This window comes from Nereida sp. NH-UV-3 (genome assembly GCF_042939535.1).
GTDB classification, from domain to species: domain Bacteria; phylum Pseudomonadota; class Alphaproteobacteria; order Rhodobacterales; family Rhodobacteraceae; genus Nereida; species Nereida ignava.
The window spans coordinates 1,870,001-1,926,550 of sequence record NZ_CP132157.1; the positions used below are offsets into that span (position 1 = coordinate 1,870,001).

Below are 56,550 nucleotides of genomic sequence, written 5' to 3' on the forward strand. Positions count from 1 at the left end.
AGCATGGTAAACCAAGTACTTATTACCTGAATACATAGGGTTTTAAGAGCAAACCCGGGGAACTGAAACATCTAAGTACCCGGAGGAAAGGAAATCAATAGATACTCCCCTAGTAGCGGCGAGCGAACGGGGACCAGCCGAGCTGAGATTGTGACTAGAACGTGTTGGGAAGCACGGCCATAGCGGGTGATAGCCCCGTATAGGAAGCATGATTGGACGTATTAAGTAGGGCGGAACACGTGAAATTCTGTCTGAACATCGGAGGACCACCTTCGAAGGCTAAGTACTCCTTACTGACCGATAGTGAACCAGTACCGTGAGGGAAAGGTGAAAAGCACCCCGACGAGGGGAGTGAAACAGTACCTGAAACCGAACGCCTACAATCAGTCGGAGGCTCCTTGAGGGCTGACGGCGTACCTTTTGTATAATGGGTCATCGACTTGGTCTCACGAGCAAGCTTAAGCCGTTAGGTGTAGGCGCAGCGAAAGCGAGTCTTAATAGGGCGAATGAGTTCGTGGGATCAGACCCGAAACCGAGTGATCTAGGCATGATCAGGCTGAAGATAAGGTAACACTTATTGGAGGGCCGAACCCACACCTGTTGAAAAAGGTCGGGATGAATTGTGCCTAGGGGTGAAAGGCCAATCAAACTCGGAGATAGCTGGTTCTCTGCGAAATCTATTTAGGTAGAGCGTCGACCGAATACCCTCGGGGGTAGAGCACTGGATGGGTAATGGGGCCCCACAGGCTTACTGATCCTAACCAAACTCCGAATACCGAGGAGTACTAGTCGGCAGACACACTGCGGATGCTAACGTCCGTAGTGGAGAGGGAAACAACCCTGACCTACAGCTAAGGCCCCTAATTCATGGCTAAGTGGGAAAGCAGGTGGGACGACCAAAACAACCAGGAGGTTGGCTTAGAAGCAGCCATCCTTTAAAGATAGCGTAACAGCTCACTGGTCTAATTAAGTTGTCCTGCGGCGAAGATGTAACGGGGCTCAAGCCATGAGCCGAAGCTTAGGATGCACATAGTGCATGGTAGCAGAGCGTAGTGTGATATAGTTTCTTTCCTCCTTATCTTCCTTTGGGAGTGTTGGAGGAGTGAAACTTTCGATGAAGCCGGCCTGTGAGGGATCCGGTGGAGAGATCACTAGTGAGAATGATGACATGAGTAGCGACAAACAGTGTGAGAGACACTGTCGCCGAAAGTCCAAGGGTTCCTGCTTAAAGTTAATCTGAGCAGGGTAAGCCGACCCCTAAGGCGAGGCCGAAAGGCGTAGTCGATGGGAATCAGGTTAATATTCCTGAGCCAGATGGTAGTGACGGATCTCGAGGGTTGTTCTTCCTTATCGGATTGGAAGGGCCGCTTAGAGGTTCCTGGAAATAGCTCCATCATTAGATCGTACCCTAAACCAACACAGGTGGACTGGTAGAGAATACCAAGGCGCTTGAGAGAACGATGTTGAAGGAACTCGGCAAAATACCTCCGTAAGTTCGCGAGAAGGAGGCCCAGTTTCTACGCAAGTATTGACTGGGGGCACAAACCAGGGGGTGGCGACTGTTTACTAAAAACACAGGGCTCTGCGAAGTCGCAAGACGACGTATAGGGTCTGACGCCTGCCCGGTGCCTGAAGGTTAAAAGGAGAGGTGAGAGCCTTGAATTGAAGCCCAGGTAAACGGCGGCCGTAACTATAACGGTCCTAAGGTAGCGAAATTCCTTGTCGGGTAAGTTCCGACCTGCACGAATGGCGTAACGACTTCCCCGCTGTCTCCAACATCGACTCAGCGAAATTGAATTGCCTGTCAAGATGCAGGCTTCCCGCGGTTAGACGGAAAGACCCCGTGCACCTTTACTACAGCTTCACATTGGCATCAGGCACAACATGTGCAGGATAGGTGGTAGGCTTTGAAGCGCAGACGCCAGTCTGCGTGGAGCCATCCTTGAGATACCACCCTTGTTCTGCTTGATGTCTAACCGCGGTCCGTTATCCGGATCCGGGACCCTGTGTGGCGGGTAGTTTGACTGGGGCGGTCGCCTCCTAAAGCGTAACGGAGGCGCGCGAAGGTTGGCTCAGAGCGGTCGGAAATCGCTCGTTGAGTGCAATGGCAGAAGCCAGCCTGACTGCGAGACTGACAAGTCGAGCAGAGTCGAAAGACGGCCATAGTGATCCGGTGGTCCCGAGTGGAAGGGCCATCGCTCAACGGATAAAAGGTACGCCGGGGATAACAGGCTGATGGTGCCCAAGAGTCCATATCGACGGCACCGTTTGGCACCTCGATGTCGGCTCATCTCATCCTGGGGCTGGAGCAGGTCCCAAGGGTACGGCTGTTCGCCGTTTAAAGAGGTACGTGAGCTGGGTTTAGAACGTCGTGAGACAGTTCGGTCCCTATCTGCCGTGGGTGTAGGATACTTGAGAGGAGTTGCCCCTAGTACGAGAGGACCGGGGTGAACGATCCACTGGTGTACCAGTTGTTCCGCCAGGAGCAGTGCTGGGTAGCTATGATCGGACAGGATAACCGCTGAAGGCATCTAAGCGGGAAGCCCCCCTCAAAACAAGGTATCCCTGAGAGCCGTGGAAGACCACCACGTCGATAGGCCGGAGATGTAAGTGCGGTAACGCACTCAGTTGACCGGTACTAATTGCTCGATAGGCTTGATTTGATCCAGTAGAAGACAGTCTTCTACGGACACAATCAAAAGCATACACAACTACACAAGTTACGAAAATCTGGATTAAAAATGTTTGTAATGGTTCTTTCTTTGGTTTGGTGATCATAGCGCAAGTGAAACACCCAGCCCCATCCCGAACCTGGCAGTTAAGCACTGTTGCGCCGATGGTACTGCGTCTTAAGGCGTGGGAGAGTAGGTCATCGCCAAACCTAACAAAGAACCAATACTCTATATTCGATTATCATACATTAGGCCGCTACGAGTTCAGCTCGTGGCGGCTTTTTTGTGTCTTATACCACCTGAAATCTTAATGCGCGGTGCTGGGCGTGGGGTCTGCTGGGCCGCAGCTACAGATAGCCCCCCTCTGAAACCGGCTATCCTGAGAGCCGCATCATGATCGCACCCCCCTGAAATCTGCCCGTCCCAATTGACGCCATGGACCACAACGCAGCAGACCTCACCTCCCTCCCATAAACAAAATCAACCAAACCCCAAATCCGCCCTTGCAGACAACACAACCCCAAACTAAACAAACCAAGTTGGCGCGGGATGGAGCAGCCCGGTAGCTCGTCAGGCTCATAACCTGAAGGTCGTAGGTTCAAATCCTACTCCCGCAACCAACGCTAATCCGACACCCCGCCCGTAATACGGCGGGGTTCGTCGTTTGTAGGCCCTGATAACTCCAAGATAGCCGCTAATTCTCCATATAATTCCTGGCTGGGCACAGCCTTCGAAAGGCAGTGGCCACCTTGACTCTCGCACCCAACTGCAAACCAACAGGCGAACAGCGTTACGGGGCCACACGCACGCGAAACGCTAAACCTGCCTTGGCTCCCGGTGCAAAACTTCCGCTGCATTGCCATTCCAAGTCACCAGAATAACCTGATGTGTTTGCGCCAGATGTTGCGATGCTACACGTCACATCGGGGCCTAACGACACGGGGCTTTCAATCGCCTCGCTCAACGATGTGTAGGGCGGAGTGCGGTCAAAGATAGCGATGTCGGACGCAGACAAAGTCCCGATGTTCTCAACGGTTATCTCATACTCAAGCACATCACCGCTGGCGGCACTGTTTTGGGTTGATACAGCAGTGTCGGCTGTCACGTTGCGGACCGTTTTTGTAAGCCGCAGTGTGCTTTGTTGCGTTTCGATTGTGATGCGGTCGGTGTTTGAAGCACTTTGTGTAACGCCTGTGTTGCCGTAGGTTGTTACGGCTGAGACCTGAAAGGGTGCGCTTGCCCCATTTGGAGCGCCGGATCCGCTGGTGACGCGGGCGACTAAGCAAATTTCGGTATCTGGGTTAATCGGTTGTGATGCGGTGATTGGTTCTTCTGGTGTGCCATCGCAATTTGCATCTCTGAACAGTGCCACGCTGACCGGACTGTTGGGTGAGATATCCACGTCAAATACTACGGTGCCTGACGCATCGGCGGTGTAACGATGGGAGAGGTTTATCACTTGGCCAGGTCGCATCGCTGCTTGCCGATCACTGGCCAGTGTTGCGCCACGAATGAACCCGATGTCGAGGTTTAGATAGGATGTACCAGCAGCAGGTCGAAAGCGGTAAATGCCGTCACGTGTGTTTTGGTCATTCAGCTCCAGCAGGCCATCAGTGTTGTTCGACACGATCACAAAGCCAGTCTCAGCGGTGCTGCTGATCCCTATCATTTCTGTGTAGCCATCTGGCAAAGTCAGCGACCAATTCCCGTCCGCGTCCACTTCAGGCGTGTCGATCAATGCTCCTGATGCGTCAAATATGCTGACTTGCCCAATCTGTCCGCCCAATTCACCGCCACTTTGTTGCCCATCAAAGGCCGTCGCGTTCGCCCCGTTATCAATGAACAGGGTTCCGGAAATCACTGCACCTGTGCCGACATAAGACACAGTTGCGCTTGCCTCGTCGTCATCGGCAACGCCATCGGACAAATCATCAACTGTGGGACCTGTGCTTGGATCACTGTCTGGATCTGGCGGGTCAGAATTGATGATCTCAGCTATGTTTGTATGTTCGCCCGCTGCGTTCATTGTGGCGCGAATGGTTAATGTTTGACTTGTGCCCGCAGCCAGTGCGCCGACTTGCCAGAGCCCTGTGTCGGCAGCAAAGTTTTGTGTGTCATCGGTCAAGAGGTGCGATTGATAGGTGTAGCCGGAGGGCAGAAGATCAAGCACTTGCACACCGGTTGCGGTATCTGGTCCTGCGTTTGACACGATCAGTTCGAAATCAATTTCTGTTCCAGCGGTAGCCTCGGTAATGACTGCGCTGGTTGATGCGGACAGGGCACTTTTCGTGATAGACAGATCTGCCGAAGGGGGTTGAACCGAAAAGCCGAAATTCTGCTCACTCATATCCGTATCAATGCTGACGGATACGGCGCGCAATGGATTGTCTGTTGAAGGTGACAGGTCTGCGGGTATTTCTGGGTCGGACGGGTCTACTTTGATGAGGTACGTTGTGAGTGTGCTAAGTGCTGCAAAGCTGTAGGCGCCGTTGGCGTCTGTTTCAGTTGTGCCTAACTCAATATCATCGGTCTCGTCCTGCGGTGTGCCTTTGTCATCAAAGAGTGTGATCAGAATACCCGCAGGCAATAGCGCCTCATCGGTGGTAAAGACATCATCGCCGTTTCCATCTTCGAACAATTTGCCTGAAATGGACCCTTGGGGTGTGACAAATACGATTTCGTAGTCCTCTACCTCCCCGTCTGTTGCATTTGCATCTGTGCTAAGTTGTTGGGTGCTTGAGTAGCGAAAGCGCGCGAACGTGGTTTGTAAGCTGCTGTCTGCGGGGACCGATACTGACAAGTTGATGTCGCCGTCGCCATCGGTGTCTTGCAGATCATCAGAGATCACTTCATCGGCGTCGAACTGCCCGTTTCCGTCCCAATCAAGCCATGCCATCAAATAGCCGTTGCCCGTTGTCGGTTCTGTCACGTTTACGGAAATCGTGGCGGTCTGGCCTTTTGTCAGTACTGGAATGCTGACCCCATCTTCATCATCGTTTCCGTCTTGGTCGTCACCCAAAGCCGAAGGGCTGCTGATGTGCTGTTGCTCACCATCAGCTGGAATTTGCCCCATAAACAATGCTGGCGATAATCCGTGCGATGGTGTGCCATATGCGTTGATGTTGGTGCCGTCTGGCGCGGTGCCCGAGATGGGGCAGTCGCCAAAATCATCACATGTATTGGACAACCCAAACGCAGTGGCTTCTCCGCCGCCAATCGTAATACCCAAGCCTGCAAGGATCGGGTCGACGGCTTGGCCAAGTGCGGCCGTTAGACTTTCGTCCACAACTTCACTGATCGTTGTTGAAAGAGCGGTCTCTAGTAGGACCTCAACCGCATCAAGTGATCCATCGCCGGGAAGCTCAAGATCAACTTGCAGGTTGTTTGTAATTGCATTGACCACACGTTCCGTTGCGTCCACAGGCACGTCCAGTTCTTCGGTCTGCGGGTAGGGCCCTGTGAAGTCTAGTGTGCCGGAGCCGAAAGACACCGTTTCACCGTTAGATGAGGCAGAGATTGATGTGGGAATTATTGTTTCGGGCACCAAAGGCGGAAGGCCTGCCAAAATAACTTCGGCTCCGGCGATTGTTGACGGGCCAATATCTGACGCGGTGATGACGCGGTCGCGGTTAAAGTACACACTGTCGTCAATCTCGCCGAGGTATGCGTTTACAACCCCCGGTGTCATTGTGACCTGTGCAGTTTGGTTGGCCGCATTCACATCTGTGACGGTGCCATCAGCCTCGCCCACCTCGATGTAAAATGACAATTCAGGCGGTTCTATTTCAAGAGCCGCTAGCCCAACATCGATGGACTGGGGCGCGTTTTCTAGGGTGACATCGATCTTTGTGCGGACAGCAGCAGAACGAAAACTTGTGCCTTCGGGTCCGCATACAAGCTGTGGAGGTTCGGTAACCTGTACGTAAGTTCTAACCTCACCAAAACCGACAATGTTTGCTACTATTGGCGTGGGCGTGGTTGCGCCATATTCAGCGTTGTAAAGCTGCGCGCTTCCACTGATCAAATCCAAAGTCGAAATGTTCGCGTCTGATAATTCATCGTCAGTCGTGTCGAGTACCAGAAAATCACTTAGCAAGACACCATCTGATAGGCCGCTTGCATTGGTCGCGAGGGCCCGAAGAGCTGTGGCCGCGGCAGGGTCCCCGTTGGTTTCAGCCGCGTTGGCAGCTGCAGTAAAAATTTCGGATAGGGTCGCTTCTGAATTAAGCGCTTCATCCGCCGAATTTGTGCCCGTCACGTTTTCCAATTCTGTAACGAAGTCGTTGATTGGAACCTGCGAGCCCACAAGATCAGCACGTACGTCGTCAAGGCCCAGTTCAGCACCAACCAAGCTGGAGAGCGTTTCATCGGTGAACTGCAAACCTGAAGTTACGTCGTTCAACATTGATGAACTGGCTGAGATACACAGTTCATCACATCCGTCACTTCCGGTGGTTTGGGCGACAACTGGTGGGGCCAATAGCCAAAGCCCAATCGCGAGGGTGACGGCTGCTATGTGGATTGTGATGTTGGTCATATTCTTGCCTTGAAGCACGGTGTTTCAAAGACAAGATATGCTGCCCAGTGGCCCGCAACGTGACGCATACTGGGCATCACGCAATGCGTAAGAGTGGTGGGCTACCCATTCGGATAGTTGGTTCTATGTAGCGACTTTCTGGGACTGCCCCAGCGTGTTGTTCCACGCATCAAACGTGTCGGCTGCGATGTTTTCGAGTTGCTTTACCAAGTCTATCGCGTCTTGTGCGTTCCCTGTTTTGCAAGCTGTTTCGATGTCTTGCAGAACGCTGTGTAGGTGCTTTGCCCCTAGCATACCGCAGGATCCGGCCATGGAATGTGCATAGGTCTGGATGCCTGCCAAATCTTGCGTCGCTTGAATTTCATCAATTTGCGTTTTGAATTGGGTCTTCAAAAGGGCAAGCCTGTCCATGAACGTGTCGTGTCCCAGCATCGCGATCAATTCGTTGACTTGGGCAACATCCACAAGGCGCTCGGATGAGCCGGGCAAGGTTTCAGGTGTGTTGTGTTGGTCTTTTTCCGTACCAAGCAGACAGGCGTCCAGCTCTTTCAGGTTGATAGGTTTTGCCAAAAATCCTGTCATGCCAGCGTCAGTAAAGGCGGTGCGCTCTTGTGGTAGGGCATGCGCGGTAACGGCGATAATATGCGTGTTTTGATTTGGCCCGCGTGACGCGCGTATCCGCTGGGTGGCTTGGGTGCCGCTCACACCCGGCATGGAAATGTCCATCAAGATGGCGTCAAAGCGGTGCTCCAGCGAGATATCCACCGCTTGCTGCCCGCCCGTCGCGTAGCACACTTTGTGGCCAAGCCGTTCTAGCATCGCGCCAAGCAAGTCGCGGTTAATCTCATTATCGTCGACCACCAACAGGCTTTGGCAGTTTTTGCTGCTCTCATATGAGGTTGTCTGTTGTGTATTGTTCGTTGTGGCGGGGGCGGCTTCTTGCATCGGGAGGATCACTTGGAAGTGGGTGCCTACGCCAAGGGTGGATTTACAGGTGATTTCACCGCCCAAATTGGTGACGAAACGTTGCACAATCCCAAGGCCCAATCCGGTGCCATTTGTGCGGCGCTCATAGCTGCTGTCCAGAGAGACGAAGTCATCAAAAATGCGCTTTACGTCATCCTCTGCGATGCCAATTCCAGTGTCCGTTATATCAAATATAAGCGTGCCGTTTTCCTTGGAATAGGATGTCTCAAGCTTCACAGAACCACCCGGCGTAAACTTGATCGCGTTGCTCAACAGATTGACGATGATCTGCTGGATGGCTCGTTGATCCGTCAAAAAGAACTGCTGGCCGGCCTCTGGCTGAACCAACTCAATCGCGGTTTGATTGTCGCGGGCCAGGGGTTGCAGCGTGGCCACCAGGCTGTTGGTCAGTGCTGCAATATCGCAAGGTGTTGGCTCTGGGGTCTTGCGCTTTTCGGCGCTTTCAATAGCCAGAACATCGTTAATATGCCCCAACAAAATATCGCCCGATGTCAGTGCCGCCCCAACGTATGACCTTTGTTTGCTGTTTAACTCACTGCCTTCCAGCATTTGCAGCGCAGACAGCACGCCGTTCAGGGGGGTGCGCATTTCGTGGCTCATCATTGCAAAGAACCGCGAGCGTTCACGGTTTGCGCTAAGTGCATCGTCACGGCTGCTGATAAGCTCGGCCTTTTGTGCCTTTTGATCGGTGATATTGCGCACATAGCAGATGAAAAACGCATGAGATCCCGCATGGGCGATGGAGGCGGTCATTTCCGCAGGAAAGGCGTGACCGTCTTGGTGCATCATGTTGAGCTCTTGGCGGCCTTTTTCGGCAAAGGTCGTTTTGCCGGTCTGCCGGTAGTTTGCCATGGCGGCGTAAAACATTTTGCTTTCTTCGGCGGGCAGTAACAGGTCAAAGAAGCTTTGGCCGATTGCTTGGTCACGGGTAAAGCCAAACACGTCTTCGGCGGATTGACTGAAGTCGATGATGATCGCGTTTTCATCAGTCACAACCACCCCATCCAATGAGCCGCGCAGGGTTGCCGAAAGACGCTGATCCTTTTCATCAGCCAGTTGTGTTGTGGCGTTGAGTGTTTTTGCTTGTCGCAAAAGCCCCGCGATCATCAAAACTAAGATGATGATCATTGAGCTGACCGAGATGATCAAAATCTCGATGAGGTTGATAATTTTTTCACGCTCGCGCTGTCCGGTTTTGGCTTCATAACTGACGAAATCAAGCCCGATCTTGCGGGGAAGCGGGCGCACGGTTTCCAGGGTTTCTGCCAACTGCTCCAGTTGCCCAAAGAGTTGTGCGTCAGTGCCATCAATTAGTGGAACCTGCGCATCCAGAACTGCTTGCAGCTTCAGTAGATCAGCGTTGAACTGACCGGCCTGCGAGCCAAACCGCAGTGGCAAAGTGCGGCTGTAGAAAATATCAAAACGCTTGCGAACATCCTCAACATCTTCGGGGCCACCCGCGAGCGCGTCATCAATGGCGTCTTGTAGTTTGAGGTATTCAATTTCGAGCTGTGCAGCCATGTATTCTTGCTGGCCTTGTTTCGCGACACCAAGATTGTCGACATACGCCCACACAGAATACGACAGGTAGCTGATCGCGATACACCCAACTATGATGGCAATCGAAATGGTGCCAAACGCCCAACGGAACAATTTGGTAGCGACGGATAGGGGGAGTGAGCTCATGCGGGGTGCCGTTCTTTATTGGGTAATCAAGCGATCAAGCTGCCAGATCGAGCGCGAGTAGACAGTTTCGGTCTGATAGCTTTTCTTGTCGTCATAAGGGTACACAATCCACAGCGGGCCTTTGCGCCGCCTGCTCATTTCCGCCCCGTTTTGCTTGTATGCAATGATTGGTCCGTCAGAAACAGCATCGGCCACAGGGATATTGACCGCATAATCGTTCACTGCAATGGCGCGTAGCTGGCCGTTTGAAATGTTGATGCTGGTGAATATGTTTCGGCTGGATCAGACGTTGGGCGATTGGTTGATATTACGCCACTGACAGTTGCCATCCAAGTACCTCAGCAGGCGCTGACCCGACTGCAGGTTGGGCAAGCCGCGACAGTCCGCTTCATCACGGGCGAAGAGCGTGAAGGCGTTGTTACGTTTGTTGGCACGTCTGCTGCCGCGGAAACACGGACGTTTTTGGCCGAGGTCGAAGTTTCTAATGAGGGCGGTGAGATCCCCGCAGGTATTTCAGCCGAAATCGTTATTCCAACGGGCGAGGTCACTGCTCACTTCATGTCACCGTCGATCGTTTCTTTGGACACGGCGGGCAACCTTGGGGTCAAAACGGTCGATAACGATGACGTGGTTGCGTTCTTTCCTGTGCGCATCGTCAAGGCGCAGATCGATGGCATTTGGGTCACCGGATTACCTGACGAGGTACAGCTGATCACCGTGGGGCAGGGGTTTGTAAATGAGGGAGAATTGGTTGCCCCAAGCGTTGAAGGTGCCGCGCAATGAACAGCTTGATTGATGCAGCTTTCTCGCGCTCGCGCGTTGTGGTTATGGCGCTTGTCATGGTGCTGGCCGTGGGCGCGTTCGCGTATGTTTCAATTCCCAAAGAGTCCAATCCAGAGGTGCCACTGCCTTTGTTTTACGTCTCAACGGGTCTCGATGGTATAAGTCCCAGTGATGCTGAGCGGTTGCTTCTTGAGCCGATGGAGGCCGAGTTTGGATCAATCGAAGGGTTGGACCAGATGAGTTCGGATGCGACCGAAGGCTTTGCCTCGATCCAGCTTGAGTTCACGCCCGGTGGCGACAACGATGAGGCGCTTGATAAAGTGCGCGAGGCGGCGGACCGGGCGCAAAGTGATCTGCCCACGGATGCACGCGACATCACAATTACAGAGATCAACACGGCTCTGTTCCCGATCATCACCACGATTATCTCAGGGCCTGTGCCAGAACGTACTTTGAACTCTCTTGCGGAAACTCTGCAGGAAGAAATCGAAGGCCTTGAAGGTGTTCTTGAGGCAGAGATCGGCGGCCAGCGTTTTGAGTTTCTTGAGGTACTGATCGACCCGACGGTTTTCCAAACTTATAACCTGTCATTTGACGAACTTATCGGGCAGATACAGCGCAACAACAGGCTGATCGCGGCGGGTGCTATTGAAACGGGTTCTGGGCGCATCGTGCTGAAGGTTCCCGGTCTTATTGAGGATCTGGAAGACGTCATGGCCATGCCCGTCAAAGTGCGCGGTGATGCGGTTGTGACGTTTGGGGATGTGGCCACGATCCGCCGTACGTTTGAGGACCCCAATTCGTTTGCGCGCATCAACGGCCAGCCTGCGCTTGCGCTGGAGGTGACAAAACGCTCAGGCGCGAATATCATTGATACAGTCGCACAGGTCCGCGCAATTGTTGAAACGTTGCGCGTTGATTGGCCCGACAGCATCGAAGTGACTTACCTTCAAGATCAATCCAAGCAGGTGAAAGACATGCTGAGTGATCTGGAAGCCAATGTGATTGCTGCCGTGATTTTGGTCATGATTGTGATCGTTCTTGCGTTGGGGTTCAGGTCGTCAATTTTGGTGGGGCTTGCAATTCCCGGTGCGTTTTTGGCGGGGGTAATTGCGCTGTGGAGTATGGATTACACGATGAACATCGTTGTGCTGTTCTCACTGATCTTGGTTGTGGGGATGTTGGTAGATGGTGCGATCGTCACGACCGAATTAGCGGACCGAAAATTGCAAGAAGGGGCAAGCGCACCTGAGGCGTACTCCTTTGCGGCCAAGCGCATGGCGTGGCCGATTATTGCCTCAACTGCCACTACACTTTCTGTCTTTTTCCCGCTCCTTTTCTGGACCGGCATGGTGGGCGAATTCATGAAGTTTTTGCCGATCACTGTGATCCTTACGCTTTTCGCATCGCTTTTTATGGCGTTGATTTTCATTCCGGTCGTTGGTGGGCTGATCGGCAAACGGCAGCCACAGACTGCCAAAGCCAAGGCAGCTTTGCACGCCGCCGAAGTGGGCGACCCACGCAATATGAGCGGCTTTACAGGTGCCTATGTGCGCGTGTTGGAGTGGGCCATATTGCGGCCAACGGCTACGCTGTTGCTGGCGGTTGCTCTCTTGTTGGGGGCTTTCGGGGCCTACGGCCAGTTCGGTCGCGGGATCAGTTTCTTCCCGTCAGTTGAGCCTGATTTCATGCAAGTACAGGTGCGCGCACGGGATAACTTTTCGATTTTTGAGCGGGATGCTTTGGTGCGTGCTGTGGAAGACCGTTTGCTTGGGTATGATGAGATTGCCAGCATTTACGCGCGCTCGATGATGTCGGCGGGTCAAGGGGATGAGGAAACAATCGGGACGCTACAACTTGAACTCACACCGTGGGATACGCGGCGCACGGCTGCGCAAATTGGTGTGGATATCCGCGAAAGCGTTGCTGATATTGCGGGTATCGATGTGCAGGTGCAGACAGAAAGTGGCGGCCCTACTGCGGGCAAGCCCGTGAACTTGCAGATTACCGCCCGCAACCCGGATGTTCAGGGTAAAGCTGTTCAGCAAATTCGTGACATCATGGACAAACTTGGCGGCTTTACGGACGTTACTGATACGCGGCCCGTGCCGGGTGTGGAGGTTTTCATCCTTGTTAATCGCGCTGAGGCTGCACGGTTTGGGGCAGATGTCAGTCTTTTGGGGCAAGCTGTGCAATTGCTTACCCAAGGGATCACTGTTGCCGACTACCGGCCTGATGACATCGACGGCTCACTTGATATTCGCGTGCGTTTTCCGCGTGAAGACAGGTCTTTGTCTGAGCTTGGTAGTTTGCGCGTGCCGACGTCTTCAGGGTTGGTGCCAATTGCAAACTTTGTCACTTTTGCGCCGTCTGATCGCACGGGCGTTATCCGCCGTATCGATGAAAAGCGGGTGACAAGCATTGAGGCAAACGTGGCGCCGGGCTTTTTGGTGAATGACCAAGTGATTGCCCTGACGGCCGCATTGGCAGAGGCAGAATTGCCCGACGGTGTTGAGTTTAGCTTTGCTGGTGAGGCAGAAGACCAACAGGAAAGCATGATCTTTCTCGCGTCTGCGTTCGCTGCTGCAATCTTCTTGATGTTTGTCATTCTGGTGCTGCAGTTTAACAATTTCTTCCAAGCCTTTGTTGTCATGTCGGCAATCATTTTCTCAATTGCCGGGGTGCTGCTTGGGCTGATTATCACTGGGCGTCCGTTTGGCGTTGTAATGGGCGGTATCGGCGTGATCGCTTTGGCGGGGATCGTCGTGAACAACAATATTGTTTTGATCGACACATATAATGACCTCAAAAAGCTGGGCCAATCGCCTTTGGAGGCGGCATTACGGACGGGCGCACAGCGTTTAAGGCCGGTTATTTTGACCTCGGTGACAACTGCCTTGGGGTTGATGCCAATGGTGATCGGGCTGAACCTGAATTTCTTCACCCGAGAGATCGTGTATGGTGCGCCTTCGACGCAGTGGTGGACCGAGCTGTCATCGGCCATTGCGGGCGGGTTAGTCGTTGCAACTGTGCTCACCCTTGTGGTGACACCTGCAATGCTGATGCTTGGTGAAAAACGGCGGCAAGGATAGTGTGCTGATGATATGCGAGGGCTAAAAATTCATTGCGCCTGTGTGTGCCCGCGGTACCGTAGCTGGTGAACGAAACGGACGGCTGATGCGGGAGGCGTGATGTCTTTGACCTCAATTTTGGAACCGGCGCGTGAAACCCCTGTGGTTCACAAAACGGACGTGCTTGTTGTCGGCTCTGGCCCCGCCGGGTTGGCCGCGGCGCTTGCGGCCGCAAGATGCGGTGTAGAAGTGACCTTGTTGGAGCGCTTTGGCTGTTTTGGCGGCAACATTACTGTCGTCGGTGTCGAAGGGTTTGCTTGGTACCGCCACGAGCAAACCGTAGAAGCGAACGGTATCGGTCGCGAGTTTGAAGAGCGCGCCAAAGCAATGGGTGCTGCTGTGCCTGAGAGCCAATCGCTGAGCTATGAGTTAGACAGCGAGGGGTTTAAGCTGGTCGCTGATCGCCTTGTTGAGGAGGCAGGTATTCACCCGATGCTGCACCGGCAGTTTGTAGCGCCCATCATAACCGATGGCGCTGTTGCAGGGGTGATTGTGGAATCGAAAGCGGGGCGTGAAGCGATATTGGCCAAGCGCATTATTGATGCCACAGGCGACGCTGATGTTGCGGCCCGAGCGGGCTGCGCAACGGTAAAAACACCCGTCGAAGAGATGCAGGCCGCCAGCGTCATGTTCCATTTGGCTGGTGTGGATAAGACCAAGTTTATGGAGGGGGTCCGCAGTAATCCGCAGACCTATAAAGACTGGTCCTCGGGCGAGTGGGAAGTTGAAACGGACGGCAAAGAAGACACGATGTTTTCGCCCTTCTTGGGCAAGCCGTTTGAGCAGGCGATCCGCGACGGTGTCATCCCTGCGCATTTGAACACGATTGGTGGCACGTGGGGCGCGGTGCACGACAGTGGTGAGATGACCTATATGAACCTTATCCATCTGGCGGGCTGCGATGGCACGGACCCCGACAGCATGACACAGTTCGAAATCGAGGGCCGCAAACAGGCGATGCACGCGATTGACGCGCTTCGCCAGTATACGCCCGGCTGTGATGGCGTGCGGCTGCGGAACTTTGGAATGTCGATCGGCATTCGCGACACGCGCAAAATTGATGCGGTGTATAATATGACCGAACAGGATGTGCGCGGAGAGGCTAGATTTGAGGACAGTATCGGCATCTATCCGGAGTTCATCGATGGTTATGGCATTTTGATTTTGCCGACGACGGGGCGGTACATGCATATCCCCTATCGTTCGATGCTGCCCAAGGGTGTGAAGAACCTGATCGTGGCAGGGCGGGCCACAGGGGGGGATCGTATTTCCCACGCAGCGACCCGAAACATGGCGTGCTGCGCGGTGCAGGGGCAGGGCGCAGGTGTTGCGGCTGCGTGGTCCGTAAAGAACAACACTGCTTTTGAAGATGTTGATATCCAAGCCATCCAGAGGGTGATTGAAGGGCAAGGGGTGCGCATCCATTGATCTGGTGTGCTTGGTTGGTTTCGATGGCTAGAAAGCAAAGAGAGCAACATATTGGCGATGAAATACTGAAACACACCTTTGCAAAAATGAAGCGGCTCTTACGCAATGATTTGGCTGACCTGGTTTCAGCAAGCAAGCGGCGCCGCCGTTGGGAGTATCAAGGGGCGCTTGGCCCCCTGATTTGTTTTATTAGCCTACAACGTTGAATTCGGGGCCGTAGGGGTAGCCGGTGATATTTTCGTTGCCGTCTTCTGTGATGACCAGAATGTCATGCTCGCGGTAACCTCCAGCACCGGCCGTGCCTTCGGGGATGGTCAGCATTGGCTCCATTGAAATCACCATTCCGGGCTCAAGAACCGTGTCGATGTCCTCTCGCAGCTCTAATCCTGCTTCGCGCCCGTAGTAGTGGGACAGCACGCCGAAGGAATGCCCATAGCCGAACGTACGATATTGCAGCAAATCGTGTTCGGCGAAGAAGTCGTTGATCTGCTCGGTGACCTGCGCGCAACTCATCCCGGGTTTCAGCAGGCTCATGCCCAGCTCATGTGCCGCGACGTTTGCTTCCCAAATCTTCAAGCTGGCGGGATCAACGTTTTCAACAAATAACGTCCGCTCAAGTGCTGTGTAATAGGCGCTTATCATTGGGAAAGTGTTCAGGCTCAAGATATCACCCGATTGCAGGGCGCGGCTTGTTACGGGGTTATGTGCGCCGTCAGTGTTGATGCCCGACTGAAACCACACCCACGTATCGCGGTATTCCGCATCGGGGAACCGCTTGGCGATTTCCAGCTCCATCGCATCGCGACCTGCCATTGCCACATCAATCTCACGAGTGCCCGCTTTGATCGCGTCTTTGATGGCGTAGCCGCCCACATCGGCAACTTGCGCGCAGGCGCGGATAAGTTCAATTTCAGCCGCGGATTTATGCATTCGTTGGCGCATCGTGACAGGTGCCATGTCAACTTTTGCTTTGGGCGATAAGAACACGTCCATCAGCTCGGACTGGCTCAACGTTAGGTGATCGGCCTCATACCCGACGGTCTTGCCCGCCCCAGTCACAGACAAAATTGCGCGCCAATAATTGTTTCGCTGCCAGTCGGTGTAGGTGATGTTGTCGCCGCTACTTCTGCGCCAAGGTTGTGCTGCATCGATGCCCGCACTGATCGTGACATCTTCGGTTTGGGTCACGACAACTGCGTAAGGGCGGCCAAACGCACAGTAGAGAAACCCCGAGTAGTAGGCCACGTTATGCATTGATGTGAATACGCACGCGTCCACCCCGTTGGCCTGCATATCTGCGCGCAGGCGTTTTAGGCGGTTGGCATATTCAGATGCATCAAAAGGCAGGGATTTTTCACCCTGATGAAAGCGGTAAAATTCTGGACGTTCCATGACAATGGTTCCTTCACAAACGTGCCGGAATGCCAATCAAGGAAGCCGATCTCCCTCAACCGCATCACGGCAAAGAAAATCCCGGCGTTCAGGAAATGAGGATAACGGGCGTGCAATAAATGCTGGCGACGCCATCGCCTGCCCACTTAGGAATGATGGCCTGAGTCTGCTTTTGAAAGCAAGCAAATTTCAAATTGGTACAAGAAGTTTGGGGCTAAAGCCGCCACGCGTTTCGCGCAAGGATTTGACAAGCATCACAACACATTGGCGTATTGTGCCAGCACCCAAAAAGGAAAACACCATGGATACGTTTGATGAAGATTTGTTTCTCAAAGGGCTTGAGCAGCGCAAGGCGACCCTTGGTGCAGAGTACGTTGAGAAAAACCTTGCTGCTGCGGATGATTTCACTCGTCCGTTTCAAGAGGCCATGACTGCTTGGTGTTGGGGGTTTGGCTGGGGGGATGATGTCATTGACGCCAAGACGCGCTCTATGATGAACCTGTCGATGATTGGTGCGCTTGGTAAGATGTCTGAATGGGAAACCCATTGTCGTGGTGCGCTCAGGAACGGCGTGAGCCAAGACGAAATTCGCGCTATTATTCACGTCATCGCAATTTACTGCGGCGTACCTCAGGGGCTTGAGTGTTTTCGCGTGGCGCGCAAAGTGTTGAACGAACAGAGTGTTGAGTAATCACGCCTGCTACTCGTGGATGGCTTCAATTGACACATGTGTCGAGGTAGAGCTGACGTGCGGCAGTGATGAGATTTTCTCACCCAAGACGCGACGGTAGTCGTCTGTGCTGACGGTGCGCACTTTCAATAAGTAGTCAAACGCCCCCGCGATCATGTGGCACATCTCAACTTCGGGGATTTTGCGCACCGCTTCGTTGAAGGCGCGCAGGGCGGCCTCGCGGGTGTCGGCCATCTTCACCTCAACAAAAGCTACGTTGCTGCGGCCCAATTTGCGTTGGTCGATGTTGGCGCGAAACCCCGTAATATAGCCAAGCTGTTGTAATTTCTTGAGCCGGATTTGGCAGGGCGTCTTAGATAGGCCCACGCGCTCAGCGATACTGCTGACGGAAGCACGGCCATCAACAGCCAGCACATCCAATATTGCATAATCTATCCGGTCAATCGAACTATACATGTAATTCTCAATGCTTGATCTGGCTAAAATAGCCCTAAAAATAGGTTTGATAAAACTACTTTGGATTAATCTATAGTCAATCTGACTTTTACGTTGGTTGTAAGTTGCTCTCAGTCTTTTTGGGAGGGGCGTTTGGCCATGGATTACTCAGCAAAGCGTGCCGCTATTCGCGCACAGCACACCGCAGACGAAGCGCTGCTTATTTCGCAGCTAACTACACAGGCAGCGTTTACGCCCGAATTCCATAACGCTGCGCATCACCGCGCTGTTGGATTGGTCAACGCCATTCGCAACGACAAAAAGCCAAGCCTCATGGAGGTGTTTTTGGCAGAGTACGGGTTGTCCACCGAGGAAGGTGTTTCGCTGATGTGTTTGGCCGAAGCATTGTTGCGGGTGCCAGATGCGACCACCATTGATGCGCTGATCGAAGACAAGATTGCGCCGTCTGAATGGGCAAAGCACTTGGGTAATTCCAGCTCGCCTTTGGTGAATGCGTCTACTTGGGGCCTGATGCTGACGGGCAAAGTACTGACCGATGGGAAGGGCGTTGCGTCCGTGTTGCGCGGTGCGGTGCGCCGTCTGGGGGAACCTGTTATTCGCAAAGCGGTAGCCCGCGCGATGAAAGAGTTGGGCGCGCAATTCGTACTGGGTCAAACGATTGAAGCGGCCGTCAAACGCGGGCTTGCCCAAACCAAGCGCGGTTACACTTACTCATATGACATGCTGGGCGAGGCCGCGATGACCGCGGATGATGCACAGGCGTTTTATGATGCATATGCCGATGCGATTGAGCGCCTTGCGGCGTCATGCACGCAGGCAGATATCCGTGACAATCCTGGCATTTCAATCAAGCTTTCTGCGTTGCACCCAAGATACGAGTTTGGCCAAGCTGATCGTGTGATGCGTGAGTTGGTGCCGCTGACCCTTGGCCTTGCGCAGCAAGCGAAGGCCGCGGGGATGGGGCTTAATATTGACGCAGAGGAGGCGGACCGCCTTGATCTGTCACTTGATGTAATTGAGGCCGTGTTATCTGATCCGTCTTTGGCGGGTTGGGACGGCTTTGGTGTGGTTGTGCAGGCATACGGCAAACGTGCTGCCGCCACTATTGATTGGCTCTATGCGCTGGCCCAGAAACTTGACCGCAAAATCATGATCCGCTTGGTGAAAGGAGCCTATTGGGACACCGAGATTAAGCGCGCCCAAGTTGAAGGGCTGAACGACTATCCTGTCTTCACCAAAAAGCGGGCCACGGATGTGTCGTACCTGTGCTGTGCGCAAAAACTGCTTGGCTACACGGATAGGATTTACCCGCAATTTGCGACGCACAACGCCCATTCTGTTGCCGCTATTCTTGAGATGGGCGCTGCACGCGACGCGTATGAATTTCAACGGCTCCATGGCATGGGCGAGGCGTTGCATGATGTGGTGGTGCAAAGTGAAAATATCCGCTGCCGCATTTACGCGCCCGTGGGCACCCACGAAGATTTGCTGGCCTATCTGGTGCGCCGCCTTTTGGAGAACGGGGCGAATAGCTCGTTTGTAAATCAAATCGTTGATAAAGCGGTTCCTGCCGAGGTGGTCGCCGCCAGCCCGTTTGAAGATTCGATGGCGAGTGGCGCTGTGTTACCCAAACCAGCGGATATTTATGCGTCTGAACGGCTGAACTCGCGTGGTTGGGATTTGCACAACACCCACGACGTGGATCAGCTAGAGTCTGCGCGTCTGCCGTATCAAAACCACGTTTGGGATTTACGCAGTAAGGGCGGTGAGCAGGTAGATGTATTTGACCCTGCCGCGCCACAGGTTCTGGTAGGCAAACTGACCTACATGACCGAGGCACAAACGCACGAGGCAATCGCACGTGCGGTGTCGTGGAACGTATCAGCGGCGGAACGTGCGGATGTGTTGCGCAAAGCGGCCAATCTCTATGAGGCGCATTTTGGTGAGTTGTTCGCATTACTTGCCCGCGAGGCAGGCAAAACCGCGATGGACGCAGTGGGCGAATTGCGTGAGGCTGTTGATTTCCTGCGGTACTACGCGGCCCGTAGTGTTGAACTCTCTGCGCCTGCGCGTGGTATCTTTACGTGCATTTCGCCGTGGAATTTCCCGCTAGCGATTTTCACGGGCCAAATTGTGGGGGCACTGGCCGCTGGCAATGGTGTTTTGGCCAAACCCGCTGAGGCAACAAGCTTGATCTCATTACGGGCGACAGAACTTTTGCATGAGGCGGGCGTTCCCGCCGATGTGTTGCAGCTTTTGCCGGGCCGTGGGGATGTGGTTGGAAAAGCCTTGAGCAGTGATGCGCGGATTGATGGTGTTTGCTTTACCGGCTCAACCGTAACTGCGCAGTCGATCAACCGCGCAATGGCTGCCAATGTTGCGCCCCATGCGCCACTTATTGCAGAGACAGGTGGGCTGAACGCGATGATCGTCGATAGTACCGCGCTGCCCGAACAGGCGGTGCGGGATATTGTGGCATCTGCCTTTCAGTCTGCGGGACAACGGTGCTCGGCGCTTCGGGTGCTTTATGTCCAGCAAGACGTCGCGGATAAAATGCTGACGATGCTCTATGGGGCGATGGATGAGTTGTGTGTGGGTGCGCCGTGGGATTTGGCAACGGATGTTGGCCCCGCAATTGATGCGGCTGCGAAAGCCAAGATTGATGCACATATCGAGATCGCGCAGCATGAAGGGCGATTGCTGCATCAGGTTTCAGTGCCAAGCGAAGGTCATTTTGTGGCGCCAAGCGTGATCCGTGTGAACGGCATTTCTGATCTGGGCGAGGAAATCTTTGGCCCTGTCTTGCACGTAGCCACTTTTGCAGCGTCGGATTTGACGCGCGTAATGGCCGACATCAATGCCACGGGTTACGGGCTAACTTTTGGGATGCACAGCCGGATTGATGATCGGATCGCCTTGGCGTCACGCACGGTGAACGCTGGCAACATCTATATCAATCGCAATCAGATCGGTGCCGTGGTGGGGTCTCAACCGTTTGGGGGCGAGGGGATGTCTGGCACTGGGCCGAAGGCAGGTGGTCCAAATTATGTTGTGCGGTTCACCAAGCCCGAGGCCCGCACAGTTGCGCATACTGAACAGCGCAGCGTTGCGACCGATCGGGTTCAGGCTGCAATTGATGCGGCGCAACTGTCAGGCATGGCTTTGGACAGTCAGGTTTTTCCGGGACCAACTGGTGAATCAAACCGCATGACAACCCACGGGCGGGGAATGGTCTTGTGCCTTGGGCCGGGACCGCAGGCAGCAGCACAGCAAGCTGAGGCAGCAGAACAGGCGGGGTGTTATCCGGTTATGGCAACGTCAGGTTTGCTGTTAGATGGCGCAATAAACGGTGATGTGACCGCAGAAGCACTGAGCACGTTGCATGGCTTTGCGGCAGTTGTGAGTTTTGCCGCCCCCGAGCAGTTGCGTGAATACCGTGTGGCTTTGGCCGCAAGAGACGGCGCGTTGCTCCCGTTGTTGAGTGAGGGGGATTTCGCGCGCTGGCTTACCCATGAGCGGCACGTTTGCGTTGATACAACAGCTGCGGGCGGCAATGCACAGCTTCTTAATGCAGGCAGCTAAGCTTGGATCAACACGCAGGCGCCGCTGTTATAGTGTGAGGCGGTGCCTGCTGTGTTTTGTACGGGCTAGGCCCACTTGTAGTTAAAGCTAACGCTGATCCGGTCTTCTTCGGACATGTTCATGGGTACTTCGTGGCGCAGCCAGCTTTCCCAAAGCAAAACATCTCCGACGGCAGGTTTGGCGTACACGAATGTTTTTAGCTCTTCCCGCGCGTCTGCGGTGCGGGGTGGTGCCGCCATCATCATCTGTGAACGCGGGTCTTCAAGCTTCAGCGCCGAGGTGTCTTTGGGCATTGCCACATAGGTGGTTCCAGAAATAACCGAATGGGGGTGAATGTGGGATGTGTGGATGCCGCCTTCTGGCAGGATGTTGATCCAGATGTCTTCCAACACCAATTCACGGTCACCCAAGTCAAAACACAGGTCCTTGGCAAATTCAGCTACGTGTTTATCGAGCGCGTCCACCACATCCTTGAAGATCGGAAAGCGCCACGGCAAATCCGTAAGGGACGCATAGCTGGTGTAGCCTGCATAGCCGTTTTGCTCGCACCACTCTTGGCCGGCCTCATCATCTTCTGCGATGACATAGCAGGATTGCTCCAGCTCAGTTGGGTCAATTTTGCCGTGCTGTGACAGAGCGGCTGAGTAAAGGCGGGTTGCGAAGAGCGATTTAATCTGTGTCATAGCGCAGTCGATACCTGATCGCCTTGCGTCAAGCCAGTGTCATCGACCGTCCCGACTATGATGCGGCGTGGTTCTTCCCTTTTGGCCCATACTGCGGGCGATAAAAACAAAGGGGTTGCGTGGTTTCACTATCCCCCCTATACGGCCAGCTTCTACACCCACTCCACCAGAATCGGGGTGACCCTCGGGGGCCCGCTGGTGATGTTGAAAAAGGAATAGTCCAATGGACGCTAAAGAACTCCGCGACAAGTCGCCGGATCAGCTTCGCGAAGACCTCGCATCGCTCAAAAAAGAAAGCTTTAACCTGCGTTTTCAGCAGGCTACTGGCCAACTTGAAAACACAGCACGTATGCGCCAAGTCCGTCGTGACGCGGCACGTGTAAAAACAATTCTGAACGAAAAAGCAGCATCTGCTGCAGCGGAGGCTTAACCTATGCCCAAGCGTATCCTGCAAGGTGTTGTCACAAGCAACCAAAACGAGCAAACCGTCACTGTATCGGTTGAGCGTCGCTTCACGCACCCCGTTCTGAAAAAGACCATCCGTAAGTCCAAGAAGTACCGGGCGCACGATGAGAAGAATTCTTTTAATGTTGGTGACCTCGTTCGTATCATCGAATGTGCACCGCGTTCTAAGACAAAGCGTTGGGAAGTTCTGACAGACTAAGTCAGGCTTCACAGCTTAATCGAAACCCTGGGGATAGGGCACGCATCGCCCCCCAAAGGTCGGGAGAAACCAAATGATCCAGATGCAGACCAACCTGGATGTTGCTGACAACAGCGGCGCTCGCCGTGTTCAGTGCATTAAGGTGTTGGGTGGCTCTAAGCGTAAGTACGCTTCCGTAGGTGACATCATTGTCGTCTCGGTTAAAGAAGCCATCCCACGTGGCCGTGTGAAAAAAGGCGACGTCCGTAAGGCCGTAGTTGTTCGCACCGCTAAAGAAGTTCGTCGCGAAGACGGCACAGCAATTCGCTTTGACCGTAACGCAGCAGTTATCCTGAATACCAACGGTGAGCCAATCGGCACACGTATCTTCGGGCCAGTTGTTCGTGAATTGCGCGCCAAAAACTTCATGAAAATCATCTCGCTCGCGCCGGAGGTGCTGTGATATGGCTGCTAAGTTGAAAAAAGGTGACACTGTCATCGTGATCGCTGGCAAAGACAAAGGCAAAACAGGCACTATTCAGTCTGTTGATCCGTCCGCTGGCAAGGCTGTTGTGGAAGGCGTTAACATCGCCATCCGCCACACACGCCAATCGCAGACAAGCCAAGGTGGTCGCATTCCAAAAGCAATGCCCATCGAGCTGTCGAACCTCGCGTTTGCCGACAAGAACGGCAAAGCAACACGCGTCGGCTTCAAAATGGAAGGCGACAAGAAAGTTCGCTTCGCCAAAACCACGGGAGACGTGATTGATGCTTGATACAGCAAACTACACCCCCCGTCTGAAGTCTCTTTACAACGACACCATTCGTGCGTCGATGAAAGAAGAGTTCGGCTACAAGAACGACATGCAGATCCCGCGTTTGGACAAAATTGTTCTGAACATCGGTGCGGGCGCTGAAAGCGTAAAAGACAGCAAGAAAGTGAAAGCGGCTCAGGAAGATCTGACTGCAATCGCTGGCCAAAAAGCTGTTGTTACGATGGCCAAGAAATCAATCGCGGGCTTCCGGGTTCGTGAAGATATGCCTCTTGGTACCAAAGTAACATTGCGCGGCGAGCGTATGTACGAATTCCTTGATCGCTTTATCACCATCGCAATGCCTCGTATCCGCGACTTCCGCGGCATCTCGGGTAAGTCATTCGATGGCCGTGGCAACTACGCCATGGGCATGAAAGAGCACATCGTGTTCCCTGAAATCGACTTTGATAAAGTCGACGAAGTCTGGGGCATGGACATCATCATCTGCACCACCGCGCCAACGGATGCGGAAGCCAAGGCACTGTTGAAAGCTTTCAACATGCCCTTCAATTCGTAAGCGCGGAGAGGACTGAGATATGGCTAAAAAATCTATGATCGAACGCGAGAAAAAGCGTCAGCGCCTGGTGGAGAAATTTGCCGCTAAGCGTGTTGAGCTTAAGTCAATCGCGCGTGACGAAAGCAAGCCCATGGAAGAGCGGTTCAAAGCACAGCTTGAGCTGGCAAAATTGCCCCGCAATTCTTCGGCTACACGTCTTCACAACCGTTGCCAACTTACAGGCCGTCCCCACGCTTACTACCGTAAGCTTAAGGTCAGCCGTATTGCTCTTCGTGAGCTTGGCAGCCAGGGTCAAATCCCTGGTATGGTCAAGTCAAGCTGGTAAGGGAGGTTTAACAAATGAACGATCCTATCGGTGATATGTTGACACGCATCCGCAATGGTCAGATGCGCGGCAAATCCACGGTTGAAACCCCTGCGTCCAAGCTCCGTGCTTGGGTTCTGGATGTACTTGCCGACGAAGGCTACATCCGCGGTTATGAAGGCAAGACTGGCATTGATGGCCACCCTGCTTTCGAAATCAGCCTGAAATACTACGAAGGCACTCCTGTCATTCGCGAAGTGAAGCGGGTTTCTACACCTGGCCGCCGCGTTTACATGGGCGCTAATGATATCCCCACTGTCCGTCAGGGCTTGGGTGTGTCGATTGTCAGCACGTCTCGCGGCGTGATGTCGGATGCAAACGCACGCGCAGCCAACGTCGGTGGCGAAGTGCTCTGCACAGTCTTCTAAGGAGGAACAGATGTCTCGTATTGGTAAAAAACCAGTTGCTCTGCCCTCCGGTGTAGAAGCGAAAATCGACGGTCAGACCGTTGAAGTGAAAGGCCCTAAGGGTGTCCGTTCCTTCACCGCGACTGACGATGTCACACTCGCCGTCGAAGATGGTGCTTTGTCTGTAACGCCACGCGGCAAGTCCAAGCGTGCACGTCAACAGTGGGGCATGACCCGCACAATGGTCGCCAACCTGGTGACTGGTGTGACTGACGGCTTCAAGAAAGAGCTTGAGATCAACGGTGTTGGTTATCGTGCTGCCATGGAAGGCAAGAACATCAAACTGTCATTGGGTCTGTCCCATGACGTTGTGTTCCAAGTTCCAGATGGCGTTACAGTAACTGCCCCGAAGAACACACAGCTCATTGTGGAAGGTATCGACGAACAACAGGTCGGTCAGGTTGCGGCAAACATCCGCGCTTGGCGTAAGCCCGAGCCTTATAAAGGCAAGGGGATCAAGTATGTCGACGAATATATCTTCCGCAAAGAAGGTAAGAAGAAGTAAGGAACCGCAGCTATGGCTAACAGTAAAAGAACTCTGTTCCTTAAGCGCCGCCTGCGCGTTCGGAACAAACTTCGCAAGGTGAATGCAGGACGTATGCGTTTGTCCGTTCACCGTTCAAACAAAAACATCAGCGTACAGCTGATCGACGATGTAGCTGGTAAAACAGTTGCCTCAGCTTCCTCTATGGAGAAAGACTTGGGTGTCGTAGGTCAGAACAACATCGCAGCAGCAACGAAAGTTGGCGCAGTGATCGCGGAACGTGCGAAAAAAGCCGGTGTCGAAGAAGCATACTTCGATCGTGGCGGTTTCCTCTTTCACGGGAAAGTAAAGGCTTTGGCCGATGCTGCTCGTGAAGGTGGTCTGAAGATCTAAGGAGACGGAAAATGGCAGAACGTGAAAACCGTCGGGGTAAAGGTCGCGATCGCGAAGAGACCCCTGAATTCGCCGACCGTCTGGTGGCGATCAACCGTGTGTCGAAAACTGTAAAGGGTGGTAAGCGCTTTGGCTTTGCCGCACTCGTAGTTGTCGGCGATCAGAAAGGCCGTGTTGGCTTCGGTAAAGGTAAAGCGAAAGAGGTCCCTGAGGCAATTCGCAAAGCTACCGAGCAAGCAAAGCGTCAGATGATCCGTGTGCCTCTTCGCGAAGGCCGCACATTGCACCACGATATGGCTGGCCGTCACGGCGCAGGCAAAGTTGTAATGCGTACCGCCCCAACGGGTACTGGTATCATTGCTGGTGGTCCAATGCGTGCTGTGTTCGAGATGTTGGGTGTTCAGGACGTGGTTGCTAAGTCAATCGGTTCGCAGAACCCTTACAACATGATCCGCGCTACGTTGGATGGCCTCACTAAGGAAAGCAGCCCCCGTCAGGTGGCACAGCGCCGTGGTAAGAAAGTGGCTGACATCCTGTCCAAAACTGACGCTCCAGCGCCTGCCGCTGAAGCTGAAGCCTAAGGAGACTGACCAATGGCTAAAACCATCGTTGTTAAGCAAATCGGTTCACCCATCCGCCGCCCTGAAAAGCAGCGTAAGACTTTGATCGGTCTGGGCTTGAACAAAATGCACAAAACCCGTGAGCTAGAAGACACACCATCCGTTCGCGGCATGGTTAACTCTATCTCTCACATGGTTGAGATCATCGAAGAAAAAGGCTGAGCTTCGGCTTAGTTGACAGATTTGCGCCTCGCATCCGTGCGGGGCGCTTTTCGTTTGGCGTAATTGATGCGTGCAGCACCTTGATCCAAAGGCGTTGCGGGTCTATACGCCGCCAGTGGGCTTCCATTGGGCGTCCCGAATCATTTTAACGCCGTGTCCCTCCCGTTCGCTTCGGGGAGACCGTCCGGCAAAGGAGAAGCGATATGAAACTCAACGAACTACACGACAATCCCGGGGCAACCAAAAAACGCAAGCGCGTTGGTCGTGGTCCGGGTTCTGGCACTGGTAAGACTGGTGGCCGTGGTATTAAGGGTCAAAAGTCCCGTTCAGGTGTTGCGATCAAGGGTTTTGAAGGCGGGCAGATGCCCCTCTACCAACGCCTTCCAAAGCGTGGCTTCAACAAACCGAACCGCAAGAAATTTGCTGTTATCAACCTTGGCTTGATCCAGAAGTTCATCGACGCAGGTGTTCTGGAAGCTGGCAAAATCACCGAAGATACACTGGTATCTACAGGTGTTGTGCGCCGCAAGCTTGACGGTATCCGCATTCTCGCTAAAGGCGAAGTAACAGCGAAAATTACTGCTGAAGTAACTGGCGCGTCAGCTGGCGCGATCGCTGCTGTTGAAAAAGCCGGCGGTAAATTGACCGTTACTGGCCCAGCAAAAGAAGCGGCCGCTGAATAAGAGGTTGTTAGGGGCGCTTACGCCCCTTACATAACGCTTTAAGTTTTCCAAGCGCCGCCAACGGGAAGCCGTCTGGCGGCGCATTTGATTAAAAGAGACGATTGATATGGCATCAGCTGCGGAACAAATGGCCTCCAACATGTCGTGGGGGGCTTTCGGCAAAGCGACCGAATTGCGCCAGCGCATTTTATTTACGATTGGTTTGTTAATCGTCTATCGGATCGGAACCTATATTCCTGTACCGGGCATCGATGCAGACAGTCTGCGTACGTTTATGGATCAAGCGGCCAGCGGTATTGCGGGCGTTTTGGGCATGTTTACCGGTGGTGCGCTGTCGCGGATGGGCATCTTTGCCCTCGGCATTATGCCTTACATCTCAGCTTCGATTATCATTCAGCTTTTGACAGCGATGGTTCCCTATTTCGAGCAGCTGAAAAAAGAAGGCGAGCCTGGCCGTAAGAAAATCAACCAGTTCACGCGTTACGGCACAGTGGTGCTGGCCACGTTCCAAGCGTACGGGTTGGCTGTCTCGCTTGAGGCTGGCGATCTTGTGACTGATCCCGGTTGGTTCTTCCGCATTTCGTGTGTTGTGACCCTTGTGGGTGGCACGATGTTCCTGATGTGGCTTGGTGAGCAGATTACAGCACGCGGTATCGGTAATGGTATCTCTCTGATAATCTTCGTTGGTATTATTGCAGAATTGCCGTTGGCCTTTGCTCAGTTCTTTAGCCAAGGCCGTTCTGGTGCACTTAACTCTGCTACGATCGTTGGTGTTCTCTTTATGATTGGGGCGACGCTAACGTTTGTCGTCTTCATGGAGCGCGCTTTACGGAAAATCACCATTCAGTATCCGCGCCGCCAAGTTGGTATGAAGGTGTATGATGGCGGTTCAAGCCATTTGCCCGTCAAAGTGAACCCCGCTGGCGTTATCCCCGCGATTTTTGCATCGTCTCTGTTGCTATTGCCAACCACCCTCGCAACTTTTAGCGGGAACCAAACAAGTCCGTTCATGTCGACTGTTCTTGCCTATTTCGGACTGGGTCAGCCACTTTACCTCGTGTTCTTTGCGGCAATGATCATTTTCTTCACGTTCTTTTACACCTTTAACGTCGCCTTCAAGACCGAAGAAGTTGCAGACAACCTCAAGAACCAGAACGGTTTTGTTCCCGGTATTCGCCCCGGCAAGAAAACAGCTGAGTATCTTGATTATGTCGTGACGCGTCTGTTGGTGCTTGGTGCTGGCTATCTTGCGCTAGTGTGCTTGCTGCCTGAGATGATCCGCTCGAACTTACAAATTACGGCTTATTTTGGCGGTACATCTATTCTGATTATTGTCAGCGTCGGCATGGATACGGTTCAACAAATCCAGTCGCATTTGCTCGCTCACCAGTACGAGGGCTTGATTGAAAAGTCCCAGCTAAGTGGCAAAGGCAAGGGCCGCCGGAAAAAACGTAGCCCAGTTCGCCGTTAAGATTTGATAAATTACTAAGCGCCTCTGCAAATTTGTAGGGGCGTTTTGGTATCCAATAGTATACAAACTCGGTGAATCGCCAAGAAAGACCAAAAAATATGACGAACATCATTCTCCTCGGACCTCCTGGTGCTGGCAAAGGCACCCAAGCACGCAAGCTCGTTGAGCAACGCGATATGATCCAACTCTCAACCGGTGACATGCTTCGTGAAGCAAAGACATCCGGAACGGAGATGGGCAAAAAAGTCGCGGCAGTGATGGATGCGGGCAACTTGGTGACTGATGAGATCGTTATTGGTTTGATCGAAGAAAAGCTGACCGGTGATGCAAAGGGCGGCTTCATCTTTGATGGTTTCCCGCGCACGTTGCCTCAGGCAGATGCGCTGGCAAAGCTGATGGATAAGATCGGGGCATCTCTTGATGCAGTGATTGAAATGCGTGTTGATGACGAGGCTCTCGTTGCGCGGATTACGGCCCGCTCAACCTGTGGTGACTGTGGTGAAGTCTATAATGATGCGACCAAGCCGCAGCCTGCGGATGGCAAGTGCTCGAACTGCGGCAGCAGCAATTTCCAGCGGCGCGCAGATGACAACGAAGATAGCCTGAAGACGCGTCTGATGGCTTACTATAAACAGACCAGCCCACTGATTGGGTATTACTACGCGAAGGAACAGCTGTCTTCGGTGAACGGTCTGGGCGAAATCGGTGACGTTGCTGGCGAAATCAACGCTATTCTGGATTGAGTGAACAACCTCGTATTGACGCTTGAGCCAAAAGGCCCTAGCTAGCCCCATCTGCCCCGCTCTTCTGAGTCGGGGTAGTTGCGCTTTTGAGTGCTAAATACCTCGATATGACAAAGGACTTTCCGTCCGATGTTGTGAAAAAAGGGTCTGGAACTACGGATCCGCAACTGAAAAAGGAAGAGAACATTGGCTCGTATTGCCGGCGTTAACGTCCCGACGAATAAGCGCGTCGTGATTGCCCTCACTTATGTTACTGGCATTGGTAACACCTCTGCTTATGCGATTTGCGAAGCGTTGGGGATCGACCTCACGCGCCGCGTGAACGAACTTTCCGATGCGGAAATTTTGTCACTGCGTGAGCACATCGATGAAAACTACACCGTTGAAGGCGACCTGCGTCGTGAAACAACGATGAACATCAAGCGTCTGATGGACCTTGGTTGCTACCGTGGCCTACGTCACCGTCGTAACCTGCCTGTCCGTGGTCAGCGCACACACACTAACGCTCGTACTCGCAAAGGTCCTGCAAAGGCCATTGCTGGTAAGAAGAAATAAGGGGGACTGATCCATGGCTCGTGATAAGACCCGCACTAAGAAAAAAGAACGTAAGAATATCGCCGCTGGCGTTGCTCACGTAAACTCTTCTTTCAATAACACAAAAATCCTCATCTCAGACGTTCAAGGCAACGCCATTTCTTGGTCGTCAGCTGGCACAATGGGCTTCAAAGGCTCACGTAAGTCTACGCCATATGCGGCGCAGATGGCGGCTGAAGATGCTGGTAAAAAAGCGCAAGAGCACGGCGTGAAGACGCTGGAAGTCGAAGTGCAAGGCCCCGGTTCAGGCCGTGAATCTGCGCTGCGTGCTTTGGCTGCAGTTGGTTTCAACATCACATCTATCCGTGACGTGACGCCAATGGCGCACAACGGTTGCCGCCCACCAAAGCGTCGCCGCGTATAATACCTGAATATCCTTGGGGCCGCGTCTCGCACACGGCCCCATTTCGTCATTTTTAACCTCGAGAGCGCTCCTTTTAGGACATGGAAGGAACGCAAGAATGGAGGGACGCATGATCCATAAGAATTGGCAAGAACTGATCAAGCCACAGCAACTGGCTGTAAAGCCCGGCAACGATCCTGCACGTCAGGCAACTGTTGTAGCTGAACCGCTTGAGCGTGGTTTCGGTTTGACGTTGGGCAACGCCCTGCGCCGTATTTTGATGTCATCACTTCAGGGTGCTGCCATTACTGCGGTTCAAATCGATAATGTTCTGCACGAGTTTTCAAGCGTTGCTGGTGTACGTGAAGACGTCACCGACATCATCTTGAACCTTAAAGGCGTTGCGATCCGCATGGACGTAGAAGGCCCCAAGCGGGTTTCTATCCAAGCTAAGGGTCCAGGCGTTGTGACTGCTGCCGACATTTCCGAGTCTGCTGGTGTTGAAGTTTTGAACAAAGACCATGTGATCTGTCACCTTGACGATGGCGCGGACGTGTTCATGGAACTGACCGTCAACACGGGCAAAGGCTACGTTGCTGCGGACAAGAACAAACCAGAAGATGCGCCTATCGGCATGATGGCAATTGATGCGATCTACTCACCTGTCAAAAAGGTAAGCTATGACGTTCAGCCAACACGCGAAGGTCAGGTTCTGGATTATGACAAGCTGACACTTAAGCTTGAAACAGATGGTTCAATCACGCCAGACGATGCTGTTGCTTACGCGGCGCGCATTCTGCAGGACCAGTTGTCTATCTTTGTGAACTTTGATGAGCCTGAAAGCGCATCAGCTGCACAAGAAGATGATGGCCTTGAATTCAACCCACTGCTTCTCAAGAAAGTGGACGAGTTGGAATTGTCTGTTCGTTCAGCAAACTGCCTGAAGAACGACAACATTGTCTACATTGGTGATCTTATCCAGAAAACCGAAGCTGAAATGCTCCGCACGCCTAACTTTGGTCGTAAGTCTTTGAATGAAATCAAAGAAGTATTGTCAGGCATGGGCTTGCACCTCGGCATGGATGTTGAGGACTGGCCACCGGACAACATTGAAGATCTGGCTAAGAAGTTCGAAGACAACTTCTAAGTTGATATTACGCGGAGCGGGCCGATATATGGTCCGCTCTGCATACAGACTGGGCAATCCCGCCCCAATTTGAAGGGCTGACACGCATCAGACCCTCGCTACAAAGCATAATTAGGAGATAAGAAATGCGTCACGCAAAAGGTTACCGCCGCCTAAATCGCACACACGAGCACCGTAAGGCGCTGTTTGCAAACATGGCTGGCTCGCTCATCGAGCATGAGCAAATCAAAACAACACTGCCAAAGGCGAAAGAACTTCGTCGCGTTATCGAAAAGCTGGTAACATTGGGCAAAAAAGGCGACCTTCACTCACGTCGTCAGGCTGCAAGCCGTTTGAAGCAAGACGCATATGTTGCGAAATTGTTTGAAGTTCTCGGACCACGCTACAAAGACCGCCAAGGTGGTTACGTGCGTGTTCTGAAAGCTGGCTTCCGTTACGGTGACATGGCGCCGATGGCGATCATCGAGTTTGTTGATCGTGACCGCGATGCAAAAGGTGCAGCAGACCGTGCGCGCACCGAAGCGGCAGAAGCTGCTGCTGAGTAAGGCATCACGCCCTACATTTGAATTCGGGCCCCGTCGCAGAAATGCGGTGGGGCTTTTTTTTATTTCGACTAAGTCTTTTGAAAATGTCGACAATCAGCAGCTTCCCCTCGGCTCTTCATGGGCGTAGTTTCGACGTATGACTGATCTCTTCGCCACGTCTGAGCCTGAAGCCTCTGCCGGCACGCGTCCGCTGGCGGACCGGTTGCGTCCACAGTCGTTAGCAGACGTTATTGGTCAGCAGCACGTCCTTGGCGCTGAGGCGCCGCTTGGAGTAATGCTCGCGGCCGGCAGTTTGTCATCTTTGATTTTCTGGGGCCCTCCGGGTGTTGGCAAGACCACAATTGCGCGTCTACTGGCTCACGAGACTGACCTACACTTTGTGCAGATCAGTGCCATTTTCACGGGTGTGCCTGAGCTACGAAAAGTATTTGAAGCGGCTAAAATGCGCAGGGCCAACGGGCAGGGTACGCTTCTGTTTGTGGACGAGATTCACAGATTTAACAAAGCGCAGCAGGACGGGTTCTTGCCGCATATGGAAGATGGTACGATCTTACTGGTGGGGGCGACGACGGAGAACCCTAGCTTTGAATTGAACGCAGCCGTCATGTCGCGGGCGTCTGTGATGGTTCTTGAACGTTTGTCGACCGATGACTTAGAGCTGCTTGCGCAGCGCGCGGAGGCTGAGTTGGGGCGTGACTTGCCGCTTGATGGCGATGCGCGCCGTGCACTTCTTGAAATGGCAGATGGGGATGGTCGCGCCGCCCTCAACTTGATCGAACAAGTAGCAGCTTGGAAAGTTGCGTCGCCACTAGATGCAGCCCAGCTGAGTACCCGCTTGATGCGGCGTGCAGCGCAGTACGACAAAAGTGGCGATGCGCATTACAACCTAATCAGTGCGTTGCATAAATCGGTGCGCGGCTCGGACCCTGATGCGGCGCTTTATTGGTTCGCCCGTATGCTGGATGGCGGGGAAGACCCACGCTTTTTGGCGCGCCGCATAACACGGATGGCTGTGGAAGACATTGGCCTTGCAGACCCCCAAGCCCAAGCAGTGTGTTTACAGGCGTGGGAAACGTACGAGCGGCTTGGTAGCCCGGAGGGGGAGTTAGCACTTGCGCAGGCTCTGACCTATATCGCGCTGGCCCCTAAATCGAACGGTGTTTACGTGGCCTACAAAGCCGCGCGTGCCGCCGCCAAGGCAACTGGTTCAGCGCCTCCGCCTAAACATATTCTGAATGGTGCGACCAGTTTCATGAAGGACCAAGGCTACGGCAAGGGCTACGCCTATGACCATGATGCAGAAGATGGGTTTTCGGGGCAGAACTATTTCCCCGATGGCATGGAGCGCCCACAATTTTATCAGCCGGTTGAGCGCGGCTTTGAGCGGGACCTAAACCGCCGACTGGAATATTTCGCAAAGTTGCGGGCAAAGCGCGGCAGTTGACAAAAGCTTCGTTGGCGCGCAAACGCCCCCAATGTTTTCAACACTTATCTCTGTAGCGCTTGGCGGTGCTGTTGGCGCGTGTTTGCGCTTTGCGGTGGGGCTTTGGGTTGCGTTCCCAATGGGTACCTTGGCCGTGAACGTTGCGGGATCATTTGCAATCGGGGTTATTTGGCTCGCGCTTGATAAAGCGTGGCTTCCCTTTGTGATGACAGGTGTGTTGGGTGGGTTTACCACCTTTAGTGCGTTCTCCCTGGACACGCTAAGATTGATGGAAGAGGGCCGTATATTGTATGCTGGCGCCTACGTGGGAGCTTCGGTGCTTCTGTCCCTTTTGGCCTGTGGGGTTGGCCTTACACTTGCAAGGAGCCTGTCATGAGCGGCGTCCAACTATTGACCATTGAAGCGGATGAAGCGGACCAGCGGATTGATCGGTGGCTACGCCGCAGGTACCCGCATTTGGCTCAAGGCCGTATTGAGCGGATGTGCCGCAAAGGTGAGCTACGTCTTGATGGGGGTCGTGTGAAGTCTTCGAGCCGTGTGATGGCTGGTCAGACCGTGCGTGTACCGCCGATCCCTGATGAGGCTGAGCCGGTCGCTTATGTGCCTAAAGCCAAGATCAGTGCAGATGATGTGAAGATGATCCAGTCCTGTGTGATCTACCGCGATGATCACATTGTGGTTTTGAACAAACCTGCGGGCCTGCCTTCACAGGGGGGCAGCAAGCAGACCCGCCATGTGGATATGCTATCTGAAGCGTTGAAATTCGGTTTCGAAGAGAAGCCACGTTTGGTGCACCGTTTGGACAAAGACACCTCTGGTGTGTTGTTGTTGGCGCGTACCCGCGCTGCGGCGCAGGCCTTTACCGCCGCATTCCGTCACCGCGAAACCCGCAAGATTTATTGGGCCATTGTCGCGGGTGTTCCGCACCCCGGTATGGCGTCGGTCAAATACGGGCTGAAGAAGGCCACTGGTCATGGCGCCCGGGGCGAAGGCGAGCGGATGATTTGCGTTCACCCCGATGAAGTGCGCTTTGATGATGACGCAAAACGTGCGCACACTGATTATGCGGTGCTGTCGCGGCTGGCGTCTCGTGCGGCTTGGATGGCGCTGACGCCTGTCACAGGTCGGACCCACCAGTTGCGCGCGCACATGGCTGAGATCGGACACCCGATTGTTGGTGATGGTAAATACGGCGGCAGTAGTCAGGAAAACTTTGGGGATGGTTGGGGCGCACAGCTTGGTGGTGACATCAGCAAGAAATTGCACCTTCATGCGCGTTCACTGAACTTGTTGCATCCCATGACGGGCGCACAGCTGACGCTAACCGCGCCGCTGCCTGATCATATGGAACGTACTTGGCAAACTTTCGGTTGGTCGGCTTCTGATGTGCCAGCCAACCCGTTTGATGGGGATGAATTTTGAGCGAGTGGAAGAACAAACGTTTCTGGACGGACGTCGATGTCGCACCTGTTGATGCCGGGTTTGAGGTTCATCTTGATGGTCGGCAGGTCAAAACACCGCTGAAGAATGTGCTGTGCGTGCCGTCTCGGCCGTTGGCAGATGCCATTGCAGGTGAGTGGCGTGCGCAAAGTGATGAGATTGATCCGCTTTCCATGCCTGCGACCCGCTATGCGAATGCGGCCATTGAAAAGGTTACACCGCAAAAGTCCGATGTTGCGGACATGCTGGCAAGTTACGGTGAGACTGATCTGCTTTGTTACCGCGCGCTACAGCCTGATGAGTTGATTGCCCGTCAAGCAGCGGCATGGGACCCGATGCTCGATTGGGCGGATCAGACATTTTCAGCGCGGCTTAACACTGGCAACGGTGTCATGTTCGTAGAACAAGACCCGACTTCTTTGGCCAACCTTTCTGCTGCAGTGCACGCATTGAGCGTTTTTGAAGTAGCGGCTTTGCATGACCTTGTTTGTATCAGCGGCTCATTGGTTTTGGGACTTGCAGCGGCGCGCGACAGTCACCCGTTGGATGCGCTTTGGGCGTGGTCGAGAATCGATGAGGAATGGCAGATTGAGCAGTGGGGCCGCGATGAAGAGGCGGATGCACTCATGGAATCAAAGCGCCTTGCCTTTGAAAACGCGGCACAATTCTTTGCGTGGGTGAAAAATTAACCTGCACTGCTTGCTTCTTAGGCGTAACGCAGCGGCAACTTGGTTGTTTTTGCATGAATAGGGCCAGTTCGGGCATTCTTTCTCTTGACCTTCCCCCCCTATTTTGGCCAACTTTGTCCACTGCGGATGGGCGTTGTCCCGTTCTATCGGTAACCAGGCATATATTTGACTTGGATAAGCCGTCTCAACAGGGACGGAAAATCAGGAAGAGGTAATTATGAAAAAAACCGTATTTCTTGGCGCACTGACACTCTCAGGCTTGGCTGCAGTTGCAGCATCTGCCGGTACGTTGGATGACGTCAAAGCACGTGGCATTATGAACTGTGGTGTGACCACCGGCGTTCCAGGCTTTGCTGCTCCTAACTCAAGCGGCGAATGGGAAGGCTTTGACGTTGACGTATGTCGCGCGGTCGCAGCTGCTGTTTTGGGCGACCCGACTGCTGTTGAGTTCGTTCCAACAACAGGCAAAACACGCTTCACAGCGCTTGCTTCTGGCGAAATCGACATGTTGGCACGTAACACAACATGGACATTCAGCCGTGACGTAGACCTGAAGTTCGACTTCATTGGTGTGAACTACTACGACGGCCAAGGCTTCATGGTTCCAAAAGAGCTTGGCGTTTCTTCAGCCAAAGAGCTTGATGGCGCGACTGTATGTATCCAAACTGGTACAACAACAGAGCTGAACCTTGCTGACTACTTCCGCTCAAACAACATCAGCTATGAGCCCGTGCCAATCGAAACAGGCGCAGAAGCTGTACAACAGTACAACGCCGGCGCATGTGACGTGTACACAACTGACGCATCTGCATTGGCCGCTCAGCGCGCTAACTTCCCAGATCCATCTGCACACGTTGTTCTGCCCGAAATCGTATCAAAAGAGCCACTCGGCCCGCTGGTACGTCACGGCGACAACGAGTGGGGCGATATCGTTCGCTGGACACTCAACGCACTGATCTCAGCTGAAGAGCTGGGTGTGACATCTGTAAACGCAGCTAGCCTTGCAGCTGACGGTTCAAACAACCCAGAAATCAACCGTTTGCTCGGTGCCGAAGGCAACTTGGGTGAGCAACTTGGTCTGGATGCAGATTGGGCGAAGCGCGCACTTGAAGCCGTAGGCAACTACGGCGAGTCATTTGCACGTAACATCGGTGAAAGCACACCAATCGGCCTGGCACGTGGCTTGAACGCTTCGTACCTCGACGGTGGTCTGATCTACTCACCACCATTCCGCTAAACACATCCGGAAAAGGGCGTGGCGTTTGCTGCGCCCTTTTTCTATATGCCGACCACCTGACGTGCGGCGCTGGTCTTTTTTCAGTGGTAAGTGCGTGATCAGGAAAAGCAGGGAAATTACCTTATGAGCTCGACACCCGATACGCCGCAAGGCGGGTTCCGTTTGTCCATGTTGCTGAACGATACCCGGTATCGCTCGTATACCTTCCAATTTATTGCGCTTGTCGCGATCATCGCCGCAATGGCTTTCATCGGTGGCAACTTGGTGCGCAACCTTACGGCCGCCGGTCTGAATATCTCTTATGACTTCTTGGGTCAGCAGTCGGGATATGACATCAACCAGCGCCCTATCGAATATACATCCCAATCTACACATGGCCGTGCTGCACTTGTTGGCTTGCTGAATACGCTGATCGTTGCGTTCCTAGCTTGTGTGACGGCAACAATCATTGGTGTTGTGGCTGGTGTGCTGCGACTATCTCCTAACTGGCTCGTCCGTAAGATCATGAGCTTTTATGTTGAGATTTTCCGCAATGTGCCCGTTTTGATCTGGATTCTGATCATTTTCTCAATCCTCATTAATGCAACTCCCGCACCCCGCGCGTTTAAGGGTGCTGATCCGCAAGCATCTATGTGGCTGTGGAACAGTGTTGCCGTGACCAACCGTGGTGTGTTCATGCCAAGCCCCGTATGGAATGAAGGTTCCATGATGGTCATTGGCGTGTTTCTTGCGTCCATCTTGGGTATCTTTATGTTCCGTCGTTATGCTAAAGCGCAGCTTTTCAACCATGGACGTTTGATTTCTACTTTCTGGCCATCCGTTGGCCTATTCTTTGTCCCAGCTATTCTGGCGCAGATTGTTTTGGGAAATCCCATTGGTCTTGAGTACCCAGAGTTGAAGGGTTTCAACTTCAAAGGCGGCTTCACCATCCGCGGCTCTCTTATTGCGCTGTGGCTGGCCCTTGCGGTCTATACAGGTGCGTTTATCGCCGAGAACGTGCGCGCAGGTATTCTTGCAATCTCCAAGGGGCAAACCGAAGCGGCTGCTGCGTTGGGCTTACGGCCCAAGCGGATCATGAGCCTTGTTGTGCTGCCACAGGCACTGCGCGTAATTATTCCGCCGCTGATTTCGCAGTACCTCAACATCACCAAAAACTCGTCATTGGCGATCGCTGTTGGGTATATGGATTTGACCGGTACGCTGGGTGGGATCACCCTTTTGCAAACAGGACGCGCCATTGAGGCAGTGTTGCTGCTGATGCTGTTCTATCTTGTGATTTCGCTGTCGATCTCTTTCCTGATGAACATTTACAACAACTCTATGAAGTTGAAGGAGCGCTAAGATGAGCGATACAAACGCCCAATCTGTTGCCTTCGTTCGCAACTCTGAAATCCCCGCTTCACCGCCGCCTGCGGGCGAAACCGGACCTGTAAAGTGGATGCGTGAAAACCTGTTTTCTGGCTGGGTTAACTCAGTCATGACGGTCATCGCATTTCTGCTTATCGCCCGTTTCATCATGGGTGTGTTCCCATGGTTCTGGAATGGTGTTTGGGACGCCACAAGCATCAAGGATTGCCGTAACATTATGGCCGATGCGGGCACTGCAGGTTCTGCGTGCTTTGCCGTGTTGGTTGATCGTTGGGATCACCTACTCTTTGGGTTCAAATACCCCGCCACTGAATATTGGCGCCCTACTTTGGCGTTTGTCCTTTTGGTGGTTTGCGCAATGCCAGCGCTTTTCGCGATGTATTTGCCGCGTAAACTTTTGATTGCGACAGCGCTCTATCCTTTCGTTGCGTATTGGTTGATCTGGGGCGGCTCAGTTTGGGTGCCTGTGGTTATCCTTGGTCTATTGGCCGTAACCGCCGCGATTTATTTGTTCATTGAGGGCCTAAGCGTTTCGTTGCGCCAAGTCGTTGCAGGCATTGTTGGTGCGCTGTCAGGCATCGGCCTTGGCTATCTACTGTACCTTGGTGCGCAAGAGCTTTGGTTTATCTCTGGCAATGTAAGCGCAGGGGAAGGCATCGTTTCCACAGTGGCTGGGTTTGTCTTTATGATCGCCGCGATTTTCACCTACGCGTTCTTTATCCCGATGGGCATCTTTGTGGGTTATGCGATTTACAACAGCTATGAAGATGGTGGCTTGGTCACAATCGTTACCACATTGTTCAGTCTCTATGCGTTGATGGTTTACGGGCTGGGACCGATCTCAGCCGCGATCAATAGCGTTGTTCCGATCGAGCTTGAAGCAGTCGCGTCCCGCGATATGGGCGGCTACATGCTCTGCATGATCCTCGGCACGGTGTGCGTGTCCTTGTCCATTCCGCTGGGTGTTGTGCTGGCGCTTGGGCGTCAGTCGAACATGCCCCTTATCAAAGGTGTTTGCGTAGTATTCATCGAGTTCATTCGCGGCGTACCTTTGATCACGTTGCTGTTTGTGGCAAACGTTATGCTGGCGTATTTCTTCCCACCTGAAAGCTCGATCGACCTGATCCTGCGCGTGATCATCATGATCACAGCCTTCTCTGCGGCGTATATCGCCGAGGTGATCCGTGGTGGCTTGGCGGCGTTACCCAAGGGCCAATATGAGGCGGCAGATAGTCTTGGTTTGAACTACACCCAAGCGACACGTCTCATCATCTTGCCTCAGGCGTTGAAAATCTCAATCCCGGGCATCGTGAACGTGGCCGTTGGTTTGTTCAAAGACACCACACTTGTGTCGGTCATTTCAATGTTCGATATCGTCGGCATGATCCGTGGTCCGATCCAACAGTCAACAGACTGGATTTCGATCTACTGGGAAGTCTACCTCTTTGCTGCGGCAGTTTTCTTCGTCGTTTGCTACTCAATTTCGCAATACTCACAATGGCTGGAACGTCAGCTTCAAACTGGCCATCGTTAAGGAGCGCCTGATATGTCTCAAATTTCACAAATGAAGGTCTCTGACGAGGTCGCCATCGAAATCAATCAGATGAACAAGTGGTACGGCTCGTTTCACGTGCTGCGCGACATTGATCTGACTGTAAACCGTGGCGAACGTATCGTTATTTGTGGGCCGTCCGGTTCTGGTAAATCGACGCTGATCCGTTGCATCAACGCGCTTGAAGAGCACCAGAAAGGCACCATCACTGTTGATGGTACGTTGTTGTCTTCTGACTTGAAAAACATCGACACTATTCGCTCAGAAGTGGGCATGTGCTTTCAGCACTTCAACTTGTTCCCGCACCTGACAATTCTTGAGAACTGCACGTTGGCACCGATTTGGGTTCGCAAGACCCCAAAGAAAGAAGCCGAAGAGATTGCGATGCATTTCCTTGAAAAGGTGAAGATCCCAGAGCAAGCGGATAAATATCCCGGTCAGCTTTCTGGTGGTCAACAGCAACGTGTTGCAATCGCGCGTTCACTTTGCATGAAGCCACGTATCATGTTGTTTGACGAGCCGACCTCTGCGCTTGACCCTGAGATGATTGCCGAGGTTCTCGACACTATGATCGAGCTTGCGGAAGAAGGCATGACAATGCTCTGTGTGACCCACGAGATGGGTTTTGCGCGCAAAGTTGCAAACCGTGTGATCTTTATGGATGCAGGCCAGATCGTCGAGCAAAATGAGCCAGAGCAGTTCTTTGAGAACCCACAATCAGACCGTACCAAGTTGTTCCTCAGCCAAATTTTGGGCCACTAAGGTATCAGCACCATTGCGGTGAACTGATTAGAAAAGGGCGCTTTGAGGCGCCCTTTTTTGTGCCTAAACGAAGACGCTCATATGATAGGCGGATTGGGCCGCGGGGCGGTCAAAGCGCTGGCTGACCGGACATGCCCGTCTTACTGCGCACCCTTGTGTCATACAGTCAGTGCCCTCAGCGCTGTTCAGATAAGCCTTACATGCAGGTACATCGTAAGCGGTGTCCTGTCCCAATGCACCGACTGGACAGGCGGTCAGACAGGGTTTCTCGGCACAGGTTATGCAAGGAGACGGGGCGGATGGCGTAGGTACCAAGTAAGGCTGGGATAGCTTAATCGCACCGCGAATAGAGACCATCAATCCGGCTTTTTGGTGGACCATCATCCCAACAGGGCTCTGGAAGAATTGGTCACTCCCAAGCGCCCACTGGATGAATGGCGCGTACGGCGGACCATCAGATGGGTAAACCGTTGGCCGCCCATCAGCTAGGCGAGTAATGATGCGCTTGGACCATGTATCAACAGGGTCTGGCACGTTGTTTTTGTATTCTGGCGATTTGGTGAAAACATCCCAGAACGTTGCATCCGCCCCAATCAGAACGATGGTGCCATTGCCTTCGAGATCAGGGCATTCTGCCATAATGAAAAGGCCATGCGGCGCTGCCTCAGCACTTAGATGCGCAAGGTTCATCGACGGCGAAATGGTAGAGCAAGGCTCCAACCCAGCTGTGATGGCCGGTTGTCCTGCCATTCCAAGCCAATGTTCATATCGCTGTGCCCGTCTTTGGGTTGCGCGATGTAGGTTCCGAACAGCTGATCCCAAATCGACAGCGAAAACCCGTAATTACTGTCGTGTTCCGCACGGTCGGTCGAGTGATGAACGCGGTGCATGTCCGGTGTGACCAAAATTCTGCGCAGTATGCGGTCAACGGGCTGGGGGATGTTGATATTCGCATGGTTGAACATGGCACAGCCGTTCAGAATAATCTCGAAAATCACGATGGCTACGCCAGCAGGCCCCAATGCATAGACCAGCCCAACTTTCAGCAGCATTGAGAAGGCTATCTCAACGGGATGAAATCTAATGGCTGTCGTTACATCAAGGTCGCGGTCGGCGTGGTGAACCCTGTGAATACGCCACAAAAACGGGACCTTGTGTGTGATCAAATGCTGGGCCCAAATCGCGAAGTCGAAGATCAACAAGACAAGGACTAACTCAATTACAAAGGGCAAGCTTACCTGATTGAAAAGCCCCCAGCCCAAGCGCTCTGCATCGAACGCGGCGCCCACGGCAAGCAGGGGCAGGACGACAGAAAGCGCACGTAACGTCAGCGTATCCAGCAGGGTGATGCCCCAATTCGTCAGCCAGCGTTGTGGCTGTGATTGAACACGCTTACGGCGAGGAGCCCATGCCTCGACACTCGCGAAAATCGCGAACAGCCCGATAAAGATCGTTAGACGAATGAGTGCTTCATTTTCCATGCCGCAAAGGTGCCTCAGTGAATGGCGCGTGACAAGCCACGACTTTGTGAAGCGCTAGCGGCGGATGATTGAACCGGCACCGTGGTCTGTGAACAGTTCGAGCAAGCAAGCATTTGGCGCACGTCCGTCCAAGATTACCACCGCGCGCACGCCGCCTTCTATGGCCGCAAGGGCGGTCTCGGTTTTCGGGATCATACCGCCGGCAATCACGCCTTCTTTGGTAAGTTCCCGGATTTGATCGGCGGTGATGTCAGTCACGACCTCGCCGCTTGCGTCTTTCACGCCCGCCACATCCGTGAGCAATAATAAGCGGTCCGCCTTAAGCGCCGCAGCGATTGCACCTGCGGCTGTGTCACCGTTGATATTGAATGTTTCACCGTTGGCGCCAGCTCCAAGCGGAGCGATCACAGGAATTGTACCGGCCTCAAAAAGCGTGTGCAATACGCTTGTATCAATCTCTGACGGCGTTCCGACAAAGCCCAGATCAGGGTTTGTTTGCGTGCAGGTGATCAGCCCCGCGTCTTTACCTGACAGGCCGACGGCCTTGCCGCCTTGGGCGTTAATCGCTTGGACAATTTTCTTGTTTACACGGCCCGACAATACCATCTCGACCACTTCAACTGTGGCTTCGTCTGTAACGCGTTTGCCGTTCACAAAGTCCGACTGAATGCTCAGCTTATCGAGCATCTCGTTGATCATCGGTCCACCACCATGAACGATCACAGGGTTCACACCGACTTGCCGCAACAAAACGATATCGCGCGCAAAGCTTTCCATAGCCTCATCGCTGCCCATAGCGTGACCACCAAATTTGATCACTACAATCGCATCATCATAGCGTTGCAAGTAGGGCAGCGCTTTGCTGAGGGTGCTGGCGGTGGCGATCCAATCGCTTTTCATGGCGTTCTGCTTTTTCATGTCGGTGTCCTCTTGGCGCTTGTTCGTACTGGGGAACGTGATGCCTGCCAAGGTAAGATTAGGTGAGGGTGTGAATGATGTGCCGCAGAGTGGCGATGCCGTCACCTTTTTCCGAGCTGGTCATGATGATCTCTGGGTAGGACGCGGGATGCTTGGCCAGCTTCGATTTGACTTGTTCCAGCATCTTGTCCTTTGCGCCGCCCTTTACCTTGTCGGTTTTGGTCAGAACGCATTGAAAAGTTACTGCCGATTTATCGAGTAGGGTCATGATTTCTTCGTCGACGGGCTTCACCCCGTGGCGCGCATCAATCAAAACAAACGCTCTTCGAAGACTTGCACGGCCTGAAAGGTAAGCCTTGAGCAAGCGCTGCCACTTTTCAACGATCGGGATCGGTGCGTTTGCAAAGCCATAGCCCGGTAAATCCACAAGGTAGTGGCTTTCGGTTAGCGTAAAGAAGTTAATCTCTTGGGTGCGGCCCGGAGTGTTCGATGCACGTGCTAAACCTTTGCGTCCGGTAAGCGCGTTGATCAAGCTGGATTTACCAACATTCGATCGGCCTGCGAAACAGACTTCCATGCGGTCGGCCATTGGCATGCCATCCATCGCGACGACGCCTTTCAAAAAGTCGGTCTCACCTGCGAAAAATACCCGTGCGGCTTCGACTTCTTGTGGAGTTGGCTCTTCGGCCAGTGTGAATTGCATGTCCATTTCAGAGAAACTCAATTTTGTCTTGCACTGACGCATGGCCAGATTTGGTTGCGCGCAAATAGACGCCAAAATCTTTGTGGCCCCAATGCTGCGTTAAGGTGTTGAGCACATCTGCATCGCGCTCGCCTGTTTGTGGGTTGGCGTGCGTGGCCAAGCATCTGGTGATTGGTTCAACCACTTCGAATTCGGCGGTGCCGATACGGATTTCTTTGCCTATCCAATTAAACTCGTCCCATGGTTCTGCGCCATCGATCCAGATGTTACCACGAAAGCGGGTTTGGGCCATATCTGCGCCGATTTTCTCGCTTAGATCTGCCAGACTGGCCGTGTTCAGAAGGGAGATCGATGTGTAGGGTGTATCAGTCATGCCGACGTCTGCACGTACGACCTTCACCGATTGGACGCGGTCTTGCGGCATTAAGTTTTTACACCATGCCAAAAAATCCGCCGTGTCGCCATCCGGATCAAAGCTAAGTGTTTGAGCATCCGGGTGCGATAGGGTCACGATACCAGTGTCTGTATCAGTAATCGCACGCACGGCCATCAGCTGTGGTGCTTTTCCACCGCGGCTGAAGTTTGCGCAACTTGCCCATGTACTGCCATCAGTCTTGGCCGCTTCATGGGCGACTGCCCACTTACGGTCCCACGGCATCGTCTTGCCAGCGATGAAATCAGACGTGCTGAGCGCTTCGTGACCGTGGCCCTTGATGGGGTGCCGCCAAAGGGCCGCGATCCGAAGCATTAGGTTTCTTCCGTTTTCGACTTACGGCTGAAGCCTTTTTTGATGTTTCCGAAGACGTCCGGCTTGATGCCCTGACTGCGCATAATCAGGTACTGTTGGCTAAATGTGATCGTGTTGTTCGCAATCCAGTAGATGACCAAACCGCTGGCAAAGCTGCCAAGCATGAACATGAAGACCCATGGCATCCATGCGAAAATCATCGCTTGGGTCGCGTCTGTGGGCGCCGGATTCAGTTTTTGTTGTAGCCACATTGAGATGCCCAAAATGATAGGCAATACGCCAAGCGACAGGATGTAAAAGATGCTTGTTGGCTCAGGTGTTGCGTATGGCAGTAGGCCGAACAAGTTCAGGATGGAGGAGGGGTCCGGTGCCGAAAGGTCACGAATCCAACCGATCCATTCTGCGTGGCGCAATTCGATCGTGACGAAAATCACTTTGTAGAGTGAGAAGAAGATCGGGATTTGCATCAAGATTGGCAAACAACCCGAGGCTGGGTTTACCTTGTTCTTTTTGTAGAGCTCGATCATGCCCTTTTGCATTTTCTCGCGGTCATCACCCGCCGCTTCTTTCAGCTTCTCCATCTCTGGTTGAAGCTCTTTCATGCGGGCCATTGATACGTATGATTTATAGGCGAGTGGTAGCAAAATTGCCTTAATCAAAAGCGTCAGGGCGATAATGGACCAGCCCATGTTCCCGATCACGGCGTTGAGCCAGTGTAGTACCGCAAAGATCGGCTTGGTCAGGAAGAAAAACCAACCCCAATCGATGCTGTCGAGGAAATTGTAGATGCCGCCGTCATTTTCGTAATTGCGGATGGTCTCCCATTCTTTCGCACCAGCAAAAAGTTGTGTGCTGACAGAAATGGTTTCGCCCGCAGCAAGGTCTACCGTTGGCAGGCGTGCTTCGGACCGGAACGTGTTGCGCGCTTCGTTATATTGCAAAACGCCCGTAAACTGCTGCGCGCTTGCGGGGATAAGCATCGACATCCAGTAGTGATCGGTGAAACCAAGCCAGCCGTTTTGTTGGATTTGCGCAACATCGGCGGTCGCGCCCCAGCGGTCATCGCGGTCAAAGTCGGAGATGTCGTCGTAGTCATACTCGGACAGTTCCTCACCCGTCTGGCGCATGGCGCCTTCGTGGATAATGAAGAAGTTCTTAAGCGTTGTGGGAATTCCATGCCGCATGAGCGCGCTGTAAGGGGCGAGACGCGCGGCGGCATCTGCTGTGTTTGTCACGGACTGTTCGACGCTGAACATAAAGTTTTCATCAACTGAAATGACGCGGGTAAAGACAAGGCCCTTGCCGTTATCCCAGCTAAGGGTCACGGGGGTATTCTCCGTGAGTGTCGCACTTGCGTCTGCGTTCCAAATCGTTGTTGCTGTCGGGACATCCTCAAAACCCAACGCGCCGCCGGGAGCCCAACCAAAATCAGCATAAAACGCTTCGGGTCCATCGGTGCCGCGGAACAGTCGCACGATGCTGGCACCTTCGTCGAGAGACGTCTGATATGATTTCAGAGCCAGGTCGTCGATACGGCCACCTTGCAGTGAAATGCTGCCGGACAATTCTTTGGTATCGATCGCGATGCGTGGAGCGTCCGTGCGCCCTTCGGCTAATTCCTCTGGGGCTGTTCGCTGTTGCGCAGTAACGGGGGCTGCTGCAGGTGCGATGGTGCTGGTCTCTTGGGTTGCCACTGCGGGCTGCGGTGCCTCGGCGGGTGGCGGCACGAGAAACGGCCAAATGATAATAACCGCAAGGCACAGAACACTTGCCAAGATCAGATTTCTATTTTGCTCGTCCATTGTCGCCCGCCAGTCTCTAAATCTAGTGGGGCGGTTGAACCTTTATGAGGGCCAAACGTCAAGGGGAAAGGGCTTTTTCGAACGTGTGAGCGACAATAAGACAAGTTTGATGCGCACCGTTTCAGGCAAACCGCTGTGTCAGCGACTGTACGTTTGTTACTTTGGTCTTGTGGGCGCGAATCCATGCAGGGGTTTCCTCCAAGGGCATCGGCTTTGCTAGCCCGAAGCCCTGAACGTGATGGCAACCTATCTGGGCCAGTTTGGCATGCTCGCTAAGGGTTTCGACACCTTCAGCCAGTGCTTCAATCCCGAGCTCATTCGCCATGGATATAATTGCCCGAACCATTTTACTTTGTGCTGCCTCGCTATCAACTTTGGTAATGAACGATCGGTCGATTTTTAGTCGGTCAATTCCAAATCTGCGAATAGCAGCGATTGAAGCGTGGCCTGTGCCGAAATCATCTAAATCAAGCAAACAGCCAATATCTGATAGGCGCGCAAGGTTGTGGTGAATGATGTCATCGCCGCTACCAGCCATGACTGTCTCAAGCACCTCAACACAAAGCCGATCAGCGCTTAGGTCTTGGCGATCAAGCTCCCATTCGATCCGTTCGACAAGCTTTGGGTTGCGTAAATCATCACTCGCGAAGTTCACCGAGACATGTGGGATATTGACCCCCTGTTGGTCCCAATCCTTGAGTGCGCAAAAGCTCGCGCGTAGCATTCGTTCGTTCAGTCGCTCCATTAACCCCGCATTTTCGAGTGTTGGCAAGAAATCCGACGGCGGGATGAGGCCACTGTTTGGGTGATGCCATCGGGCAAGCGCTTCAAATCCAGATATTTCGCCTGTTGCGATGCGTACTTGCGGTTGAAACCACGCAGTAATTGCACCGCTTTCAAGAGCATCAAAAACCTGCGCATTCCGCGACATTTGATGTTTGGCTGGTATCGTAAGCTCTGGAGAATACGCGCGTACTGCGCCGGGACCTTGGCGTTTAGCATCCATAAGCGCGGTAATGGCGGCGGATTGATATGCCTGTGGTGTTTGCTTTGAAACGCGCGACAGCAAAGCGAAGCCGATTGAGGCCGAACACAAAACAGTAGCGTTATCGACCAAATAGGGCTGTGCGATTGCGGTCTGAATACGGTTGGCGATTTGTAACGCCGCTTCAAGATCAAGCCTTGGGTCTGAGCCGATTACGATAATGATGGGACCATCGTCAGACGCCTGCGCGGTGTCAGCATCGCGAAGAACACCCGCAATGTTGGCCAACGCTTGCGCACAGACAGTTTCTGCGCCTGCAACACCGTGGATATCTTTAATGGTATTAAGATCGTCAAGTTGCAGGGCCAAACATAGGCTGTTTTTGTGGGTTAGTGCGCGTTCGGAAATCGCACGTTCAAGTGCTGAATTAAGGCTTTGCGCTGTTCTAGGGGGAGGTGAGAGAGCTAGGCGCTGTTTGCGAAGCAATGCTGCAATAATCACAGCACAGGCAAGCGCAGTTCCGATCCACAGGCCTTTGGCTTCCCCAAGAAGTTGACCCATCAATGGCAGAAGCGGGCTAAGCGCAACGCAGCTATGTCGCAAAACCTCGCGTATGTTCGCCCAATAGCCCATTCTGTCGCCGCTCCACCATTACTTTCGTGATTGGATACGATACAGAATCTTCGTGATTGCTTAACGTGAGAGTTAATTATCTAAAGAGTTTGATGAAAATTGGGACTGATTGCTATTGAGCCCCAAGAAATCAAAGAGATTTGTGTCCAGCATATGAGCAGGATTTATGTTGGCTAGTGCTCGGAACATGGTTTGGCGTCGCCCGGGGCTGTTGGCCTCCCAAGTGTCGAGCATTTGTTTGATCTGTTGGCGTTGAAGGCCGTCTTGGCTTCCGCATAAATCACACGGAATGATCGGGTAGTTGAGAGCTTTGGCAAACGCCTCGCAATCCGCTTCAGCGACATGAGCAAGAGGACGGTAGACGAACAAACCCCCGTCTTCATTGAGTAACTTCGGTGGCATCGCTGAAAGTCTTCCACCGTGAAACAGGTTCATCAGAAAGGTTTCAAGAATGTCATCGCGGTGGTGTCCCAAAATGACGGCTGAGCATCCTTCTTCACGGGCAATGCGGTAAAGATTTCCGCGTCTTAGGCGTGAACAGAGCGAGCAAAACGTCCGGCCCTGCGGAATTTTATCCATGACAATTGAGTAGGTGTCTTTGTACTCGATACGGTGGGGAACCTGCATTTCCTGCAGAAATTTTGGCAACACGGTCGCGGGGAAGTTGGGTTGGCCTTGGTCTAGGTTGCACGCGAGTAGATCGACAGGAAGCAACCCGCGCCATTGCAACTCATAAAGTGCAGCAAGCAGAGTGTAGCTGTCTTTACCACCCGACAAACATACCAGCCATTTCTGTTTGGGTTCACGCGGATCAAGCATGCCGTATTGATCAATTGCCTCGCGGGTTTGCCGGATGATCCGCTTGCGAAGCTTTTTGAATTCGGTCGTTTTGGGGGCGGCGTTGAAAAGCGGGTGAATGTCGTTGGGCACATCGAGGGCTGGCGAAGCGTCAGTCATTGCTGATCCGTTTCATCTTTTTGGTTGGCTGGCTTGGGGACGGGATCGTAACCGTCACGTCCAAGCGGGTGGCAGCGTCCGATCCGGCGAATGGTAAGCCAGCCGCCTTTTAATCCGCCGTGTGTTTGCAGTGCCTCAAGGGCGTAAGCGCTACAGGTGGGTTGATAGCGGCAGTTGAACCCGACCCAAGGGCTGAAAATAAGACGGTATGCACGAATTGGCAGGGCTAGTACGAAGGCGAGGGGGCTCATTGGTCATGAACCCGCTTTAGCGCGTATTGAAGGTCAGCGCCTAGGTCGTTGAAATCGCGGGTTGCGGTAATCTGGGCGCGCCCAACCAGCACATAGTCCCAGCCTGCGCGCCCCTCATTAGTTAGAATTAGTCGCGCAATTTCGCGCAGCCGGCGTTTGGCGCGGTTGCGGGCCACGGCATTGCCGACTTTTTTGGAGCAGGTGAAGCCAACGCGCGCTGGGCCGTCGTCACCGCGTGGGCGGGCCTGTAGGTGCACGCCGGTTGTGCCTTGTCGTTTGGCGCGTGCTGCTGCTAAAAAATCAGCCCGTTTGCGCAGAACCTCTAACGGTTTGCCTGAACGAGAAAAAGTCGCCTGCGGAATGTCCGAGGCGACTTTGTCAAATGTGGTATGCGATGCCATTTGGCGCCGCGCGTACTTTACGCGCTCAGCGACTTGCGGCCGCGCGCACGACGTGCGTTCAGGATCTTACGGCCAGCTTTGGTGGCCATGCGCGAACGGAAGCCGTGGCGGCGTTTGCGAACAAGGTTCGATGGTTGGTAGGTGCGTTTCATATCGCGGTCCTCAGAATCTGGCCCAAACCTATTGAATAGATTCGAAGGCCGTTTGAATTAGAAGCCTGTCTCTAGAGCGGGTCAGCCGAGCTGTCAATTCAGATCACGCGTGTTTTGTTGCAATTATTCGCGGAACCTCACACAAGATCACGCAAAACTGTAACATTTGTCCGTTTCCCATCAATGGCGCGTGACAATCATGCTTTGCGCCTAGGGTATTTGGCCAATACCCGCCATTCAGGGCCCAACGCAATAAATTATGCAAAGAAGCCCTGACACATGACTGATGCTACTGAAACTGACAAAACCGGCATTGGCCGCATGCTTCCTATTCTACTGATCGGCACCGTTGCCGTTGCGGGGGCATTCACTTTGAAAGATTACCTGACGTTCCAAGCGTTGGCTGACAACCGCGAGGCGTTGCTGGCATTTCGTGATAGCAATTACGTGGGCACGGTGCTTGGCTTCATAGTCATCTACACGTTGATCGTCGCGTTTAGTCTTCCGGGGGCAACGATCGCCACCCTGACTGGTGGTTTCTTGTTTGCGACTTTCCCTGGCGCGCTTTTCAACATGACCGCTGCCACGTTGGGTGCCACGGCAATCTTTATGGCCGCCAGATGGGGCTTCGGGGAAAAGCTGGGTGCAAGGCTTGAGGCAAGTGACGGGATAGTCAAGAAAATCAAGGATGGCATCGATGAAAACCAATGGTCGATGCTTTTTTTGATACGTCTTGTACCGGCGGTACCTTTTTTCGTGGCTAACCTTGTGCCCTCGTTTCTGGAAGTGCCGCTACGGCGCTTCATGATTTCTACATTCTTCGGGATCATTCCAGGCTCTGTGGTTTATACCTCTGTTGGAGCTGGCTTGGGCGCTGTTTTTGAGCGCGGCGAAACACCTAATCTTGGCATTATTTTTGAGCCACAAATCATCGGCCCCATTATTGGCCTTTGTGTTCTGGCGGCATTGCCAATTCTGATCAAAGCCGTTCGCGGCAAGCAAGGACTGTGACTATGAGTACGCGATTAAAGACGGATATTTTGATTATTGGCGGTGGCTCTGGGGGGCTTTCACTTGCCTATGGCGCCAGTCAAATGGGCGCGGATGTTACGCTGCTTGAGGGCCATCTGATGGGGGGCGATTGCCTAAACTTTGGCTGTGTGCCGTCCAAGGCTTTGATTGCGGCCGGCAAACATGCCCACGCTATGGGGGCAGGTGCGGTTTTTGGGGTGACACCTGTTGTGCCTGAAGTGGACTATGCTGCTGCAAAGCATCATGTGCGTAGCGTAATTGACACTATAGCACCCGTTGATAGCCAAGAGCGGTTCGAAGGTGTTGGTGTGCGCGTTATTCGTGAGTACGGCAAATTCATTTCGCCCACCGAAGTGCAGGCTGGTGATACGGTTATAACGGCGCGGCGTGTTGTGGTTGCAACAGGATCAGGCCCGTTTGTGCCACCAATCCCCGGCATTGATGATGTGCCCTATTTTACCAATGAGACAATCTTTGATCTGCAAGATCAGCCAGAGCATCTCATTGTTATCGGTGGCGGGCCGATCGGGATGGAAATGGCGCAGGCGCACCGCCGACTAGGCTGTAAAGTTACAGTTATCGAAGGTGCCAAAGCCATGGGAAAAGATGATCCTGAAATGGCTGCCGTCGTTCTTGATAATTTACGTTCAGAAGACGTGGAGATTATTGAGCAAGCCCAAGCCGAAAAGATTAGCGGCACAAATGGCAACATTACCGTACACACGCCTAAGGGTGATTTTACCGGCTCTCATCTTCTTGTGGCTGTTGGTCGCAAAGTGAATATCGACAAACTTAATCTGGATGCGGCAGGTGTTGAGTATGATCGCACGGGCATCAAGGTGGATGCCAATCTCAAAAGCACAAATCGCCGCGTTTATGCTGCTGGTGATGTTGCTGGCGGGTTGCAGTTTACACATATGGCTGGCTACCACGCAGGCGTTTTGGTGCGCAGTCTGGTTCTTGGCTTGCCTGCAAAGGCCAGTACGCACCACATTCCGTGGGCCACGTACACAGACCCTGAACTTGCGCAAGTTGGCCAAACCGAGGCGCAGGCCCGTGATGTACACGGCGATAAGCTGACTGTTGTGCGCTTTCCGTATCACGAGAATGACCGCGCCATTGCCGAAGGCAAAACCAAAGGTCTGATCAAAGTGATGGTAGTCAAAGGCAAGCCTGTCGGTGCCTCTATTGCGGGTGCTCATGCGGGTGAATTGATTGGCATGTGGGCCATGGCAATTGCCAATGGTCTCAAGATGTCCGCCATTGCCAACACGGTTTTGCCTTATCCCACGATTGCCGAAATCAACAAACGCGCTGCTGGCCAATACTTCAGCCCCAAGTTGTTCGATAGCGCCATGGTGAAACGTGTGGTGCGGTTCGTGCAGCGTGTGATACCCTAGGCCAATATCGGCCCGTGGGGCGGAGGATGTATGATTAAATCTCTCTCGGGACGCTTTTTGCTCCTGACCATAATTTTTGTGATGTTGGCGGAAGTGCTGATCTTTGTTCCGTCGATTGCGCGGTTCAGAGAGGACTATCTATTGGCGCGTCTTGAACGTGCGCAGATTGCGTCGCTTGCCACACTTGAAAATGATATGATTAGCGTTGAAACCGAAGAAGAGTTGCTGCGCAACGCGGGCATTTATAATGTTGTTCTGCGCCGTGACCAAGTGCGCCGTCTTGCGCTTTCGACAACCATTCCCAGCCCTATTCATGAGACGTTTGATTTGCGTAGCCCGTCTGCGTGGGTGTTGATTGGTGATGCGTTGCACCGTTTTGTGGACCCAGAGCCACGCGTGATCCGGATCATCGGCAATCCAGTTAATGATGCAGGCACGCTGATTGAGGTAACCCTTGGCACAGCGAGCTTACGCGACGCGATGGTGTCTTACGGGTTGAATATTCTGCGCCTGTCGCTGCTTATTTCCGTTGTCACTGCGGGGCTTTTGTTTGTTGCGGTTCAGTGGGGGCTTGTTCGCCCAATCAATAACTTCGTCTCCGCAATGAAAGACTATCAAAGTGCGCCAGAGGATGCGCGCAAAGTGATCAAGCCGACGGCCTCAATAACTGAGCTTCGCGAAGCTGAAGAGGCTTTGGCTACCCTTGAAGAACAGCTAACGCATCTTTTGAAGCAAAAAGATCGTCTTGCTCAACTTGGTGGCGCAGTGAGTAAAATCAGCCATGACCTACGTAACATTTTGACTTCGGCGCAGCTGTTTACGGACCGCATTGAAATGTCAGAGGACCCCACTGTTGCGCGTCTTGCCCCGAAGCTGGTCAACTCAATCACGCGCGCGGTTAATTTATGCGAAGCGACCCTTGCGTTTGGACGGGCAGAGGAAGCCGCCCCCAGCCTGAATCGCTTTGCATTGGCCGATGTTGTGGGAGACGTCATCGCCAGCGAGCAACTTGCTGTGGGAGATTTTGCCCTTGATTTGGTTGATGATACGCCCGCTGGCATGATGATCCGTGCGGATGCAGAACAGCTTTACCGCGTCGTTGGAAACTTGGTGCGCAATGCGCGGCAGGCGATTGTCGCAACGGGCAAACCCGCTCAGATTATGATCTGTGCCGATGAAACCCCCAACGAATGGACAATCCGCGTTAAAGATACGGGACCAGGCCTGCCGCTTAAAGCGCAAGAGAATCTCTTTAAGGCGTTTGAGGGGAACGCGCGCAAAGGCGGTACTGGATTGGGCTTAATCATAAGTCTTGAACTTATTCGGGGGCACGGAGGGGATCTGTCGCTTGAGGCTTCTGGACCAGAAGGCACATGTTTTCTGATCCAATTGCCAAAATCTGATCTCACTTTGGCAGCGGCAGCAGAGTAATTTGGAAAACCTCATTTTTAGGGCTTGCAACGCGCGCTGAGCAACGGTAGTTCGGCGCCAGTGGACCGATAGCTCAGCTGGATAGAGTACTTGACTACGAATCAAGGGGTCGGGGGTTCGAATCCTCCTCGGTCCGCCAAATGTAGAAACCCCATTGATTTTATTAGATTATTCGGCGTTTGTTCCAACTCGATAAAGTGAGTTGGACCTTTGTACTCCCGTTACGGTTTTTATCAGGTCGGCAGATTGGCTGTAGTGCGCGGCTTCGCTGTGCGTTTCGCAGCTTAAAATCGCCATGCGTTTTTCTGGATCGGCCCCGTTTTCTTTGAAAATAGGCACACGGCCTTTATGGATGCCTTGGGCGTTCAATTGTTTCAGTCCGGCGCTATTGCAGGCGCATGAAAAACAAGATGCTGCGCTCTTTTCCGGTCGGCTGGCAGCGCCGCGTGCGGCCAGGTAGGTCATATGGCGCGCGCCGCATCTATCGCGGCTTACACGGCATCGGATGCCTCAAGCCATGCGGGTACGTTTGATAAGTGTGAAACTGCGTATGTGCCGGTTTTGGTGTGCTTATCGAACCTATCCGCTTTTGACGTTTTCTGGCCCCAACTTCACAACGTCGCCAATTGCCGCGCAGGTTTGGTCCAGCAATCCATTCCTATTTCAATTGGCACTCAAATTATCTCATCTAGTTTGCTAGCAGGAACATAACGTGAACATTATAGTTGGTGTATGGTCAGCGATTCGTCATATGGGCAGGTTTTGCAATTTCCGCAGCAGGTCACCTTTGGGCGGCCCGCTCTGACAGACGTGCTGTGCAACGCGGCGGCGGATGGGGGGGCAATTGGCGTAGTGTTGGCCGAACTTGGCCAATCCGATCAGCCGATTGTTTGGGTGCAGGATTACGCGGCGCGGCGCGAGGCTGGGCAACTTTATGCTCCGGGGCTACGCGCGTTACGCAGCACCCAGCCCATTTTGCGCGTCACTGTCAGCCATCCACGCGATGTGCTTTGGACTATGGAGGAGGCTGCGACGTGTGCCGGTTTAAGCGCTGTAATTGGCGAGGTGCATGGCGCGCCAGCCGTGCTAGATTTCACTGCCACCAAACGGCTTGTGATGCGGGCGGAGGCGTCTGGCGTACCCCTATATCTGATCCGCAGTGGCGATCCTGGCGTGTTGAGTGCGGCGCGGGCACGTTGGCGGGTAGGGTCGCTCCCCTCGCGGCTCAATCCGAACGACCCGCAGGCGCCGGGTGTAGCGCAATGGGATTTAGATTTGTTTCGTGCAAGGGGCCGCGCGCAAGGGCGTTGGGTGGCGCAATATGACCCAACAGCAGCCCACACAACAAATCGTTTCAGTCTGGTTCCCCGATCTGACGCTGGATCGTTGGAGGCGTGTGGCCAGTCAGTACAGATCGGTACCGAGTCATGATGTGCCTGTGGTCCTGTCCCGCAATGGTACGCATGGTCCTGTTGTCTACAGTCTAAGCACTGCGGCCAAGGATCGGGGGATCAATCGTGGGGACCGCGTAGTGGACGTTCAGGCAATCCATTCTGATCTGCATGTGGAAAGTGCGGATTTAGACGGTGATCAGGCCCTCATGCAGCACCTTGTGCATTGGGCGCGTCGCTGGTGTCCTTGGACGGCACAGGATGGGACAGACGGGCTTTATCTTGACGTGACGGGTGCCTCACATCTGTTTGGGGGCGAAGCGCGAATGTTGCGCGATATGGTGCAACGTTTTGCAATGCAGGGGCTGGCTGCGCGGGTCGCAATGGCCCCAACGCCACTTGCGGCAAATATGTTGGCACGGTTTGGCGCGCCATATCAAATCAGCACGCAGCAAAATATCATCACCGCTTTGGCCCCGCTACCTGTGACCGCGCTGCGTATCACGTCAGATATGGACAGATTGCTGCATCGCTTGGGTATTAAAACCATCGGTGCGCTTGCCGCTATTCCGCGGGCTGCCATGATGCAGCGGTTTGCAAATGTTGCAGCGGATCGCAATCCGTTAATTTTGCTAGACCGCGCCATGGGCCACAGCCCTGATCCGTTGAATGCCCCGCCAGATAACGCGCGGTTTATGGCCCGCGCCCGATTGGCTGAACCCGTGATTGACCCTATGCCGCATCTTAAAGCGCTCGTTGACGATCTGTGCCGAAGTTTAGCGGACGTCGAAAAAGGGGTGCGTCAGTTACTTCTGACCATCTACCGCATTGATAGCGAGTGTCGCACGGTGCAGCTGGCCACCGCCAATGCCAGCCGAGATCCCGCCCATCTTCTGCGTCTATTGGACGGAAAATTAGACGATATTGATCCCGGTTTCGGTTTTGATCTGCTGACGCTTGAGGCACTGCGCGTTGAACCTGTGTTACGAATTCAGGAAAATCTGGATGGGAAACGCGACCCACAAAAAGATATTGCGGGGCTGGTGGATCGCCTAACCGCCCGGTTGGGGCGAGACAAAGTCACTTGGTCGACGTGGTGCGAAAGTCATGTGCCCGAACGTGTTGAGGGCCGCGTCCCCGCCTTGCAAGGTGCCCCCAGTGCTGCGCCAGAACTGTTGCGCGATAGGCCCATCCGTGTCCTTGATCCTCCCGAAGAGGTCCGCGTGATTTATGCCGTTCCCGAAGGCCCGCCTTCGCAATTTCGCTGGCGCGGAATGCTGTATAAATCAACTCGTCACACGGGTCCTGAACGCATCGCACCCGAATGGTGGCGCGACAAACCGGGTACGCGGTTGCGCGATTATTATAAAGTTGAAGTGCAGGATGGTCGCCGCTTTTGGCTGTACCGCGAAGGGGTGATTAATGACGGGCGCGGGGCGGAGCCACGTTGGTTTATGCACGGGTTTTTCGCGTAATGCCTCTGCAAGAAGGGCACCCACGCCGCACCTTAGGCGAAGATAACCAGTTCACATGGCATCCCCCCAGCCCCTATGTAGAATTCGGACTGGCCAGTTGTTTTTCGTTTCTGCGCGCCGCGTCTGATGCTTGCGATTTGACGGCAACAGCCAATTTGCTGGGTTACGATCGTATCGGCATTGCAGATCACAACACTCTGGCAGGTGTAGTCCGCATCCATACAGAGGCCGCCAAAGCCTGCGTCACGCCTTTGATAGGGGCGCGGTTGGTATTGTTATGTGGCACAGAATTGCTGGCCTACCCGCAAGATCGTGATGCCTATGCGCGATTGTCTACGC

At 53.5% G+C, this 56,550-nt stretch carries 53 protein-coding genes, 2 tRNA genes, 2 rRNA genes and 2 pseudogenes (2 of these 59 only partly in view); 41 read left to right on the forward strand and 18 right to left on the reverse strand.

Features of this window, described 5'->3' with window-relative positions; genetic code table 11:
* The 3 genes from NeNHUV3_RS09245 to NeNHUV3_RS09255 form a co-directional block, all read left to right on the forward strand.
* Positions 1-2,663, forward strand: a 23S ribosomal RNA gene (locus tag NeNHUV3_RS09245); it begins 170 nt to the left of the window's first position.
* Positions 2,664-2,766: 103 nt separating this feature from the next.
* Positions 2,767-2,881, forward strand: a 5S ribosomal RNA gene (rrf, locus tag NeNHUV3_RS09250).
* A 334-nt stretch (positions 2,882-3,215) separates the two neighbouring features.
* Positions 3,216-3,292: transfer RNA gene (locus NeNHUV3_RS09255), tRNA-Met, on the forward strand.
* 170 nt (positions 3,293-3,462) lie between these two features.
* On the opposite strand, the gene NeNHUV3_RS09260 is transcribed toward NeNHUV3_RS09255, so the two are convergent.
* From NeNHUV3_RS09260 to NeNHUV3_RS09270, 3 genes and pseudogenes are all read right to left on the reverse strand, one after another.
* Complete coding sequence (locus NeNHUV3_RS09260) at positions 3,463-7,209, reverse strand: GEVED domain-containing protein (protein ID WP_391481036.1); 3,747 nt, start codon at positions 7,207-7,209, stop codon at positions 3,463-3,465.
* A 123-nt stretch (positions 7,210-7,332) separates the two neighbouring features.
* A complete protein-coding gene (locus NeNHUV3_RS09265; protein WP_391481037.1) occupies positions 7,333-9,882 on the reverse strand; it encodes an ATP-binding protein in 2,550 nt (849 codons plus the stop codon).
* 15 nt (positions 9,883-9,897) lie between these two features.
* A pseudogene (locus NeNHUV3_RS09270) lies at positions 9,898-10,116 on the reverse strand (oxidoreductase); the annotation flags it as partial.
* A gap of 27 nt (positions 10,117-10,143) precedes the next feature.
* Between NeNHUV3_RS09270 and NeNHUV3_RS09275 the strand changes: the two are divergent.
* The 3 genes and pseudogenes from NeNHUV3_RS09275 to NeNHUV3_RS09285 all read left to right on the forward strand — a co-directional run.
* Positions 10,144-10,380, forward strand: a pseudogene (locus NeNHUV3_RS09275) (HlyD family efflux transporter periplasmic adaptor subunit); the annotation flags it as partial.
* 281 nt (positions 10,381-10,661) lie between these two features.
* Positions 10,662-13,757, forward strand: coding sequence for an efflux RND transporter permease subunit (locus NeNHUV3_RS09280; RefSeq protein WP_391481039.1), 3,096 nt, complete (start codon positions 10,662-10,664; stop codon positions 13,755-13,757).
* Positions 13,758-13,856: 99 nt separating this feature from the next.
* A complete protein-coding gene (locus NeNHUV3_RS09285) occupies positions 13,857-15,224 on the forward strand; it encodes an FAD-dependent oxidoreductase (RefSeq protein ID WP_391481040.1) in 1,368 nt (455 codons plus the stop codon).
* Between the two features lie 189 nt (positions 15,225-15,413).
* Here NeNHUV3_RS09285 and NeNHUV3_RS09290 read toward each other — a convergent pair whose 3' ends face one another.
* Complete coding sequence (locus NeNHUV3_RS09290; protein WP_391481042.1) at positions 15,414-16,616, reverse strand: aminopeptidase P family protein; 1,203 nt, start codon at positions 16,614-16,616, stop codon at positions 15,414-15,416.
* A 301-nt stretch (positions 16,617-16,917) separates the two neighbouring features.
* Between NeNHUV3_RS09290 and NeNHUV3_RS09295 the strand changes: the two genes are divergently transcribed.
* On the forward strand, positions 16,918-17,307 hold the full coding sequence (locus NeNHUV3_RS09295; RefSeq protein WP_341246993.1) for a carboxymuconolactone decarboxylase family protein: 390 nt from the start codon (positions 16,918-16,920) through the stop codon (positions 17,305-17,307).
* A gap of 9 nt (positions 17,308-17,316) precedes the next feature.
* On the opposite strand, the gene NeNHUV3_RS09300 is transcribed toward NeNHUV3_RS09295, so the two are convergent.
* Positions 17,317-17,763, reverse strand: a complete 447-nt coding sequence (locus NeNHUV3_RS09300) for an Lrp/AsnC family transcriptional regulator (protein WP_391481043.1) — start codon at positions 17,761-17,763, stop codon at positions 17,317-17,319.
* Between the two features lie 138 nt (positions 17,764-17,901).
* Here NeNHUV3_RS09300 and putA point away from each other — a divergent pair, with 138 nt between their 5' ends.
* Entirely contained in the window at positions 17,902-21,345 is a 3,444-nt protein-coding gene (gene putA, locus NeNHUV3_RS09305) for a bifunctional proline dehydrogenase/L-glutamate gamma-semialdehyde dehydrogenase PutA (RefSeq protein WP_391481044.1), read from the forward strand.
* A 65-nt stretch (positions 21,346-21,410) separates the two neighbouring features.
* On the opposite strand, the gene NeNHUV3_RS09310 is transcribed toward putA, so the two are convergent.
* Complete coding sequence (locus NeNHUV3_RS09310; RefSeq protein WP_391481045.1) at positions 21,411-22,028, reverse strand: 2OG-Fe(II) oxygenase family protein; 618 nt, start codon at positions 22,026-22,028, stop codon at positions 21,411-21,413.
* A gap of 223 nt (positions 22,029-22,251) precedes the next feature.
* On the opposite strand from NeNHUV3_RS09310, the gene rpmC reads away from it, so the two are divergent.
* The 26 genes from rpmC (at position 22,252) to NeNHUV3_RS09440 (ending at position 40,451) form a co-directional block, all read left to right on the forward strand.
* Positions 22,252-22,458 (forward strand): 50S ribosomal protein L29, encoded by a 207-nt coding sequence (rpmC, locus tag NeNHUV3_RS09315; protein WP_048599042.1) that lies wholly within the window; start codon positions 22,252-22,254, stop codon positions 22,456-22,458.
* 3 nt (positions 22,459-22,461) lie between these two features.
* Positions 22,462-22,692 carry a 30S ribosomal protein S17 gene (gene rpsQ / locus NeNHUV3_RS09320; protein ID WP_048599041.1) on the forward strand — a complete coding sequence of 77 codons (231 nt, stop codon included), beginning with the start codon at positions 22,462-22,464 and terminating at the stop codon, positions 22,690-22,692.
* Between the two features lie 73 nt (positions 22,693-22,765).
* Positions 22,766-23,134 carry a 50S ribosomal protein L14 gene (gene rplN / locus NeNHUV3_RS09325; RefSeq protein WP_048599040.1) on the forward strand — a complete coding sequence of 123 codons (369 nt, stop codon included), beginning with the start codon at positions 22,766-22,768 and terminating at the stop codon, positions 23,132-23,134.
* 1 nt (position 23,135) lies between these two features.
* Entirely contained in the window at positions 23,136-23,447 is a 312-nt protein-coding gene (gene rplX, locus NeNHUV3_RS09330) for a 50S ribosomal protein L24 (RefSeq protein ID WP_048599039.1), read from the forward strand.
* Positions 23,440-24,003: a 50S ribosomal protein L5 gene (gene rplE, locus NeNHUV3_RS09335; RefSeq protein WP_048599038.1), complete on the forward strand. Its 564-nt coding sequence runs from the start codon at positions 23,440-23,442 to the stop codon at positions 24,001-24,003. Before rplX ends, rplE begins: the two co-directional genes overlap by 8 nt.
* A gap of 19 nt (positions 24,004-24,022) precedes the next feature.
* On the forward strand, positions 24,023-24,328 hold the full coding sequence (gene rpsN / locus NeNHUV3_RS09340; protein WP_048599037.1) for a 30S ribosomal protein S14: 306 nt from the start codon (positions 24,023-24,025) through the stop codon (positions 24,326-24,328).
* Positions 24,329-24,342: 14 nt separating this feature from the next.
* Positions 24,343-24,735, forward strand: a complete 393-nt coding sequence (gene rpsH / locus NeNHUV3_RS09345) for a 30S ribosomal protein S8 (protein ID WP_048599036.1) — start codon at positions 24,343-24,345, stop codon at positions 24,733-24,735.
* A 10-nt stretch (positions 24,736-24,745) separates the two neighbouring features.
* Complete coding sequence (gene rplF, locus NeNHUV3_RS09350) at positions 24,746-25,279, forward strand: 50S ribosomal protein L6 (RefSeq protein ID WP_048599035.1); 534 nt, start codon at positions 24,746-24,748, stop codon at positions 25,277-25,279.
* A 12-nt stretch (positions 25,280-25,291) separates the two neighbouring features.
* Entirely contained in the window at positions 25,292-25,651 is a 360-nt protein-coding gene (gene rplR, locus NeNHUV3_RS09355; protein WP_048599034.1) for a 50S ribosomal protein L18, read from the forward strand.
* 11 nt (positions 25,652-25,662) lie between these two features.
* Positions 25,663-26,232: a 30S ribosomal protein S5 gene (gene rpsE, locus NeNHUV3_RS09360; protein ID WP_391481049.1), complete on the forward strand. Its 570-nt coding sequence runs from the start codon at positions 25,663-25,665 to the stop codon at positions 26,230-26,232.
* A gap of 12 nt (positions 26,233-26,244) precedes the next feature.
* A complete protein-coding gene (rpmD, locus tag NeNHUV3_RS09365; protein WP_048599032.1) occupies positions 26,245-26,433 on the forward strand; it encodes a 50S ribosomal protein L30 in 189 nt (62 codons plus the stop codon).
* A 203-nt stretch (positions 26,434-26,636) separates the two neighbouring features.
* Positions 26,637-27,116 carry a 50S ribosomal protein L15 gene (rplO, locus tag NeNHUV3_RS09370; protein ID WP_048599031.1) on the forward strand — a complete coding sequence of 160 codons (480 nt, stop codon included), beginning with the start codon at positions 26,637-26,639 and terminating at the stop codon, positions 27,114-27,116.
* Positions 27,117-27,222: 106 nt separating this feature from the next.
* Positions 27,223-28,587, forward strand: coding sequence for a preprotein translocase subunit SecY (gene secY / locus NeNHUV3_RS09375; protein WP_391481051.1), 1,365 nt, complete (start codon positions 27,223-27,225; stop codon positions 28,585-28,587).
* A 98-nt stretch (positions 28,588-28,685) separates the two neighbouring features.
* Entirely contained in the window at positions 28,686-29,330 is a 645-nt protein-coding gene (locus tag NeNHUV3_RS09380) for an adenylate kinase (protein WP_391481052.1), read from the forward strand.
* A 186-nt stretch (positions 29,331-29,516) separates the two neighbouring features.
* Complete coding sequence (gene rpsM, locus NeNHUV3_RS09385) at positions 29,517-29,885, forward strand: 30S ribosomal protein S13 (protein WP_048599028.1); 369 nt, start codon at positions 29,517-29,519, stop codon at positions 29,883-29,885.
* A gap of 13 nt (positions 29,886-29,898) precedes the next feature.
* Positions 29,899-30,288 carry a 30S ribosomal protein S11 gene (rpsK, locus tag NeNHUV3_RS09390; RefSeq protein WP_048599027.1) on the forward strand — a complete coding sequence of 130 codons (390 nt, stop codon included), beginning with the start codon at positions 29,899-29,901 and terminating at the stop codon, positions 30,286-30,288.
* A 109-nt stretch (positions 30,289-30,397) separates the two neighbouring features.
* Entirely contained in the window at positions 30,398-31,414 is a 1,017-nt protein-coding gene (locus NeNHUV3_RS09395) for a DNA-directed RNA polymerase subunit alpha (RefSeq protein WP_048599061.1), read from the forward strand.
* A 125-nt stretch (positions 31,415-31,539) separates the two neighbouring features.
* Positions 31,540-31,959 carry a 50S ribosomal protein L17 gene (rplQ, locus tag NeNHUV3_RS09400; RefSeq protein ID WP_048599026.1) on the forward strand — a complete coding sequence of 140 codons (420 nt, stop codon included), beginning with the start codon at positions 31,540-31,542 and terminating at the stop codon, positions 31,957-31,959.
* A 136-nt stretch (positions 31,960-32,095) separates the two neighbouring features.
* Positions 32,096-33,403, forward strand: coding sequence for a replication-associated recombination protein A (locus NeNHUV3_RS09405; RefSeq protein WP_391481054.1), 1,308 nt, complete (start codon positions 32,096-32,098; stop codon positions 33,401-33,403).
* A 31-nt stretch (positions 33,404-33,434) separates the two neighbouring features.
* On the forward strand, positions 33,435-33,779 hold the full coding sequence (locus tag NeNHUV3_RS09410) for a CrcB family protein (protein WP_048599024.1): 345 nt from the start codon (positions 33,435-33,437) through the stop codon (positions 33,777-33,779).
* Positions 33,776-34,825: an RluA family pseudouridine synthase gene (locus tag NeNHUV3_RS09415; RefSeq protein ID WP_341247000.1), complete on the forward strand. Its 1,050-nt coding sequence runs from the start codon at positions 33,776-33,778 to the stop codon at positions 34,823-34,825. The genes NeNHUV3_RS09410 and NeNHUV3_RS09415 overlap by 4 nt, the downstream gene beginning before the upstream one ends.
* Positions 34,822-35,532, forward strand: coding sequence for an ATP12 family chaperone protein (locus NeNHUV3_RS09420; protein WP_391481056.1), 711 nt, complete (start codon positions 34,822-34,824; stop codon positions 35,530-35,532). The genes NeNHUV3_RS09415 and NeNHUV3_RS09420 overlap by 4 nt, the downstream gene beginning before the upstream one ends.
* 217 nt (positions 35,533-35,749) lie before the next feature.
* Positions 35,750-36,769 carry an amino acid ABC transporter substrate-binding protein gene (locus NeNHUV3_RS09425; protein WP_391481058.1) on the forward strand — a complete coding sequence of 340 codons (1,020 nt, stop codon included), beginning with the start codon at positions 35,750-35,752 and terminating at the stop codon, positions 36,767-36,769.
* 123 nt (positions 36,770-36,892) lie between these two features.
* Entirely contained in the window at positions 36,893-38,110 is a 1,218-nt protein-coding gene (locus tag NeNHUV3_RS09430; protein WP_391481059.1) for an amino acid ABC transporter permease, read from the forward strand.
* Between the two features lies 1 nt (position 38,111).
* Complete coding sequence (locus NeNHUV3_RS09435; protein WP_391481060.1) at positions 38,112-39,671, forward strand: amino acid ABC transporter permease; 1,560 nt, start codon at positions 38,112-38,114, stop codon at positions 39,669-39,671.
* A gap of 12 nt (positions 39,672-39,683) precedes the next feature.
* Positions 39,684-40,451: an amino acid ABC transporter ATP-binding protein gene (locus tag NeNHUV3_RS09440; protein WP_048599018.1), complete on the forward strand. Its 768-nt coding sequence runs from the start codon at positions 39,684-39,686 to the stop codon at positions 40,449-40,451.
* Between the two features lie 63 nt (positions 40,452-40,514).
* Here NeNHUV3_RS09440 and NeNHUV3_RS09445 read toward each other — a convergent pair whose 3' ends face one another.
* The 11 genes from NeNHUV3_RS09445 to rpmH all read right to left on the reverse strand — a co-directional run bounded on the left by NeNHUV3_RS09445 (position 40,515) and on the right by rpmH (position 49,482).
* Positions 40,515-41,141: a ferredoxin gene (locus NeNHUV3_RS09445; RefSeq protein WP_391481062.1), complete on the reverse strand. Its 627-nt coding sequence runs from the start codon at positions 41,139-41,141 to the stop codon at positions 40,515-40,517.
* Positions 41,138-41,932 (reverse strand): sterol desaturase family protein, encoded by a 795-nt coding sequence (locus NeNHUV3_RS09450; RefSeq protein WP_391481063.1) that lies wholly within the window; start codon positions 41,930-41,932, stop codon positions 41,138-41,140. Before NeNHUV3_RS09450 ends, NeNHUV3_RS09445 begins: the two co-directional genes overlap by 4 nt.
* A gap of 54 nt (positions 41,933-41,986) precedes the next feature.
* Positions 41,987-42,850 carry an acetylglutamate kinase gene (gene argB, locus NeNHUV3_RS09455; protein ID WP_048599015.1) on the reverse strand — a complete coding sequence of 288 codons (864 nt, stop codon included), beginning with the start codon at positions 42,848-42,850 and terminating at the stop codon, positions 41,987-41,989.
* 58 nt (positions 42,851-42,908) lie between these two features.
* Positions 42,909-43,559: a ribosome biogenesis GTP-binding protein YihA/YsxC gene (gene yihA / locus NeNHUV3_RS09460; protein ID WP_048599014.1), complete on the reverse strand. Its 651-nt coding sequence runs from the start codon at positions 43,557-43,559 to the stop codon at positions 42,909-42,911.
* 1 nt (position 43,560) lies between these two features.
* Entirely contained in the window at positions 43,561-44,301 is a 741-nt protein-coding gene (locus tag NeNHUV3_RS09465; protein WP_391481065.1) for an MOSC domain-containing protein, read from the reverse strand.
* Positions 44,301-46,103 carry a membrane protein insertase YidC gene (gene yidC, locus NeNHUV3_RS09470; RefSeq protein WP_391481066.1) on the reverse strand — a complete coding sequence of 601 codons (1,803 nt, stop codon included), beginning with the start codon at positions 46,101-46,103 and terminating at the stop codon, positions 44,301-44,303. Before yidC ends, NeNHUV3_RS09465 begins: the two co-directional genes overlap by 1 nt.
* A 121-nt stretch (positions 46,104-46,224) precedes the next feature.
* Positions 46,225-47,721 carry a putative bifunctional diguanylate cyclase/phosphodiesterase gene (locus NeNHUV3_RS09475; protein ID WP_391481068.1) on the reverse strand — a complete coding sequence of 499 codons (1,497 nt, stop codon included), beginning with the start codon at positions 47,719-47,721 and terminating at the stop codon, positions 46,225-46,227.
* A gap of 72 nt (positions 47,722-47,793) precedes the next feature.
* Entirely contained in the window at positions 47,794-48,678 is an 885-nt protein-coding gene (ttcA, locus tag NeNHUV3_RS09480) for a tRNA 2-thiocytidine(32) synthetase TtcA (protein WP_391481070.1), read from the reverse strand.
* Entirely contained in the window at positions 48,675-48,929 is a 255-nt protein-coding gene (gene yidD, locus NeNHUV3_RS09485; RefSeq protein ID WP_048599010.1) for a membrane protein insertion efficiency factor YidD, read from the reverse strand. The genes ttcA and yidD overlap by 4 nt, the downstream gene beginning before the upstream one ends.
* Entirely contained in the window at positions 48,926-49,330 is a 405-nt protein-coding gene (gene rnpA / locus NeNHUV3_RS09490) for a ribonuclease P protein component (protein WP_391481072.1), read from the reverse strand. The genes yidD and rnpA overlap by 4 nt, the downstream gene beginning before the upstream one ends.
* 17 nt (positions 49,331-49,347) lie before the next feature.
* A complete protein-coding gene (rpmH, locus tag NeNHUV3_RS09495) occupies positions 49,348-49,482 on the reverse strand; it encodes a 50S ribosomal protein L34 (RefSeq protein ID WP_048599009.1) in 135 nt (44 codons plus the stop codon).
* 279 nt (positions 49,483-49,761) lie between these two features.
* On the opposite strand from rpmH, the gene NeNHUV3_RS09500 reads away from it, so the two are divergent.
* The 4 genes from NeNHUV3_RS09500 to NeNHUV3_RS09515 all read left to right on the forward strand — a co-directional run bounded on the left by NeNHUV3_RS09500 (position 49,762) and on the right by NeNHUV3_RS09515 (position 53,484).
* Complete coding sequence (locus NeNHUV3_RS09500) at positions 49,762-50,493, forward strand: TVP38/TMEM64 family protein (protein ID WP_391481073.1); 732 nt, start codon at positions 49,762-49,764, stop codon at positions 50,491-50,493.
* A 2-nt stretch (positions 50,494-50,495) separates the two neighbouring features.
* Positions 50,496-51,914, forward strand: a complete 1,419-nt coding sequence (locus tag NeNHUV3_RS09505; RefSeq protein WP_391481074.1) for a dihydrolipoyl dehydrogenase family protein — start codon at positions 50,496-50,498, stop codon at positions 51,912-51,914.
* 30 nt (positions 51,915-51,944) lie between these two features.
* The gene (locus tag NeNHUV3_RS09510; protein WP_391481076.1) at positions 51,945-53,345 is read left to right on the forward strand and encodes a sensor histidine kinase; all 1,401 of its coding nucleotides are present in this window, start codon (positions 51,945-51,947) and stop codon (positions 53,343-53,345) included.
* Between the two features lie 62 nt (positions 53,346-53,407).
* Positions 53,408-53,484 (forward strand) — tRNA-Arg (locus tag NeNHUV3_RS09515).
* Positions 53,485-53,513: 29 nt separating this feature from the next.
* Here the strand turns inward: NeNHUV3_RS09515 and NeNHUV3_RS09520 are convergent.
* Positions 53,514-53,810 carry a hypothetical protein gene (locus NeNHUV3_RS09520; RefSeq protein WP_391481077.1) on the reverse strand — a complete coding sequence of 99 codons (297 nt, stop codon included), beginning with the start codon at positions 53,808-53,810 and terminating at the stop codon, positions 53,514-53,516.
* 267 nt (positions 53,811-54,077) lie between these two features.
* Between NeNHUV3_RS09520 and NeNHUV3_RS09525 the strand changes: the two genes are divergently transcribed.
* The 3 genes in view from NeNHUV3_RS09525 to NeNHUV3_RS09535 are tightly spaced (each overlapping or abutting the next) and all read left to right on the forward strand, a layout consistent with a single transcriptional unit that may run on beyond the window.
* Positions 54,078-54,776, forward strand: coding sequence for an ImuA family protein (locus tag NeNHUV3_RS09525; RefSeq protein WP_391481078.1), 699 nt, complete (start codon positions 54,078-54,080; stop codon positions 54,774-54,776).
* Complete coding sequence (locus tag NeNHUV3_RS09530; protein ID WP_391481079.1) at positions 54,667-56,211, forward strand: Y-family DNA polymerase; 1,545 nt, start codon at positions 54,667-54,669, stop codon at positions 56,209-56,211. The genes NeNHUV3_RS09525 and NeNHUV3_RS09530 overlap by 110 nt, the downstream gene beginning before the upstream one ends.
* Positions 56,211-56,550: the beginning of an error-prone DNA polymerase gene (locus NeNHUV3_RS09535; RefSeq protein WP_391481080.1), read on the forward strand. It continues 2,972 nt past the right edge of the window; 340 of the gene's 3,312 nt are visible here — the first part of the coding sequence; it begins with the start codon at positions 56,211-56,213; its stop codon lies beyond the right edge, outside the window. Before NeNHUV3_RS09530 ends, NeNHUV3_RS09535 begins: the two co-directional genes overlap by 1 nt.

Bases quoted from the DNA above. Each gene is read 5' to 3' on its own strand.
- NeNHUV3_RS09260 (WP_391481036.1), bottom strand. From the start codon at position 7,209: ATGACCAACATCACAATCCACATAGCAGCCGTCACCCTCGCGATTGGG.
- NeNHUV3_RS09265 (WP_391481037.1), bottom strand. From the start codon at position 9,882: ATGAGCTCACTCCCCCTATCCGTCGCTACCAAATTGTTCCGTTGGGCG.
- NeNHUV3_RS09280 (WP_391481039.1), top strand. From the start codon at position 10,662: ATGAACAGCTTGATTGATGCAGCTTTCTCGCGCTCGCGCGTTGTGGTT.
- NeNHUV3_RS09285 (WP_391481040.1), top strand. From the start codon at position 13,857: ATGTCTTTGACCTCAATTTTGGAACCGGCGCGTGAAACCCCTGTGGTT.
- NeNHUV3_RS09290 (WP_391481042.1), bottom strand. From the start codon at position 16,616: ATGGAACGTCCAGAATTTTACCGCTTTCATCAGGGTGAAAAATCCCTG.
- NeNHUV3_RS09295 (WP_341246993.1), top strand. From the start codon at position 16,918: ATGGATACGTTTGATGAAGATTTGTTTCTCAAAGGGCTTGAGCAGCGC.
- NeNHUV3_RS09300 (WP_391481043.1), bottom strand. From the start codon at position 17,763: ATGTATAGTTCGATTGACCGGATAGATTATGCAATATTGGATGTGCTG.
- putA (WP_391481044.1), top strand. From the start codon at position 17,902: ATGGATTACTCAGCAAAGCGTGCCGCTATTCGCGCACAGCACACCGCA.
- NeNHUV3_RS09310 (WP_391481045.1), bottom strand. From the start codon at position 22,028: ATGACACAGATTAAATCGCTCTTCGCAACCCGCCTTTACTCAGCCGCT.
- rpmC (WP_048599042.1), top strand. From the start codon at position 22,252: ATGGACGCTAAAGAACTCCGCGACAAGTCGCCGGATCAGCTTCGCGAA.
- rpsQ (WP_048599041.1), top strand. From the start codon at position 22,462: ATGCCCAAGCGTATCCTGCAAGGTGTTGTCACAAGCAACCAAAACGAG.
- rplN (WP_048599040.1), top strand. From the start codon at position 22,766: ATGATCCAGATGCAGACCAACCTGGATGTTGCTGACAACAGCGGCGCT.
- rplX (WP_048599039.1), top strand. From the start codon at position 23,136: ATGGCTGCTAAGTTGAAAAAAGGTGACACTGTCATCGTGATCGCTGGC.
- rplE (WP_048599038.1), top strand. From the start codon at position 23,440: ATGCTTGATACAGCAAACTACACCCCCCGTCTGAAGTCTCTTTACAAC.
- rpsN (WP_048599037.1), top strand. From the start codon at position 24,023: ATGGCTAAAAAATCTATGATCGAACGCGAGAAAAAGCGTCAGCGCCTG.
- rpsH (WP_048599036.1), top strand. From the start codon at position 24,343: ATGAACGATCCTATCGGTGATATGTTGACACGCATCCGCAATGGTCAG.
- rplF (WP_048599035.1), top strand. From the start codon at position 24,746: ATGTCTCGTATTGGTAAAAAACCAGTTGCTCTGCCCTCCGGTGTAGAA.
- rplR (WP_048599034.1), top strand. From the start codon at position 25,292: ATGGCTAACAGTAAAAGAACTCTGTTCCTTAAGCGCCGCCTGCGCGTT.
- rpsE (WP_391481049.1), top strand. From the start codon at position 25,663: ATGGCAGAACGTGAAAACCGTCGGGGTAAAGGTCGCGATCGCGAAGAG.
- rpmD (WP_048599032.1), top strand. From the start codon at position 26,245: ATGGCTAAAACCATCGTTGTTAAGCAAATCGGTTCACCCATCCGCCGC.
- rplO (WP_048599031.1), top strand. From the start codon at position 26,637: ATGAAACTCAACGAACTACACGACAATCCCGGGGCAACCAAAAAACGC.
- secY (WP_391481051.1), top strand. From the start codon at position 27,223: ATGGCATCAGCTGCGGAACAAATGGCCTCCAACATGTCGTGGGGGGCT.
- NeNHUV3_RS09380 (WP_391481052.1), top strand. From the start codon at position 28,686: ATGACGAACATCATTCTCCTCGGACCTCCTGGTGCTGGCAAAGGCACC.
- rpsK (WP_048599027.1), top strand. From the start codon at position 29,899: ATGGCTCGTGATAAGACCCGCACTAAGAAAAAAGAACGTAAGAATATC.
- NeNHUV3_RS09395 (WP_048599061.1), top strand. From the start codon at position 30,398: ATGATCCATAAGAATTGGCAAGAACTGATCAAGCCACAGCAACTGGCT.
- rplQ (WP_048599026.1), top strand. From the start codon at position 31,540: ATGCGTCACGCAAAAGGTTACCGCCGCCTAAATCGCACACACGAGCAC.
- NeNHUV3_RS09405 (WP_391481054.1), top strand. From the start codon at position 32,096: ATGACTGATCTCTTCGCCACGTCTGAGCCTGAAGCCTCTGCCGGCACG.
- NeNHUV3_RS09410 (WP_048599024.1), top strand. From the start codon at position 33,435: ATGTTTTCAACACTTATCTCTGTAGCGCTTGGCGGTGCTGTTGGCGCG.
- NeNHUV3_RS09415 (WP_341247000.1), top strand. From the start codon at position 33,776: ATGAGCGGCGTCCAACTATTGACCATTGAAGCGGATGAAGCGGACCAG.
- NeNHUV3_RS09425 (WP_391481058.1), top strand. From the start codon at position 35,750: ATGAAAAAAACCGTATTTCTTGGCGCACTGACACTCTCAGGCTTGGCT.
- NeNHUV3_RS09430 (WP_391481059.1), top strand. From the start codon at position 36,893: ATGAGCTCGACACCCGATACGCCGCAAGGCGGGTTCCGTTTGTCCATG.
- NeNHUV3_RS09435 (WP_391481060.1), top strand. From the start codon at position 38,112: ATGAGCGATACAAACGCCCAATCTGTTGCCTTCGTTCGCAACTCTGAA.
- NeNHUV3_RS09440 (WP_048599018.1), top strand. From the start codon at position 39,684: ATGTCTCAAATTTCACAAATGAAGGTCTCTGACGAGGTCGCCATCGAA.
- NeNHUV3_RS09445 (WP_391481062.1), bottom strand. From the start codon at position 41,141: ATGAACCTTGCGCATCTAAGTGCTGAGGCAGCGCCGCATGGCCTTTTC.
- NeNHUV3_RS09450 (WP_391481063.1), bottom strand. From the start codon at position 41,932: ATGGAAAATGAAGCACTCATTCGTCTAACGATCTTTATCGGGCTGTTC.
- argB (WP_048599015.1), bottom strand. From the start codon at position 42,850: ATGAAAAAGCAGAACGCCATGAAAAGCGATTGGATCGCCACCGCCAGC.
- yihA (WP_048599014.1), bottom strand. From the start codon at position 43,559: ATGGACATGCAATTCACACTGGCCGAAGAGCCAACTCCACAAGAAGTC.
- NeNHUV3_RS09465 (WP_391481065.1), bottom strand. From the start codon at position 44,301: ATGCTTCGGATCGCGGCCCTTTGGCGGCACCCCATCAAGGGCCACGGT.
- yidC (WP_391481066.1), bottom strand. From the start codon at position 46,103: ATGGACGAGCAAAATAGAAATCTGATCTTGGCAAGTGTTCTGTGCCTT.
- NeNHUV3_RS09475 (WP_391481068.1), bottom strand. From the start codon at position 47,721: ATGGGCTATTGGGCGAACATACGCGAGGTTTTGCGACATAGCTGCGTT.
- ttcA (WP_391481070.1), bottom strand. From the start codon at position 48,678: ATGACTGACGCTTCGCCAGCCCTCGATGTGCCCAACGACATTCACCCG.
- yidD (WP_048599010.1), bottom strand. From the start codon at position 48,929: ATGAGCCCCCTCGCCTTCGTACTAGCCCTGCCAATTCGTGCATACCGT.
- rnpA (WP_391481072.1), bottom strand. From the start codon at position 49,330: ATGGCATCGCATACCACATTTGACAAAGTCGCCTCGGACATTCCGCAG.
- rpmH (WP_048599009.1), bottom strand. From the start codon at position 49,482: ATGAAACGCACCTACCAACCATCGAACCTTGTTCGCAAACGCCGCCAC.
- NeNHUV3_RS09500 (WP_391481073.1), top strand. From the start codon at position 49,762: ATGACTGATGCTACTGAAACTGACAAAACCGGCATTGGCCGCATGCTT.
- NeNHUV3_RS09505 (WP_391481074.1), top strand. From the start codon at position 50,496: ATGAGTACGCGATTAAAGACGGATATTTTGATTATTGGCGGTGGCTCT.
- NeNHUV3_RS09510 (WP_391481076.1), top strand. From the start codon at position 51,945: ATGATTAAATCTCTCTCGGGACGCTTTTTGCTCCTGACCATAATTTTT.
- NeNHUV3_RS09520 (WP_391481077.1), bottom strand. From the start codon at position 53,810: ATGACCTACCTGGCCGCACGCGGCGCTGCCAGCCGACCGGAAAAGAGC.
- NeNHUV3_RS09525 (WP_391481078.1), top strand. From the start codon at position 54,078: ATGGTCAGCGATTCGTCATATGGGCAGGTTTTGCAATTTCCGCAGCAG.
- NeNHUV3_RS09530 (WP_391481079.1), top strand. From the start codon at position 54,667: ATGACCCAACAGCAGCCCACACAACAAATCGTTTCAGTCTGGTTCCCC.